Here is a 51,844-nt window from a genome sequence, read left to right on the forward strand (position 1 = left end):
TTTCCTTTAGACATATACCTTTATGAGTCATTTAAATCCCGTGGTTTGAAATTAAGAAATAGAATTGTCTGGCACTTTGGGCATGGTCTCCATGCTAATAACCGGTTTTCTGGTAGGTATGAGACAATACTTTGGTTTACTAAAACAGATGATTATGTTTTCAATCTAGACCCTGTAAGAGTTCCACAGAAGTATCCTGGCAAAAAAGCATATAAAGGAGTAAAGATGGGACAATTCTCCTCGAACCCGCTGGGTAAGAATCCATCAGATGTGTGGGAAATACCAAACGTCAAAAGTAACCATATTGAAAAAACTGAGCATCCATGTCAGTTTCCAATATCACTAATCAATCGATTAGTATTGTCGATGACAAATGAAAATGATCTTGTTTTTGACCCCTTTTCAGGTGTTGGGACAACACAAGCAGCTGCTGTGCTTAATAATAGGCGAACTGCTGGTTGTGAAATATATCCTTCTTATTTCAGTATAGCGTCAAAAAGAATATCGCAAGCCTTAAATAATGAACTTGATTTTCGCGAGGATAAGCCAGTGTACGAACCACCTTCTGGAGCACCACTAACAATAAATCCATTTAAATAAAAAAAGAACGGTATTGAGACCGCTGCAAAAGTAGGTTTAAGGGCTTTTTGCAGCGGTCTCGTATTGGCCGTTCTTTTTTTATTTATACTAAACTCTATAATCTATAATTTCGTCTCTAGCAAAGGTGACCTGAACAGACTCCCATAATCCCTTCCCCTCATTAACTGGAATATGTCTCGACATATCATCTTGTGTAAAAATGAACAATTCTTTATAAGGATTCAATGACCATATGTGAAAAATATATGATTTAGAATTAATGGCAACATTCCACTCTCCTTTTGTAATAATGAAGGATATTTCATTTTTAGTATTTGTAGCTTTTACTTCAATTCGCAAGGGTGTTAAGTTATGATCGTCCATTTGTGATAGCAGATCATAGCCACTAAAGTTTGATTCTATAGACTGCCAAATCGGCGCGACACCGGTTCTGTCCTTCTCATATTGTATAGATAATAATTCTCCCTTTCTACCCAACTCGAGCCTCACATCATCATGAAAGCCCCTAGTGGCTATGGCTAGTTTATCCCACCATTCAATTACATCCTGATCGTAACCTTCAAGCAAATAGGCTTCACTAAAGCATTGTTTGACTTCACTGGAAAAATACTTAACTGCTTCAGCACGACCGAATGTAATCAATGGAGCCCATGAGGGCTTGTAAGTTTCAATTAAATATGCAAGTTGAACCCTGAGCCGTTGGAATGGCTGATGAGGGAATAACACAGCTTCACCGCGTTTTGTCAATTTTAAATGGTTGTTTTCTTTTAATGTCACCCACTTGCATTCTAAAGAAGTTTCTAAAACTGTTTTGGCGTCTGCAACGACATAAAACTTTTTAAACATGTCTGGAAAGTCCAAACTGTTAATCTCATTATCTTTAACAAGTTTTAAAAAATTCTGTGAAGAGTATAATATCCCAACGGAAAAAGTCATCATTCTTCACCTTCCTCTAAGAAATGGTTAAGAATGTCCTTAACATCTTCATCATCCAAATGGTTATCTTCAGCTATCTCATCATCAGTTTCGTCTGTATACTCAAATCCGACACGCAATGAAGAATCATTTAATACGTCTGCCATTAAGTTGATTTTATCCTCAAGTCTCCTGTTTACGGATTCATCAATACTATTGGGGCATATTACTACTTCAATGTACTTTGGTATATGGCGATTTGGACCGTACCGATGGATTCTATCCATTGATTGGAGAAAGTGAGCAGCATTGTAATTACGATCTAGGTAAATGGCATTATGGCAAACTTCATGTAAGCTAATACCTTCACTTGCGGCAGCTGGGTTTGCTACTAACACAAAGGCATTGGGATCCTCATGAAATCTTTTCACTTTAGCTTCTCGAGTTTCAGAGTCCTCCTCCTCACCAGAGTCTACTCCGCCGTGAATATAGTCTGCCCCAATGTCACGTAGCCTTAAAGTAATAAGTTCAACATTTGCAACAAAACTGGACCAAATGATGGTTTTTTTTCCCTGGCTGGCTAATTCCCTTGCACGATTGCAAACATAACTTATTTTCGGGCTATCTCCTTCCAATAAAACATCTCTTAATATCGGATGATAGTTAAAGTCAGTGTTGGCAAGTAGGGCAGGATTGGAAGTTAGTTGAATAAGTCGTAATACGCTCTTGCCGATGGATCTAAGCGTATTTCGGTCATGCGCTTTTAACAAAGCTTCAGATTCACGAGCTACTTCTGACTTAAGTAGGTTATATAGTCTTCGCTGTCTTTCAGTCATACTTATTATTTTTGCTGTAATAAATCGTTCACCTAGATCAAGTTCTTCCTTGGTAGTTCGTACATAAATATTTTGAATGTGATCAACTACTCTTTCTTCATCAACATTTAATTCAGGATAAAGGAAGTTAAACTGGGGGACTAAATCGATAATACCGTTTGGCATAGGAGTACCAGATAAAATCAACTTACTTTCCGGTAAATGTGATAGGTTAAGTATTGTAGCACCAATTTTCCCCTTAGTTCCTTTTTTCATTCTATGACTTTCATCAATAAACATAAAAAATTGACTTCGGCTCATGTAGTCAGCAATTAAGTCAGAAACGGTAGGTAATTGTTGATAAGTAATCATAATAATTTCAGGTTCTGATTTAAGGGTATTCTTTATCGTTTGGTATCCTCCGCGAAGTCTAACAATTTGTGGAGGGTTTTGAAGACAAAGTTCAATTTGCTGCTCCCATGCAGCAAAAGCATTTTTCGGGGCTATAATTATTAACTTAGTATTGAGTGTCTTCTTAAAATAAAAGTAAGCGAGCGCCTCTGTAGTTTTTCCTGCACCAGGGACCGAAAAGCTTGCAGCAGAATTAAATTTACATAGCTTAGAGAGGTTTCGTAACTGTAAGTCTGTAAGGGAACGTCTAAACCCCGCTTTTTTTAATACTTCAATAATTTGATCCTTAGATATTGATTCATTATTACAACCATCAATATAGGACTTATGTTTTAGTAGTGACTTTTTTAATAATTCTTGCGTTAGGGTGTCTATATTCACCTTTAAATGATGTTTTTGGAATATATATTTTAATTGCTCTTTTATGGAAAGGAACTCCCACCATGGGAGTTCCAGACTTGTAGCAGAGGTATTAGAACATTCACTTGCTTGTTCTTCACATAGTCGCCGTATTTCAAGCCATGCAAATGAATGTTCAGCAATAGAAAGAATTATTCTGTGTGAATCTTTTTCATACATAATTCTTAACATGATGGCCCCTTCTTTCTCAACTCATCAACCAAGCGTTGGACAGAGTCCAACTGTTCGTTAATTCCTTTTGTGTCAGTATTTCCATCGTAGTGATTTAATGCATCAGTTAAGAAAGATTGGGCCTTCCCAATTTGTTTGATAACAAATTTCGAATTTTTTTTGTCAGTTTCGACGGCACGTTGTCTTTCAATAACATCTTTAACAACGGCTAATACATCACCCTTATTTTCCAGGTCGTTAACAGCCAACGCTAGTTTTCTCAGCATCTTCTTATCGTCGGATTCCTCAATCAAACCAGATAAAAGGTCAAGCTGATCATCATCTTCCTCTTCTAATACATATTTATCAAGAGGGAGTTCTTTAACTAATTCATTCTCAACGTCTTGAATAAATCGACCCAGATCATTAACAGCAGAATATACACGGCCTAATCCCAAAGCATCAGGGTCATCCAGCATCATAAAAGTAACATTTTTAAAAATGTCTTTTTCGGAAATATCTAATCCCTTATTATTAACGTTGAATTTTCTGATTTCTCTAAAACCAAACTCCTTTTTTTCCAACTTCTCATACTTTTTAGGTTCGCTACGACTTTCAAGGTATTCGTCAGCGTAGCCAAGCATATCGAGCCTTTCTCTAATATCTGACTCTTTCATAGAGTAAAGTCTGGATAGATCATAATCAGAGTAATTGTAATCCTTCTGTCTTTTTCTGAACATACATGCTTCCGTGTACCAGCTATAGTTTGCTTTTATGTCTTGCTTAATCTGGAGATTAGCTTCTAATTCATCCTTATCTCTTTCAGTACAATGAGGCAGGATTAATACATCGACCGAGCTAAACCTCTCATAAAGCTCTTTATTGGAATAATAAACCTCCCTCATCGCACACAAGCGTCGATTGCCGTTAATAACAAATCCATCATTGTCAATTATGAGTGGTTCCTCTTGCTTTTCCTTTTTGAAAAAATCAATCAAGTTTACTTCCTTATCATCAAGCATACTTTTCAGAATATCATGCTGAATTTCGTGCTTCTCCTCGGATTCGAGATCAAGTTCAAAAAAGTTAACTGGTAAGTCAGGAGAATTTGCTAAGTACCCTTCCTGAGCGGCTTGTGTTCTACCATTTGCTAAGCGATATTTGATCATGTCAATGGGGACTTCATACACGTTTCTTAGTTCTACTTTCCCCATGAATTTCAATGGTTTTCGATACTTGAAATTTTTGTCATGAAAACCATTAATCATATCTTTTCTTTTTGGATAAGGATAGCCAAGGATCATATTAATTGTCCTCACTTTCTAACCCAATTACTGCAATTGGAATTGTTATAATATGTTTAAAAATACTAAGTTCTTCAGTAAATCTGTCGAAGTGGGCAATATTAGAACCAAGCTTTGAGGCTGCATTTTTACAAGGAAGGATATAAATTGCACTAACAGCGGTATCTTTTTGATGCAATACTTCAAGCTTTAGAATATCAGCATAGAATCTAGCCATGTTTCCTAATTGTAAACAGAGTCCTACATTATTTTTCATAGAAGTGATCGTAATGTTAGATTCTCTATCAACTTTAACCTGATCAGACCAACCGAGCTCAATTAAACATTCCAAAACCAACTTTCTGAGGTCCGTTGCTGAATTTTCTCTAAATTCAAATTGGATTTCGGAAAGTCTTTTCATTAATGGGTTTAAAACTTGTTCAGAAATTGCCTCAGAACCAAAATTGTGTGAATGTAACGTCAATTTCATATTATCACCCCTAGTTTTATTGCTGTTCACCGTTTTTTGGTGAACAGATGTTCTAATAAAAACTCTCCTGGTTGGGAGAGCTTAAAAATCCTTTGGCAACAAATACTGATAATAAACTCCTGAAGTATCGGTAATGGTTTCTCTTTGAATCAGACCATAATCAAAAAGCTTTTTTAAGCGGTTACTTGCACTGTTAATTGCTATACCTTTTTTTAGAGCGATGTCTCGCGCAGTAATTTTTCCTTTGGGATCCAACATTGCAAAGGTTTCCATTAATACTGCTTCCATTTCTCCAATGATTTCAAAACCTCTGCTTTTTCTAAAGTAAAGTAGTGGGAGCCTTACCTTTTCATTAAGTTTCTTTGATAACTTATCTTCCTTTAGAAGCTGAGCGGCGCGTAAGCTATCATATACATACTCGTCTAAATTTGATAAGTAAATAATAGTACCTGTACTTTTTTTTCTTAAGGTTGCTGAAAACTCAAAAATTATTTCATCAATAAAGGAAACATCACATACTTCAATTTCTGTAAAGTCCAAATTGACAGAATTGATGATATTTTCATTACTACATATTTTCAACATATAACTTTGTAATTTCTTTCCATCTGGCCTATAAGTTAAGATTTTGCTATTGAGGCCAATTGCGGCTGCACTTTCATAAAGTTTAAGCACTATCATTTCATTACTCATTGTAATTCCTTCTCCCCATCACTCTTCACCGAAAGTAGGTGAAGGGCTGCATTTATCATACACCCAGTTTTATCCTATTGTCAACAAATGATTCATCGGTTTTCTTAAAGTTATTGCGCACTGTGTTCCTGGTAAGCTGTATTGGCCTTCAATGTGGCTATTCTCGTTTGATATTGAAACTGTCCCTCTTCCTGATTTTATTATGAGCTGACCGTTGTTTTCTTTTATAGAATTTTGGATTGTTTGGAGACCGAATCCGCCTGTATTATCTAATCTGCCACTTATCCCGGCGAGGGCCTTTTTTATATATTGATAATCGTTACTATACAGAGTACCGTACTTTCTTTCTTGGTGATTTTTAATTCCAATTCCAAGATCTGTTGTGACTATGTTCACCTCAATAAAATCACGTAATAAGCTTTTTTGCATCATTACAAAGCAGCTTCCAGATGATTCACTTAAGCCACTATGCTCTAAGCTATTACCACATAATTCCATTAGGGAAGACAGGGTACTATGTTTTAACATTCTATATTTATCTTCAGGGAACCATATCTCGAGCATTTCTTTTACATCTGACACAAGTTTGATTTTTTCTTTTGGTGATGTTATATGGGTAATATCAATTCCGGAATCATAAATTGGCCTCTCAAGCACATCTTCAAAAATTATGCTGTCATAATCGATATTGAAAAGATCACTATTAAGGAATTTTATTTTCTCAAGATAGGACAGAACCCCTGAATAAATGTTTTTAATTTTTATTTTTGTGTTTGTAATTTGAAATAGGTTATTGGAAATGGTTAACAGCATTACAACGCCCTTAGGATGAACATCGAACAAAAAATAAAAATCCAACTCAATTTCCTGTACTTCATGGAGATCATGTAGGTCTTGTAAAATGTTATCTAAAAAAAACCAGTCATTTATCCAATTAGGCATAATTTGCAATGTATATTTCATTATTTCCCCCTTCCGATCCAATGGGAACACCCGTTCCTTTTTATATTATAGCAAATAAATAATCTTTATTAAACAGTATGTGTGCAAAATTAGGTGTTGAGCTAATTGGTGACGTAATGTGTGGGAATTGAAGTATATATAATAATCATGAATACTCTGGTAATCATTTTGACCGGATTGGGAATGATCTAATCACTTTAAACGAAAGGGGTAAACAATATGGAACATTTCAACAGAATTATGAAGCACTAGTAAAACAATAACAATGCTAATGGTAGCTTTAGTTTACAAGATGCATTACAAATCTCTATTTAATTAACCCTATTCCAAAATGCGAATAGGGTTATTCACATCTAGTTCTTCTTATTAAATTTATCTAAAAGTGGAGGTAGCTATGGACAAGGAAAAACTGCTTAGGATACTGGAATTTCTCAAAACATCATTCGATCCTGAAGGTGCGATTCACTTTTTGGCAGTAGCAGCAATGGAGCAAGAGAAGATTGAACATCTCCATTCCATCACCATCAAAGTAAGAGTAGCTCTAACCTACAAAGAGGATCAATCTGTAAACCCATATTTTGACGGAACCGATATGTATATCTTGATGACCCCGACCGAAATTCAATTTACCCGAGAGGAAGAGTGGGCAGATGGACCTCCAATAATGGAGGGGAGCCCGATTGAACTAGCACTAGGCTGGGTCTCTCAATTAAATGTACCGTTCTATGTTTCTTCTGAAGCTCATGAAGCCGCACATAAGGAAAGGGGGTGAAATCTAATGCAGAATAGATCCAATTACGAATCACTCGTAGAAAGTGAGGATACGCTGGTTAACCGTATCGAGACCTGCTCCGAGACCATAGACGCTGTGCTTCAGATGCTCTTCAAAAAGGACGGGCCGATTCACCTCCCGACCGTACGAGAGATCGCTGCTGCGATGCACGAGGTTCAAGTCAAGTTGGAACGTGAACTGCTACTTGTTCGAATAGAAAAAAGACTCGCAGCCCGATACATGGACAGCAAGCCTATAGTCGACTAAATGATGGAATATTTTATTCCTCTGGAACTGCAATGCCCTTTATCTCTAAAAACTCCAGCTCTGCCTCCAGTATATCCTCCACTTCATTCTGAGTTAAAACAATGTCTTGCTGTTTTAAAATATGAACTATGAGCTCGTCATTATCGATATAAACTTCGCCATTCTCATCTTCTTCTTTGTTGTTAATGTACTCGTCTGAGTAACCAATAACAGTTTCAATCAGGTCAGCATCATGACCCGTTTTTTGAGACACGAAGCTGTTCAATTCATTAATATCAATATAGGGCTTTTCACCGTGCATATCGTTTCCAGTTGTCATTAATATCATCTCCTGTTGTCTTAGTATACCGAGGAACCCAATGTCTAACTCTAATCCTTTGATTTCTCCCAATCTAATACGGTTTGTAGCACTCTCAAGGCCATTACCTGGTCTTGCGCAGAACGCTCCGACAGCATCTCCACAATCTGTCCCAAAGTATCCTTACCCTCCATCGGGTCAAGGTATCGAAAGAACTCTTCTAACGACACACCTAACCCACCAACAACTTTCTGCAATGTCTCGATTGTTAGATTCTTCTCCCCGCGCTCCACCTGACCCACATAATTCGTATGTAAACCGGATAACTCGGCTAACTGCTCTTGGGATAATCCTTTATCCTTACGCAGCCGACGTATCCTATCTCCAACTCTCTTCACCACATCAGACACAAATACCACCTCAAGAAAAGCTTACCTGAGGGGCTTCTTAGACTTAACACACTACAAATGGTATTTGACTAAAATATAACATCCATAGATAATAAATATGGTACAAATTACATCTTTTAGTGTGGGTACAATGCCCTAACTATATTTTAAAGTATTACCGAATCATGTTTTATATTATTTTATATTATTTTATACTACTTTATCAGACCTAACGGAGGAATCTATCAATGCAAATGAAAAACCGAATCATCACCACTCTTACCGTCGCTACAATGCTGCTTGCACAAGCTGGGACTGCTCTAGCGGACAGTACGATCAACGTGTACCTGAAAGGAAAACTACAAACCTTCGAACAATCGGCAATCATCAAGGACGGATCAACATTGGTTCCCATGCGGGCCATTTTCGAGGCACTAGGTGCAACGGTCAGGTGGGATGGCAAGCAGCAAATCATCGACGCTACAAAAGGTGACAAGGTCATCCGCTTGCAGATTGGTTGGAAAGGCGCTTGGATCGGGGAAACCAAAGTGACATTGGACGCTGCTCCACAAATCATAAATGGCAGTACAATGGTACCGCTACGCTTCATCGGTGAAGCTCTTGGTGAGAAGGTCGAATGGGATAGCACTTCTCGCTCCGTCCTCATTTCAACTGACAAATCCCAGCTTCCGAAAGCGGATAGCGGGGTGTATAGAGGCTATGCCACTGTCATGCGGGAAGCGATAAAGAGCGAAACGTCGACAGGTGTCAAGATGCCAGACGCTACCTATAAGATTCTAGAGAGTAACAGTGACGCGTTCTTCGCGACTAATCGGGACAAGTTCTCTCTCTACGACAAAGCTAAACAGGTAAGTTCAGCTAATATGTCAAAGAATCCAGCTCAGTACAGCTCTACAATTGCTGAGGTTAATCGAATCCGAATTTTTGATGTCCAGGAACTGACTGCTAAAAGTGGGCAAACCACCACTATGGCCTATGGAGAGAGTGAAAGCGGTGGCCTGTTCTTCCAGATTTTCTACGCCGGTTCTAAGAAGCTGGCGAAAGAAGATGTTATCGAAATGGTGGGAATTTCTGCAGGCAAGTCTCAAATCAGTGTGATCAATCGTCAAGGCAACCAGTACGATGCTCCCGTAACAGTTTTCGTAGCCGGTAATATCTTTACTGCTTTAGAAGAGTATCAGTTGCAGGCAGAACGCGGCAAAGGTGAGACTATCGAGTTTGACGATGAGGCACAGGCGCGTCTGAATAAAGGAACAGTGAAGAGCTACACAGGCGAGATGGGTCTCGTGCAGGCGGCTGAGGACGGAGTGCTTAGCGAAGTACAGCGTCTAGTCGGAACAAACCATGTCGATGCTAACGCTCTACCCGACAATCGGACTCCGCTGATGGCAGCAGCACTTAAAGGCAACGACGAAATCGTCACTTATCTGCTGTCCCTGGGAGCCGACCCGAACCTAGGCTATTCCTTTACGTCACCGCTAAGCTCCGCAGCATACAGCGGGAAAGCTTCAACCGTGAAGCTGCTGCTTCAAGCAGGTGCAGTCCCAAATGACTTTGCTCTAAGTACGGCAAGGGATAATGGATATGCTGACATCCTGACGCTTCTGGAAGCTGCTACGAAGTAACGAACCTTTAATCAAAATCCCCATGTTGCTTCTAAAGGACATGGGGAATCATTTAATAATAGGTAGTAGAATGGAGGCGTATCACTTGGCAATTCTTTTTTTTGACATGCTGAGAAACAAGATAGACACGACAAAAGCGGAAGCAGCGGTGAGAAGAGCAGAGAAACAAGACAACAAGCGATTCCGGCAAGCACAGACGTTCTCAGATCGACAAATCACGATTAGCACTAAGGCAGAACTGGAGGATGCCGTAAGTAAGAGATACGGTAACATCATCGTCGTGGGCGAGCTGGCAGAAAACGTGGGCAGAGCCTACAAGGTTAAGGACAAGCTGGGGTTGCTGGAGAAGACACCTACCGTTCAGCCGCAAGTAGGTTTCCTAGGTATCACGGAAACGGTTATCATCACGGCTATTGTAGCGCTGACGGTTGTTCTTGTTGTGGCAATGTTAAAGAATTACAGCATAGATACAGACATCGAAATGAGCGATGCAAACCCCAAAATCAAATTAAGGCTGAACAAGTAAAGCCTTTTTCAGAAAACCCCGAATTCTTTAGGTCGGGGTTTTCTCTTCCCTCAGATAACAATTTTAATATGTATATATACTTGTGCATCCTTTGAGAAATAACCGTATTCTACGGGGTATTTTTGGATAAGAACTTTATTGGATAAGACGCTTCGGCTTGTTGTCCCAACCCTTACATAAAGCTATAATCGGGTTATCAACAAGAGCATTGGAGGCTTTATATATGACTAAAAAAGAAGAGACTAAAGTGGAACGATTCAATCTGCCATGGGTAGTAAAACAAGTCGAGGGCTTCGAGGAAAAAACAGTACGCAGCCTATTCAGTAAGATTCTCAATCTACTCGGTGAACAAGAGGAAAACCTAAGAGACAGCCGAGGACAGGTATGGTTTGATAAGGAATTGGCTGATTTCATAGTCTGGACGATTCGCCATATCGATAGTCCGTTCTTACAAAAGACGCTCAAACAGTCTGGTAACATTACGGTAGAGGAATCGCTCCAATTTCAAGAGGAGCTTCTTTCCTACATCGATACAATTGAAGAGCCTGCGAAGTCAAAGTTCAAAGCTATTGCCAATGAGCTTGCCTTGGAGCAATCCCAAGCGCTGTTCGAGAAGACGCTGGAGAATGTAAAGGAGTTGGTAGACTTATACCAACAAATCCCTGCCAAAGACCGAATCGAACTACTCGAAAGGCTCAACCCCGCTATGGGACAATGGAAGGAAGAGCTAAAGAAACGAATTGATAACCAATAGAGTTTGCAAGAAGCTAAAGCCGCTGCGAATATGCACGGCTTTTTTTCGTTGTCAAGGAAAACGTACAGCAGTTCTTTGGTTCGTGCGCTTCCTGTTTCGGATGTTACTCTAGTTCTCGAAAGACCCACTCAATACAAAACTTGAAACGAAATCTTAAGATTTTGTCAAGGAAAAGTTTTAAGACCGGGTTGGGACGCGAAAGTAGGTAGAACTAGATACACTTGTAAGTGTTAGAAGCAGTAACAACAAACTTTCACTCCGGGAGGAAACACGAAATGACAAACCATGCAGAAGAAACAGTAACGGTACAGTTTGAAACAGAAGAACTTAATACGGAAGAAGTGGCGAGTGTAGGGCAGGAAATAGAATCCTTCGAGGATCTCGACTTTAAGCCCCTAGCTGCAACCCATGAAAGTAAAGGAAACGGTAGGCCAGGTGTTTGCTCTCTCGTGAATGCAGATGGAAATAGCAAGCGGTTCACGATTTCGGCCAAAGTCATGGAACAGATTGGGTTCCCTGAACAAATTCAGATCGGTGTAAACGAGAAAGGATTTGCTGTCGGCGCAAAGCTACCAAATAACGAGACCTGCTTTACGCTGAAACAGTCGGGAACCAAAGCGGTTGTTTATTCTTCCGAGCTGGTCAAAGAATTGACGTCGCTGTTCGACCTCGATTTCAGCGAGAGAACAAGCATCACGTTCTACGAAGTCACTTACCTTAACTATAAGGACGCGGTAATAGCCGTATTCCCACTCGAAAAGTAGGACATATAAGTCCTAAATCAATTTTGCTCTTTGACAATTTCATAGCAACAAACGAAAAGTGCCTACCAAATTTATGATAGAGGAGAATGAGCTCATGCTACAGCAGATTACACCAAAAGCTTCTTTGCAGCAAGTCATGTTGAACTTTGGAAATCACAAGAAGGTTGAGCGTGCCATCAATTCCCTTCTGAAAAACCAGAACAGCGAGATATCTTTCTATAATCTGAATCTTGACCTAGTAAAAGGGGGAGAACAGATTTTCGTCTGTACGTGCTTCTCCCTTAAACTGTCGTGGAAACAATATTATCAGTTATTGGACTTCTATGGCGGCGGTTTTGGAGATGTGTTCGGTGAGGATCACGGCGTAGAACCCAACCACGATTGTCTGAGGTTGTTTAAGAAGTACGCGGGCCTACAGAGTTTCGGAAACTTCGACGAACTGAAAGGTCATTTCGAACGCAGCTCCAGATGGACAAACACGGTTCTGCGGCTTGCTGGGATAGAGAAGGCGTTGTTTACCTTCCACTTTTTGCAGATTTCAGAGGAAACATTACAGTTGACCCAACCGAATCAATCGAGCTGACACTGCATGGTTGGTTCCCAACAAATAAGATCAAACATCAGGTAAAGGTGCGTGAGAACATGCGTCATTTCTATATAGAAAACGACTGCGCGAATGAGAGGCAGAATTTTTATAAGTATGAGATTCAGAAAAAAATCTATGTAAAACGGTACGACTTGATGTGTTTTGCCGAAGAGCTAACTACTTCTCAGTTTGACGGGGTAGGTGATAAGGATGTCTAATTATCTTCCCTATAAGAACGTGGCCGAAGCAATGAAGGCCTTCGCCGCGCTAGGTTGGGCCATCATACCGCTATGTTCACACGATCACAGCGGTATGAGCGAACAACACCGGAATAATTGTACAAGACCTGGAAAGATGCCTCTCTTAAAAGACTGGACGAATGCTTCTATTCCAAAGCCCGATACAATCGACGAATGGGCGCGGCAATGGCCTTCCATGAATGTTGGGTTAGTACTCGGCACTCGAACAGGTGTCGTCGCCATCGACGTGGACGGGGAGTACGGAGAAGAACTGTTACAGCAATGGAGTAATGGTGATCTCCCCGATACACTTGAGTTTACCACCCCAGGGGGCGGTAGGCGGCTCATGTACGCTGCTCCTATTGGAGTCCGATCAGTCAAGTATGCTGAGAGCCATCCGGAGAATCCACATGAAGAATGTGCGCTGCTCTGCGACGGTCAACAGACAGTTCTCCCGCCATCCAAGCACGCAAATGGCGGCATCTATGAATGGAAGGAAGGGAAAAGCCCATGGGAATTCAGTTACCAAACGCCCCTAGATGGATGGTTCAACGAATAACTCCTCCAAAAAGGGGACAGAGAACCCGTCCAACTGAGAGAGGGTCGTTCGAGGGCCTTAAAAAGTCTTGTCTCCGCTTTACCGATGATTGGGAAAGGCAGCAACAGCATGGGCTTGATGAAGAAACTTGGTTTCGTTGGAGCGCGGTATTTACTAATACGGGATTACTGGATAAAGCGTTAGAGTTCTCGCGAGCTTCCCACAAGCACTCCCAGCAAAGCGAACGAAGAATACAAGAGATGACTAAGTCAGATCGTGGCCCTACCCGCTGTGAGACTATGGGATGTAGCGGTGATCAGATGCACCAATGCTTTGGTGATCAAGTGAGTAAGAATGAGGCAGGGGAAATCACCAACTCCCCAGCCGCATTTCTAACGGGCACAAAATCAAAAGCGCCAGCCGCGTTACCCGACCACATAAAGGAAAAGGAAGCGCTTCTGCCAAGTCGGTACTCATTGGAAGGTAAGAACCTTTGTGTTGTCCAAACGGATAAGGAAGGCAACCGCAATGACATTCCACTGGCTAACTTTTTTGCCTGGATAAACAAAACCGTCGTCAAGGATGATGGATCAGAACAACAGCGATTCTACGAACTGGAGGGAGTTCTCATGAATAATAGAAAACGACTACATCCCATACACGTTGCATCGGGTGATTTCGACAGCATGAAGTGGTTGGAGCAATGGGGACCAGAGCCTAACATTCAACCTGGGAACAAGGTCAGGGACACGGTCCGCCACGCGATCCAGACGACAGCGTCAGGGGCAACCACAGAGCGTGTTTTTGCCCATCTTGGCTGGGTAGAGGTGGATGGGGTCCCAAGGTACCTTCATGCTGCTGGGGCTGTAGGAGCAAAGGACGTTAAGGTAGAGATCGACCCGAGGTTGGAAAACTACAGGTTGCCTACCTCATCAGGTGATCGAAAAGAGGCCATGAAAGCAAGCCTAATGTTACTGGACATCGCTCCCCATCGGGTTACGCTGCCACTGTTGGGACTTACGTTTCTCTCCCCTCTGTGTGAATGGCTGAGAACAGTACATCTGGAGCCAAAGTTCCTTATGTGGCTTCACGGCTATACGGGAACTCGTAAGACGACTCTTGCTAAGTTGTTCCTTTGCCATTTTGGTGACTTGTTAGAGCGTCCTCCGGCCAGCTTTAAGGATACGGCAAATTCGGTTGAAAAACGGGGGTTCGATGTGAAAGACTCACTACTTCTGATCGATGATTACCATCCGGCCAGTGCGCTGAAGGAAGCGAAAGGCATGTCGCAACTAGCTGAGCAAATCCTTAGGGCTTACGGTGACAGGGTTGGACGAGGGCGCATGAGACAGGACACTAGCCTGCGGCCTGGTTACCCCCCTCGCGGCATGGCAATTGTGACAGCGGAGGATGTTCTCGACCGTGGCTCAAGCGTTGCTAGGTTGTTCCCCGTCGAGCTCAGACAAGGTGATGTTGATCTCCATAAATTGACTACTGCCCAGCAGCAAGCTCAGATGTTAAGTCAAGCAATGGTCGGTTACTTGGAATGGCTAGGACAGGCCATGTCAGAAAGTGACGACAGGCTGACGGAAATCTTCTACGAAAGAAGAAATGAAGCTTCCCAACTACATGTACACGGCAGGCTGGTAGAGGCTGCGGCTTGGCTGTACCTTGGTCTCCAACTTGGCTTAGACTACGCTGAAAGTGTTGGAGCGATCGAACACGGACGTAAAAATGAGCTTCTTCACGAGGCTTGGGAAGGATTTGTCAGTACGGCGAGTGAGCAGGGAGAGCAGGTGGCAGAGGTTAAGGCAACGACACGCTTTGTGAGCATTGTCGGCGAACTTCTTGCTAATCGGACGATCTACACGGAAGCCGCTAAACCGCTTTCTGAAGGGGACATTCCCAAGAGTGGAACTCACGTAGGCTGGCACGATAGCAACTACTATTACTTTCTACCTGATGTACTCTACAATGCAGTGAGTCGATTCCTTTCGGCACAAGGGACTCATTTTCCAATTTCCAGTCAAACCTTGTGGAAACAGTTGGCCGAAGAGGGCATCACGCTCACGGAGACTTCGAAGGAAAACGGCAAAGAGCGTCGGCACAACCTCGTCAAGAAGACTGTAGGAGGTCAGCGTTCCCGCAAGCTCTGCGTAAAAGCTGAACTTTTGCGGGGAAAGGATGACGAAGAAGTACAACCCCGAGTTAGGCCGAGCCAAGCCGATCGGAACCTGGAGGGGACCTGCCTGATGTGTTCGCCCCCGAAAACGGGGGCATTGCCCCCTGAAAGCCGAAGAGAGGGGGCGCTGGGAATTCCAAGCGGGACAAGGACTGCGGTGATTGGAGCCCCCATTGCCCCTATAAAAAAACATAACTAAACATAAAAAATAAATAATGTCCCCCCCTGCCAATAAAAAATGTCTCTCTCCCACGTCAGGTTAGGGGGGAACGGGGGCAGGTGCCAACGGAACCATGAGCCAACAAGGTTTTTGCGTCGCCCCAGTTGGGGCGAGTCCCTAAACTGGGGGGCAACGTGTGGGGGCATCGAAGAACGGAACAAAGGTTACCTGTAAATATATATTATTTCCTTAGAATGCTGTATTTACTAGAGAAAATTCTAAGGGAGATGAGCTATTTGTTTAACATTACAAATCAAGAATCCATTTTGAGTTACTCCAAGAAAGGTACGCTGCCTCAAGTTGGTCTGACGTACCTTGTAAGTGAGCTTGAGGAATTAAAAGCTTCCTTACATCATGAAGGTGAAGATCAATTTTCACTTGTGGATCATGGCTACTACATGTTGGTTGTCCAGTCAGAAGATACCTGCACACTAACAGATGGCGACGTTGTTGTGAATCTATTGGAGAATGAACCAGAGTACGTAGAACTGGTAGAACTGCCAAATGGAGTTTATATGTACCGAGCCTGCCTAATGCCCGACAACGAGTGTTTTCTGCTGATATACGCGCTCAGGGGCGCTTTAAGGCTAGAACTGGAACAGTGGTTTGCGGAGCAATCTGGATGCCTGGCTAAGGAGGACTTCGAATGATTAACTCTAAGCCTAAACCAGCTAAGCGTATTGAGGTTATTTCTCTACGAATGGTGCGTGAAAAAACATCGCTGCTCTATCCCAATCGTGTGATTCGCTCACCTCAAGATGCGGTTGACTTGTTCCGCCAATTCATCGGTGATTGTGATCGGGAATCATTCTGTATCCTTTGCCTCAATACAAAAAATGAGCCCACCGCTATGCATCAAGTATCCTGCGGGTCGCTGAATGCCTCTATTGTCCATCCCAGGGAGACGTTCAAGCTTGCGATTCTTGCCAACTCTGCTTCCATTATAGCTTGCCATAATCATCCGTCAGGCCAGCCAGATCCCAGTCCTGAGGACATTGAGATAACAGAGCGACTGAGGGATAGCGGCTGCCTGCTTGGCATCGATCTACTCGACCATCTTATTCTAGGAGAAGGCATTCAATTTACAAGCATGAAGGAAAGGGGACTGATGTAGATGTCTTATACATTTGATTCCCAGAGATACGTAACGCGAGGCGTAAATAATGAGCTCAACCCTGAACTGCAACTGCTTCTATGGGCGTTACTTGATGAACAAGTCCAAAGCAACGTACAGATGGACTACCTTCAAGTATTTAATTTGACTACTGAGAACGAGGGAAGTCATAAGGTTCAAAAGATCATCCACTCTCAAGAGCAACCGGAACGTACAAAGACCTATAGTTATCCTGGTATTTATAAGCCTCTGCATGGTATTACCGTGTGGATAATTGAAAGCGGGGAGTACGTGACGATGCTTTTGCCATCAGAATATTGAGAGGGTGGGACAGATGAATCCAAGGGTTATTAATCTCATTATCGTAGCGCTTCAAATAACAATCGAAATCATTAAAAGCAGCAGAAATCATAAATAGAGTAAACAAGTCTGCTTAAAAAGGCGGTAGGCTCTTGTTTCGATGACATACTTCAAAGGGGGAGCTGCTATGAGAGACGGCTTTAATGTACAGTACGAATTTGAATCCGCTATTGATTTGCTCTCGGATATGGTTATCAACTACATTTCCATGCAAGAGAAAAGGGCATCATACCGTGCAGAAGTTATGCTCTGGCTGGAGCCAGTTGAATTGCTGGAAATGGAAGAACTCGCTAACCATGAACTGACCTCACAACTTCTTGGGACAGCAGACTACCAAATGGTCGCCTGAGAATAGGAGGTCAACCTAATGGTATCAACAGTAGCCCTCTACATTCGGGTCTCCACAGATGAGCAGGTGGATGGTTACAGCATAGATGGTCAGATGGATATGCTTAAGGCATTCTGCAGACGGCACAATCTAACTCTATATAAAGCATATATAGATGCAGGAAAATCAGCAAAGTCGATTCAGGGCAGACCCCTTTTGCAGCAGTTACTTGTGGATGCACAGCAGGGATGTTTTCAAAACGTCTTAGTCTGGAAGCTAAATCGGCTTTCACGCAACCATAGTGACTTGCTGCATATGGTGAAAATTCTTAATAAGAGCAATGTCGGAATAAAGAGCGTGACAGAAGATATTAATACCGATACGACGATGGGCAGCTTTGTTGTACAGGTGCTGAGTGCTATTGCTGAGTTAGAACGGGAACAGATTTGTGACAATGTCCGTTTAGCTGTGCAAGAGCGCAATCGGCAGGGGTGCTGGAATAGCGGGAATATGGTGCTCGGTTACCGGTGGCATAAGAATCCTGAACCTGGACAGCAACAGCTTGAAGTTGTGGAACCTGAGGCTGAGCTAGTCCGAACTATTTTTACCATGTATGCAGATGGATTAGGGTACAAGGCAATCACCAAACGACTAAATGCTGCAGGCTATTTGACCAAGAAAGGTCTGGCTTTTGGAATCGCAGGGGTGAGAGGCATCCTGAATAATCCTAACTACATAGGAAAAATACGCATTGGTACAAGCCAGCGTCATACAGGTATTGAGGTACAACTGATAAAGGGCGAACAAGAAGCAATCATTACTTTGGAATTATGGGAACAAGTCCAAGCCAAGCTACGCAGTCGATCGAACCCGCCATCGAAGAGGATCAAACGGCATTTTCCATTGTCAGGATTGCTCAAATGTCCTGAGTGCGGGTGCAGCATGGTTGCAGCACACACGAAGAGCTATAACAAAAACGGGACGATTCGGAAGAACTACTACTATGTATGCTCACTCTATAGGAGTAAGGGCTCCGTTGCATGCAGCTTAAACGCGATTCGTGCAGATGATATGGATTGTTGGTTCTCTCAACAAATTCAGGAGCTTGTGACTAAACCTCCTTTACTGAATCAAATCATCGCGACGGTGAACGATAAGCGGGATCTACGCCGTAAACCTCTTGAGGATGAAAAGAGAGGTCTGATTAAGGAGTTGGCTGCATTTGATCAGCGGCAGCAGAGATGCTTTGAGTTATTTGAAGAGGAGCATATTCCTCAGGAGGTCCTAGTCACGCGGCTTAAGGAACTCGAAGAGCAGAAGGTTGCTAAGCAAGAGGCCCTGCGAGGTATTGAAGAAAAACTAGCTAATCAACAGATACAATTGGCAGATAGCGATAAGATTCTTAGCGCATTGAAGAATTTATGGGTGATGGTCCAAACCTCTCCGCATGAACAGCAAAAGAAGCTGTTTAAGAACTTATTTGATAAAATCACGCTTCCCCCTAACAGGGATATATCAAAAGCTGTCTTACATGGCAGTGCATCGTTAAATCAAATACTATTTACAAATAACATGGAGGAATTACAATGCAAAATCAACAGCAAATCTGTTTAAATCAAGGCCGATTCATACTAGAACAAGGGCGTGCACTCTTATGTTAATGACCTCGGATAAGGTGCGTCGTGTTGCTATATACGTTCGTGTAAGCACGGAGGAGCAAGCTGAGCATGGTTATTCCATTGATGCACAACTTAAAACGCTGACAGACTACTCTAAGCTCTATAACTATGAAATCTACCGCGAGTACGTGGATAGAGGTATCAGTGGTAAGAGCATGGATAACCGCTTTGAGCTGCAGCAGATGCTTCAGGATGCAAAAAATAATTTATTCGATACCGTCTTGGTGTGGAAGTTTAATAGATTGGCGAGAAATGCAGAGCATCTTTCACAAATCGTTAATATTCTGAATAAGAATAACGTCGCGTTTATGTCCATGACAGAACAGTTCGACACCTCAACCTCCCACGGGAAATTCATGTTGCATATCATGGGGGCTGTAGGACAGCTTGAACGTGATACCATAGTTGACAATGTTAAGATGGGTCACAAACAACGTGCTAGGACAGGGAAGCACAATGGTAAGCTACCGCTAGGGTATCGAAGTGTAGAGGACATTGTGAATGGCGTTCGGAGTCGGGAATCAAAAGTAGAGATTGTTCCTGAGGAAGAAGTCATTATTCTCAAGATATTTGAACGATTCGCTACCGGACGAGGATTTAAGTCGATTGCGAACGAACTCAACCATGAGGGTTATGTTACCCGATCTGGTGGAGCCTTCTCCATCAGCGGTGTGAAGGAGATTCTGGATAATCCATTCTTTGTTGGAAGAATACGTTATGGAAGGTATGAAAACTGGAGTGAGAAAAGGCGTAAGGGCCTTAACACCATACTGGAGACTTTTGATGGGATTCATCCTGCTATTGTTTCGGAAGAACTATGGAGCAAAGTGCAGTATTTACGCAAGAAAAAATCAGTGGTCTCCCTGAAGCGCTTCGATGGCGAGTTCCTGTTAACTTGGCTGATCCGCTGTCCAAAGTGCGGAGCGCCGATGGTAGCTAATCGGACTCAGAATCGTAAGAAGGACGGCAGTAAGGTCACGCGTCTATACTACTCTTGCAGCAACTTCCGTAACAAGGGGAGCAAGGTATGCAGCGCCAACAGCATTCGGAAGCTGGAGGCAGAGAATTATGTAATCGAACGGCTTAAAGAAGTACTGGCAAAGCCCCAAATTCTCAAAGCCATCGTGAAAAACATTAATGAAAGGAAAACGAAGCGTGTCAAACCCCTCGAGCAGGAACTTGAGCATATTCTGGTTAAGATAACAGAGCTGGAGGGGAAGCGGCGAAAGTACTTTGACATGTACGAAATGAACGGATTAGATAAGACAATGTTCTCCAAGCGGCTTGATGACATTGGTGAAGAACTGGAACGATTACATGTCAAAAAGACAGAGCTGGCTATGGAAATGAAAGAGGACCATGCGGAGCCCGTCTCCTACGAAGTTGTCCGTGCTCTTCTGAACAAGTTCGATAAGCTGCTGGACTCGTCATCCTTTGACCAACGAAAGACTCTAATGCATTTGGTCATCAAGCAAATTACAATCAAGGATTCAAAAACCATCGACCAAATCGATATGAACTTCGATGAGAATACGGTACACCATTTTTTAACTGCTGACCCTTCTGCGACCCATGCAGAGGGGTCTTTTGCTGTCCAGATGAAGCGAGAGATCCAAGGTCAAAGCATTTCTATTGCAATTTGACTGTTCGGGTGACCGTAATCCACTCTCTGCCTAGAAATGCGTCAGTGGGTCCAAAATTTCTTTTTAAGCTGCTGCGGTTACTTCTTACAGCACTGACACTAAATGCAGGTCAAAAGAGGGAGAGGGCAGCGAATGCAATGCTGTGGGTGGTAGGGGGTGTTCAGAGGACATAGCGGATGACATTCCAAAAGGCTTGTGGGAAACTGAATCTAAGAGAATATGGAGGGATGGTAAATGCCTGAATTGACGAAGAAGGAAATTGAGTCAATAGCCAAAACCATTTCAGAACATTTTGTAGAATATACATCTAAGTACGAGTTAACGAAATATCCAGAAGAGCCATATTTAAAATGGAAGGAAGACTTTTCTGACCCTACGAACGTAAAACATGATGAAATACGTCAAGCGTTCGAGTGGAAATACGGCCATTGGGGAAAGGCAAATTACGTCCCCGCCCATAAAGTCATTATTGCCAAGTTACAAAAGTATTGGCCTGAGTTTGCTGAAACAGGCAAGCTGGAGCTTGACGACATTTTTGCTTTCTGGGAAGAGAAACTGGCAGGACATCAATCCTTCATCACAATAGCATTCTTGTCACACCTAGTATGCTCAAAGAAAGTGGAGATCATAGATCAGCATAATTTTCGGGCAATGAACTATTTGATGTCCATTGTAAGGCCGGATTGGGTGTGGAAGAGGAAACCTGTAAGCCAAGAGGACATTACGGATTTTTCTATGTTCTTAAGCTCTGTGCTCCCTGCAGTCAAAGAGGCGAAGGGGAATAAGCGTGAGCTGGATAAGTTCCTCATGATGTTTGGGAAGCATAAGGTGAAGGGCATTCCAGTGTCCCGTTCCAAAGTAGCCCCAGCAGTTTCCAAAAAGCATGACTGGAGCTCATTCTCATCAGAGGTATTCGACATAGGAAAGATCACATTACGATCCAATGCTGATCTGCTCTTTGCTCTACTACTCCAATCACTCGATGCAGATAGAGCTGGTAATGGGGTCACCTATACAATAGAAGAAATCCAGAAAAGAATACCGATGCAGAAGACAGGAATTGCGGTTAGCTCCAGCTACAACTACGCGCTGGTTGCTCTATTCGGAAATCAAAGGGGAAGAGATTACTTTACGTTTGAAAATGGAAACTTGGGCGTGTACTTCACGGACCAGGCTAATGATCCATCCAGGGATAATACATGTTGGAAGAAGTACCTTGATGAAAAGGTCAGTATTAATGTAAAGTACGTGAGAGCAGGTGGCTAGGTGGTGAACGGAAGTGCAAAGCCGATTTCAACCTAAAATAGCGGCAGGAGCGACAATTGTGTCAAAACGGTGTTCTATGCCAAAACAAACTTTGTATAGAAAATCAATCCCAAAAGGAGGATTTTGTATATTTGTGTTGAAAAATATTGTTGTAGTCAGAACGATTGCCCTACACTAAATTCAGTGAATGGAGATTGCGCTATGAATTATGAAGAGGATATCAAAAAAGCAGCGGATGAAGCTTATGAAAGAGCAATGGATGAGATAAATAGCCAACTTGATAAGGAAATACTAATTGCCCTCATAGGTGATGTTAATGCCGGGAAATCCTCGACAATAAACCGGATCGTTGGGGAAGAGGTTGCCGGGGTGGGAGCAGAACCAGGTGAAACTACTGAAGTTAAACCATATAAATATAAAGAAAATATTTGGTTTATCGATACTCCTGGATTAAATGATGTTAAAACGGATAATTCAGAAGTAACACTTAACTATTATAAGAAAGCTGACATCGTTTTATTCTTTTTAAACGCTGCGGGAACTGTCTTTTCTGAGGTTGAGAAAAAGTCTTTTGAAAAAATTCAAAGTGTAAATAAGAACATTCTTATTGTTTTAAACAAGATTGATGCTGCCGATGAAATCGATAGATTAGTCGAGAGGGTTAGAATAGAAACTGGAGGCACCTATGAGGTTTCACCTATTTCGTCACGCACTGGTGAAAATATTGATAAGCTAAGAAATAGCATACTCGAAATACTGAAAAAAAAGAATAAAGACATTCTCTTTGCGAAGAGCATTAAAGAGAAGTCGGCTACAGCAAATGCTTGGATCATTGGTGCTTCTGTGTCAGCAGGTGCAGTAGGTGCATCACCAATACCGGGATCTGATATTGTCCCAATAACAGGAATACAAATAGGATTACTCACTAAATTGGCTGTGCTATATAATAAGCCAATTACAAAAGAAGCTGCGAAAGAGTTAGTCGTTGCTACTATTGTCGGAAACATAGGAAAGAGCCTTTTTAGACAAATTGTAAAGGTATTTCCTGGGGCTGGGTCAGTTGCAGGAGCTACTGTTGCAGGAACAACTACATTGGCACTAGGATATGCGGTTAAATACGCATATGAAAACAACATTGACATCAGTGCAGAAAACATCAATAAATTGTATAAAATGTATCGTGACCAAGCTGTGTCTTAAAGTCATTTATAGAATGGGCCCGTTATTAGTTGGTATAAACTAATCGGGTCTTTTTCTTTTCCTAAAAAATTTAGCCGTTATAGCGTGTAAGGTGAACCTTATCATAAATGAGGCGAAAAGGGGGTGAGCTACCCACGACTGGCGGAAAAGCCGAATTAAACGGGCTGCTGCGTGTTTCTTGGAGGTACAGATAAAGGGAAAGACCGGTTCAGTCCCTTGTCGTTTTCGAATATACAGCATGGACAGTGCCCAGAGAAGCGATCAAGTTAACGAGGCTTTACTAGAGGCTAGGGTCGCTTTTTGTTCTTTCCGCAAGCTTCGTAATCGATTCAATGTCTTGATCGGTTAATTGATCCAGAAAATACTTGCGTATTGCCATTGAGACGATGGGCAGGGCCTCATCCAAAGCTGCTTTTCCTGCAGAAGTAATGATGACCTGGACACCACGATCTGCGTCTAATGGCCCCCTTTTAACAAGGCCCCGTTTTTCCATCCGCGTCAAATGATGGGATAATCTGCTCTTATCCCAGTTCATCGAGTCGGCTAGTTCCTGTTGGCGAAGCTTGCCATCTCCGAATTGGATTAACCGATCTAGTATTCCAAAGTCTCCTTCTGATAGTCCTGTACGTTCAGAAAGCTCCTTAACAACGCGACCGAAGATTCGTTTAAAGGAGCCTTTCCACATATTCCATATTTGCATTTCATCTTCGTTTACTTTGTTGATATCCATGCAAGTATAATATCATGGTTGACACATCAACCACAAGGTGTTAGCCTATATTTAAGTTGATGTGTCAACCTCGGAGGAAACTGTCGAGTACCAAGTTGATGTATTAACCTGTATCGAACAGTAAATCCCCACTAAAGGAGTGGTTTCTTATGCAGGATAAACCCGTGGCCTTGGTCACCGGAGCCAATAAAGGAATTGGTCTTCAAATCGCCAAAGATCTCACGGCTCACGGCTTCACTGTGCTCGTCGGCTCCCGCAATCTCGAGAAAGGGGAGACGGCCGCGAAGAGTATCGGAGCGGATGCCCATGGCCTCCAACTCGACGTTACAAAGCAGGATTCTATCTCCGCCGCGGCAGAGCGCATCCGGAGTGAGCTCGGTCGTCTCGATGTGCTCGTGAACAATGCGGGCATATCGCACCAAGGTCAGCTGGGCAGGCCTCTTGAGGAGGTCGGGAAGTCGGGGCGCCCAAGCGTAGCCTCTCTAGAAGAGGTGCGAGCAGTGTTCGAGACGAACGTGTTCGGCGTCATCGCCGTCACGCAAGCGATGCTGCCGCTCCTTCGTGAAGCGCCGACAGCGCGTATCGTCAACGTATCAAGCGGTTCGGGCTCGCTGACGTTGAACGCGAATCCGACTAATTCACATCGCGAGATGTTCGGCGCCGTTTACAGCCCTTCGAAGACGGCTCTCAATGCGATTACGCTCGCCTTTGCCATTGAACTCGAGTCGACAGGCATTAAGGTCAATGCGGTATGCCCGGGCTTCACCGCGACGGATCTCAACAACTTTGAGGGCACGGGCACCGTCGAGCAAGCCGCGCGACATCCCGTGCGCCTTGCACTCCTCAACGAGGACGGTCCGACGGGCACATTCTCAAACGAAAGACGCCAACTCCCGTGGTGACGTAGTCTCGAGTGGCACTGGCTCACGGAGATATGTGTAGATAACCTGAAGGCTTGAATGCCTTCCCAATATCCTTAAGGAGTGTGCAATCAATTGGAATATGTAAAACTTGGACGCAGCGGGTTAGAGGTCTCAAGGTTAAGTCTTGGAACCATGAGCTTCGGAGTACCTGAACGCGGCAATACCCCATGGTCTCTGGATGAGGAGCAAAGCAGACCGATCATTAAGAAGGCACTCGAATCGGGCATCAACTTTTTCAGCACCGCCAACATGTATTCCGACGGAACAAGCGAAGAAATTCTCGGGCGTGCTCTAAAGGACTTTGCTCAACGTGACGAAGTCGTCATAGCAACAAAGGTATTTGTTCCGATGCGCAAAGGTCCGAATGCTGTGGGACTTTCCCGTAAAGCTATCATGACCGAAATTGATAACAGTCTAAGACGACTCGGAACAGACTATGTCGATTTGTACCAGATCCATCGGTGGGACCCTAATACGCCAATTGAGGAGACCATGGAGGCTCTTCACGATTTAGTTAAGGCGGGCAAGGTCAGATACATCGGAGCATCCTCCATGCTGGCATGGCAGTTTGCGAAAGCTCAGCATGTCGCAGAGCGCAACGGCTGGAAACGGTTCGTTTCCATGGAGAATAGATTAAACCTGCTCTATCGGGAAGAAGAACGAGAAATGCTCCCCCTTTGCAGAGACGAGGGAGTTGGCGTCACTCCTTACCTGCCTTTGGCTGCAGGCCGGTTAACTCGGGATTGGAATGAGCAGACCGCGCGATCAGAGAAGGACCAGGTAGCAAAGGCTTTGTTTAATAAAACGGAAGAGGCTGATCGCAAAGTCGCGGAAAGAGTTGTGGAAATTGCCGCTAACCGGGGAATTTCGCGCGCACAAATTGCACTTGCATGGTTGCTGCAAAAGGAAGAGGTCACAGCGCCGATTATGGGTTCGACCAAAATCAGCCATCTGGAAGATGCGGTTTTGGCGTTGTCGATTAAATTGACTTCTGAAGAAATTACCCGTTTAGAAGAACTGTATATTCCACATCCATTTGTATAAATTTGACGCAAGTAAGGTGTGCATCTGCTAATCATGCAAAGCCTAACTCTTGTTCAATTCTATGGGAAGAACTCTTCATGCTATTTCTCATGAAGAGTTCTTTTGCTTTTGTGGCGATATGGTGAACCTTATCATAAGTAAGGCGTAATTCTGGCCTGAAAGTCTTGGAGATACTGAAAGTTGCTTGTAATTGGGGCAGTGGAGTACGAGAGCACTAAGGGTTAATAGATACGATGAATTTTTTTTGCATTTTTACGTCATTGAAAAGATGGGCGACATCGCGCTTATAAAGCGGGGGTCGGTGGAAGATAGGGATGCAGCGGATAAACAACTCGTCCGTGCCACATGCATGGAATCAAAATAAAAACTCACTCTCTAATAAACTGTACCCTATGTAAAGGACATTTAAAAAAAGTCTAAGCAGATTTAAGAAGTAGTGGTTATAGTAGGTCATGTAATCCTTAATCTCCTGTTTCAACTCAATCAAAGTCAAACAAGGCTTAATGGAAGCTTGATCTTTAAAATGACCAAAAAAAGATTCTTGTGGGGCATTATCCCAGCAGTTTACCCGCCTGGACATGGATTGTTTTAATTTCATTTTCTTAAGCATTTTTTGAAAATCCGGATGTGTATAATGAGATCCCTGATCAGAGTGAATGAAGGCACCGTCAGCTCTCTTAAACCTTCGGTTTTTCTTAAGTTTCAAGAGAGTATCTGTCGCAAGATCCATTGTGATTCGATCTGAAACATGATATGCCAGGATCTCATTGGTTGAACTATCTTTGATTGTGGATAAATAGGCTTTTTTACCCGATCCGTAAAATAAATAAGTGATTTTCTCGATGGTGGTATGAATAAAGACAAATTTCTGGCTAGATGAAAGTGCTATCCTTTGTTCTGCCTCCTTTCCATGAAACGAATCTTTTTTAACAGTTCATTCTCCGCTCGTAGCAAGGCATTCTGAGCCTCCAGTTTGGCATTCTTCTCTTCGAGCGTTAGCTCCCGTTTAAGGGGTCTTCCTGAGGCGTGGCTTCCCCTTATTATTCTCTGAGATAAACAATTGCTTAAACGCATCTGTATATGTAATTGCCTTTGAAGATACGGACCTCACATACGGATTATTAGATAACTGCTTGATCTCTTTATCTGTAAATATTTTCTTGCTCATATCATTCCTCTTCCCTATCTTCTTCGTTATAAACAAAAATACCCTACCGAGAGACTTTTTAAAAGTGTCTACTCGATAGGGTACAGTTTATAAAGGGTGAGTTTTTATTTTCTGTCTAAAGAAGAATATTTCTATGCATTTTCCAGGCCGTGTTTTTCGACGATTTGATCGTTTGATTGAGGCTGGCCTATACCCTCGCTAATCAAGCTTCGCAGGCTGCCATTGATGTTTAAGCCCCAGGCGTCCGAGCAGACGGTGTAGCATTCGTACGCTGGGACGAGCCCTACGTGCGTAAAGTTAACCTCCGTTTTGTCGCCCTTCTTGACGATTTCAAAGATTACGTCAGTATCTTTCCATTCGCTATTGTCCTCTATGAAGTTGAAATAGTTGTCTACGATGTGCCAAACCACCTTTTTACCTGGAACGAGTTCAGTGATCTGGAGGGTGCAACGGTGGATATCCTGGTAGTGATGCTTAAATTGACCGAGCTCGTCGGTCTTGCCTTCAATTTCTTCTGACCACCATCCGCGGACATTATTAATGGCGCCGTATACCTCCTCAGGGCTCTGATCTACCATGAAAGAAGTCCTGTAACTATGATTCATGTGAGTGATCTCCTTCGCTCATTTGTTGAGTTGCAAACAGAGTATAGAATACGTACTTGTAAAATGCAAGTACAAATAGTATAATTGTGCTCATGAAAAAGCGAACTTCAACCGTTTGTCCCATCGTCTATGCGCTCGATATATGGGGAGACCCGTGGAGCCTGATCATCCTTCGTGACGTCCTAATCCATAACAAGCGGTATTACCGCGAGTTTCTTGCTTCAACAGAGCGCATCTCTACCAATATTTTGAGTGCGCGGCTCCAATCGCTCATTGAAGCAGGCCTGCTCATCAAAACAGAAGGCAAATCAAACCGCGCACAAACGATGTTTCGCCCAACGCAAAAGGCACTTGATCTGTTTCCAGTCGTATTTGCCATTATGCACTGGGGTCTTAAATACAATATCAATACCGATATGAGCATTCCAATCATGCAGGAGCTAACAACAAACGAAGAAGGGTTGAAGCAGCGCCTTTTGCGGAATTTCGACGATTGTACTTTCTAAAATTTTCGCCCTATTTATGATACGGAGAACCGTATCATAAATAAGGGCAAGTTTTTTGCTGACTTTTTCGTGCAGAAATTGCAAGGTATTCATTTTTTATTTCCGATAAAATTACCTTGAAGGGAGGGAATACGATGGATTGGTTGGACAGGATGAATAGTGCCATGGAATATATCGAAACAAATCTAGCGGACACTATTTCATTTGATGAAATAGCACAGAGAGCCTGTTGCTCTACCTATCATTTTCAAAGAATGTTTCCATTTATTACTGGCGTATCGTTGTCGGAGTACATTCGACGTCGACGATTGACATTGGCGGCATTCGAACTGCAGACAACAGACTCAAAGGTTATTGATGTAGCTATGAAATATGGATATGATTCGCCGGAGGCGTTTGCACGGGCCTTTAAGAATCTTCATGGTATTATGCCGACATCTGCGCGCGATACAGGCGTTTCTCTAAAAGCCTATCCTCGAATGTCCTTTCATATTTCAATAAAAGGGGATGTCGAAATGAATTACCGTATTGAGCAAAGAGGTTCTTTTGAGATGTTTGGAGTATATGGATTTATAAATGCAGACCAGAAAACAGCGTTCTCTGAAGTTCCTCAATTCCGTATAAAATGTGATGATGATGGCAGCGTTGATCTTATGAACGACTTACTGGGACGTTTTGGTGACACCATGTTACACGCTGCCCTTTACGATCACACTAAAGAATCTTTCAAATACATGGTCTGTTATCATTTACCTAAGGGTCTTGAAATTCCGGAGAGATTTACAAAACTTTCTGTCCCAACATTAACGTGGGCGATTTTCCCGGAGCCGCAATGTGATATGCAAAAACTATGGCAACGAATCTATTCTGAGTGGTTTCCGACATCTGAATACGAACAGGTTGAGGGCCCTAGTTTCGAAATGTATTATGGAATGGCACGGCATGGGAATGTTTCGGGAGAAATCTGGATACCGGTGAAGAAAAAATAACGCTCTTATGCGAGCGAAATATAGGCGTTAACGAAGATGACAACTGAACAAATCTAGATTAATAAAGGGTCATCCCCAAATCCTCTGTTCGACTTAGGTATGGTTTAACTGAAAAGAGTAAGAAATAAAAAACACTAAGAATCAACTTAGTGTTTTTCGTTATACAAAGGAAAGCCTCAATTGTCCTCAAGGATCCACTTGCTTAGCTCTTTGTCAAAGATTCGAGGTTCTTCAAACATTGGGTTGTGACCACTATGCTCAAAGATCACTTTTTTGACGTGCTTATAGGTTTCATTAACAGAATTCCAAAGTGAAACAGGCGCTACCAAATAATCATACCTGCCTAAACCGATAAATACTGGTTTGTTGAAGTTGTTGATTGATTGTATAAGATTCAATTCTGCGAATGCTTCTCCCCACAGATAATCGATAATTGGCATATTCGTATATACATCTTCCCACATGTAAGCTGCGTCAAATGTATAATCATAAAAGCTTTGGGCTCCCATCCGAATACACATGTGAACGAATCGCCGTTCAGGATCTTTCTGAATGTCGCTTTCTAACAAAGCAATATCCATCTCGAACTGTCTTTTTCTCTCCGGACTTGCTGTCTCATTAAAAAATGCAAAACTTTGACGCTGTCTTTCCCCGCTATTTGTAGGTGCTGAATTCAATAAGGCAACTTTTTGGACATGATAGGGATATTTTTTAGCATATTCCAAAGCCATGAAAGCATGTCCTGAATGCCCCTAATAAGATGAAATTTATTAAGTTAAGATCTTGCCTTGCCGTCTCTATATCATCTAATACTTTCTCCAATCTATAATCTTCCGGTTGCAGAGTTCGGGGCGGCTTCACAAATCCTCTATGATCAAGGAAAATAAATTGAAATGTATCATATAAATCTTCTGAGAATAATTGAGGATAATAAACATTGCTGCCTATCACCAAAATAGGTTTTCCAGTTCCTTTTACACAATAATTCAGTTCAAATCCATCGCTATTTATAGCTTGGTATTTATTCATTGTCATCATCCTTTTTTCATTTTTATTTTACACATCACTCCTTCCCTTCACGGATTCCATTACATTCTCCATAGAACGCTCTAACATTCCGATCACCTCAAATTTTGTGGCTTATAATAAATATTATGGCAGCATACTTTTCACTGTTAATCGAAACCGTGCTCTTCGGAAAGAGAGCGGCTTGTCCCAGGAAGCCCAGCTCATTTGAGGAGCTAAGCCGGGCCTTTTAAAGGATACCGAGAGTCCATTAGTTTTCAAGTCGTAAAGGTCACTGCAACAAGCAATCACTTTAAACGGACGGGCTGCTGTTGTGTGACACAATGAATCATACCGCCTTCTTTATAGAGCTCCCTTACATCAATTCCAATAACTTTGCGGTCAGGGTATAGTTTTTGGATAATATCGTTTGCTGCCTTGTCATTAGGATCATTGTAATTCGGGACTAATACAACTGTATTCCCAATGTAGTAATTAATATATGAACCCTTGTACCCCAAGTTTTCACCATTATCTAGCACTACATTGTTTTTACTAATTGGTAGATACACATACTGATAAGGCTTGTCGAAGGCATTTTTAGCGCTCATTAAGGTTTGGATATCCTTATTAGTGATACCCCATTCTGCTAAGTCATTCTTTTTCATTGTGATTATTGTAGATTTATTATGAATTTTAACAAAACCATCAATATGAAAATCCGTAATATCGAGATCTGGCACACCATCTAACCAAATAAAATTAGTAGCCCCAAGATACTCGGTTATATATTCCTCAATATCAGCTTCTGCTAATTTGGGGTTTCTATTGTTATTAGTAACCGCACTACGTGTCGATAAAAATGTACCATTACCATCCAGTTCAAATGCTCCACCCTCAAGGACAACATCATTTAGATCAATGGGTTCCGTGCCAAGCTGTTTACTAAGTCTCTTCGAGATTAATGCATCATTTTTATATGGCGTTTTCTTACCCCATCCATTAAATCCCCAGTCCATGAGTTTAATATTGTTGTCTTTGTCGTATACAAAAATCGGTGCAGTATCTCTTGCCCATACGTCGTCAGTAGGAACAATGTAGAAGTCGATTTTATCCATATCTATACCTTCGTCATACAGAAGATCATAAATATAGTTCTTTTCGTATTTATCAAATGCAATAATATGAACATTTTCCCCATCGCTTAAGGCATCAGTCATTTCTATCCAAATAGGCTCAACCTTGTCCCTATAATCTTTACCGTAAGTGAAGTTATGGGGCCACTGCAACCATGTACCTTCATGTTTGCTGCTTTCATCAGGCATTGTGTATTTGCCTGCTTGCCGACCTTCTTCTGCTTTAATTTTATTACATCCCATTAAGAAAACAGCCGATAATATAACCCCTGAGCACAATACAACTAACTTATTCATTATGAAATCTCCTTATGTTCTGATTCGTTCTCTGGAAGTAGAATAAGCGTTGACATAGTGTCAAGGTCAAGCATCTATTGCCTGGCTTTTTTTGATCACAGGAAAACAGATCTGCGTCACGTACTCTTCTTCAGGACAGTCACATTCTGGACCTTTTAAGTAGGTTTCATAAGGTGGACCATCCTTTTTATAGCCGCCGCCATCTATCCATTCTTCAAGTGCCATATGAGCGTAACCGATATAGTCATAACTCCCAATATACAAGGTAGTAGCAACCAAAGTTGGCGGAAGTTTTTTTATTTGCCATTTCCTCGATGCATCGCCGTCATTCTTATGAAGGATTGGGATCATCAATTCAATATCGCTTTGGTCAGGGGTAAACGCCTCATCAAGAAAAAAGACAGACGGAACACCAAGCAACTTAATATTACTTTTTTCCGCTTGTTCATATAAGGAATCAACATACTTGTCCATGTCAGCAATGTTAATTTGCAATCTTTGACTTAGGACCTCTTTCTCGTTTCTCATTCCGAGCGATATATCAAAAGATCTTCGTTCGCCTTGAATCAAATCCATTTTGATTTCAATCATCTCTTGCATTTCTGCAATGATTTGTCTATTTCGATTCATCTCACTGGATAACTCAAGTATTTTTGAATGCATCCATTCAGTCAGCAGTTCTCTATCTGATGTCTGAAGGATAGTTCTAATCTCGGGTAGGGAGAATCGATATTCTTTCAGTCTCTTAATAAGTAACGCTGTTTCTAGTTGGCTTTTTTCATAATATCTATAGCCGTTTGTAGCCTCTACATGCGCTGGTTTCAAAAGTTCTTCTTTATCATAGTGTCGCAACATACGTGCACTCATTTTGCAAAGCTGAGAAAATCTATTGATCGTGTACATATTTCTCTCTTTCTTAGTGTGATCGTATGGTTAGATCAATCACTCTGTAGTCATTGACTCAAGCTTCTATGCTTTAAAATTACAGTCTAATACGTTTGGTGCGACTGTGCAAAATTATTAGTCATAAAAAAGCCCGAAAAGTAGCACTTTTCGAGCGTGTTTCTTTAGGGTCATTTCGTCATATCAAGGACGATTCGGCCATTGATTTTGCCTTCTAACATAAGATCGTAGATCTCATTAATATCTTCTAGTTTACGTGTCTCAATAATGGTTTTGATTTTCCCTTCTGCAGCGAATTGTAATGCTTCTTGCAAATCTTTGCGAGTGCCGACAATCGAACCAACTACCTTTGTTCCATTTAATACGGTATCAAAAATGGGAACATCCATGGATTCAGGAGGCAGCCCAACCATGACGCAGGTACCGCCGCGGCGAATGGCACGGTAGGCTTGGTCGAATGCTTTTTTCGCAACCGCTGTACAAACGACACCGTGTACTCCGCCGATTTCTTTTTGAATCCAGTCTGCCGCATCTTCTTTTAATGCGTTTACGGTTTTGTCTGCGCCAAGTTGTTTGGCAAGCTCCATCTTTTCATCCGACGTGTCGATGGCCACTACGTTCATTCCCATTACTTTTGCATATTGTACACCAAGATGCCCTAATCCTCCGACACCGAAAATGGCTACCCACTCACCTGGCTTTACACACGATACTTTCAAAGCTTTATAGGTAGTAACGCCTGCGCAAAATAAAGGTGCCGCTTCGATAAAGCTTAGATTATCAGGAACCTTAACTACATAATCGGCAGCTGCCACACAATATTCTGCATATCCGCCATCTACGGAATATCCGGAATTTTGCTGATCCAGACAAAGAGTCTCTCTTCCAGTAAGACAATATTCACAATGACCGCAGGCTGAGTACAGCCATGGAATTCCTACACGGTCTCCTACCTTTAAGTGTGTAACTCCTTCACCTATTTCTTCAATAATCCCAACGCCTTCATGTCCGGGAATAAGAGGGAGTTTCGGTTTGACGGGCCAATCGCCATGAGCAGCATGCAAATCAGTATGACACACTCCGCAGGCCTGAATGTGGACAAGGATTTCTTTGTGTCCGGGTTTTGGTTTAGGTACGTCTTGTAGCTCTAACTTTTCTTTGAATTTCTTTACTACAGCGGCTTTCATTAGCATACTCCTTTAGTTTTTTGCTTTTCAAAAAGTAGTATGTTCATGAGGCTAACTTTAAATTCTTGAGACTTTTATCACTGATTAACACTCACATCACAAGTAATATGTTAGAATATCAGAACAGCTTTACTGCGTTACCGCTTTATCAACTTCATAATTCACGAGCTATGATGGCTAAGGATTACACTTTAGCTGGAGCAGCTTCTGGAGAGACTGCGGAAATTCCGCGGCGCCGAAGGGTTCACAATCTCAGGCAAAAGGACAGAAGAGTACTGAATATGTATTTGTCATGCTGATCGCTATCAGCAGGGCAAATATTATTTGATATTCTTACGATCTGGGAGATTGGATGACATCCAATCTCTCTTTTTTTATTCTAATTTATTGTACTCACAAGGGGGAACTAGGTATGGCACAACCAGAATTAAAGAGAGAGCTGGCTAATCGGCATGTTCAACTTATTGCTATTGGCGGCACCATTGGTACAGGATTATTTTTGGGATCAGGTAAGGCGATAGAGAAGGCAGGCCCATCCATTATGATCACGTATTTAATCGTGGGTATTGCTGTGTTTTTTGTGATGAGAGCACTGGGAGAACTCCTATTATCTAAAGCGGGCTATCAATCGTTTACGGATATTGCTGAAGACTACCTTGGATCACGGGTCGCATTCATTACCGGTTGGACCTATTGGTTTTGCTGGATTATGACGGCTATGGCTGATGTCATTGCTGTTGGCGTATATGTACAGTACTGGTTTGATATCCCGCAGTGGGTTCCTGCCATCGCCTGTCTAGTCGTGTTATTAGGACTTAATCTATTAACTGTAAAGAGCTTTGGGGAACTCGAATTTTGGTTTGCTTTAATTAAGGTAATTACGATTCTCGCCTTGATTGGTCTTGGGGTCATTTTACTGATCATTGGATTTAAGACGGATGCAGGATCGGTGACGATACGAAACCTATGGGAGTATGGGGGCTTTTTTCCGAACGGCATATCAGGCTTCTTATTTTCTTTTCAAATGGTTGTATTTGCTTACGTGGGTGTAGAATTGGTCGGGGTGTCGGCAGCGGAAACAGCGGATCCGGAGAAAAATATCCCATCTGCGATTAATAAAATTCCTTTACGGATTCTATTTTTCTATGTCGGTGCGCTTTTCGTCCTGTTATGCATTAACCCTTGGACAGAGCTCAGCCCGGCAGAGAGTCCTTTTGTAAAAACCTTTACTTTAGTAGGGATTCCAATTGCCGCAGGGATTATTAATTTTGTCGTATTAACTTCAGCCGCTTCTGCTTGTAATAGTGGAATGTTCTCGACAAGCCGAATTCTCTATAATTTGAGTAGAAATAACCAGGCGTCACCTCATTTGGGCAAACTGAATAAAAACCATGTCCCAGGTAACTCGTTATTCATTTCTACAATTGTTATATCTGTGGGTGCTCTTTTGAGTAAACTTATTCCGGAGCAGGCTTTTGGAATCGTGACAACGATTAGCGCCATTTGTTTTATATGGGTGTGGGGCATTGTTCTTATCTGCCATATTAAGTATAAGAAAACCCGGCCAGACTTACAGGCGAAATCCAAATTCAAAGCACCGTTCACACCGGCTATTAATTATATTGTCTTAACCTTGTTCGCTGGAATACTGATCATCATGCTGTTCGCTGGAGAAACACGCCCGGCTTTATTGTGTACTCCGTTATGGTTTATTTTATTATTCATCTTGTATTCGATTAGAAGCAAAAAAGGGAAAAGTAATTAAGCTTGAGTGAGGGATTCACACAAAAAGCCATTCCTATACGGAATGGCTTTTCTTCATATACTGCAATTGCTAGTTACAACCAAGGTTATTCCTTGTTAACTAGGTTTGCTTTCTTTTCAATCGTGATCTTGCTTTTCATAGGCATAAATAAGGTTATAACAAACGCGGTGACGGATAAAATCATCATAAAGTAATAGGCGTCACTTGCCCCAAGAATGGATGCAAGGGATTTAAGGATCTCAGGAGTAGTAGAGGGATTGCTCTGCATCACTGTGGCCGCATGACTTGTAGCCTGCACAGTGTAAATCGTAATTACGACAGCAGTTCCGATGGCTCCGGCAATTTGGCGAACGGTATTGTTCACTGCTGTGCCATGCGTTCCTAGTTGTTTTGGCAACGCATTTAGTCCGGCTGTATTGAGTGGCATCGTAATAAAGCTTAATCCAATTCGCAAGCCAATGGTACGAATCATTAGATACATATACGTGGTCGATTCAGATAGATCAGTTACCGCCCACATAGATGGAATAATAAATAGCAGACCAATGATGAACAGCGGTTTGGCACCGAAACGGTCGTATAATTTACCGGTGACGGGCGACATGAACGCATTTACGAGCGCCCCCGGCAACAAGAGTAGTCCTGCATCAAATGCTGTAAAACCACGGCCATTTTGCAGGTAAATAGGCAATAGAATCATATCTGCGTACATCATCATGGTGATTAATACATTAATAAGAGATGTCAGCGTAAATACTTTATTTTTGAAGACAGACAGGTTTAGCAGCGGATCATCTGACTTGATTTGTCGAATACAAAATACGGCCGTTACAGCGATTCCAATGCCTAATGTCAGGATCACTATTACGTCGTCCCAGCCTTTACTGCCTGCACTACTGAAGCCGTATAAAATCAAACCAAATCCGACGGTCGATAAAAGAACACTTACTACATCCAGTTTCGACTTAGAGGTCTCAGATACATTCACTAAATATTTGAACGCCAACGCTATAACAAGGATGACAAGTGGGATAAGGCCGATAAATAACCAGCGCCAAGAGTGATATTCGACAACAAATCCCGCGAGCGTCGGTCCAATGGCAGGAGCAAATATCATTGCGAGTCCAAGCAGTCCCATAGCACTGCCACGTTTCTCAATAGGGAAGATCGCGAGTACAACGCTCATCATGAGCGGCATTATAATGCCTGCACCAGCAGCTTGGATCATCCGTCCGACTAAGAGTAGACTAAAGCTCGGCGCTGCTGCACAAATGATTGAGCCAAGTAATAAAAATGACATGGCACTTAGAAATAATTGACGTGTTGTAAAACGTTTCATTAAATAGGCTGTAATCGGAATCAATATCCCGTTGACCAGCATAAAACCCGTTGAAATCCATTGTACAGTTGTTGCCGTGACATCAAATACATCCATCAGACTACTTAAGGCGACATTTAAAAGCGTCTGATTGAGTGTAGATAAGAAACAACCAAAAATTAGGATGGTTAATAGGATTCCTTTATTTATTTTCTTAATATCTTCTTGCATGGTGCAGGCCTCTCTTCATTGCTTTTTCGACATAGTGTCGATAAAATAAATCATATCAGCATTTAAACGGTATTCCTATTTGCAATTTTATTGAAAATGTCGACTAATCGACAGAATGGGTAAATTAGTTGATGAAATACTATATAAACGATAATAGAGGGATGAAATGTCCGAACATAAAAGAGTTGACCCACGAGCCATTCGCTCAAAAAAGATGCTGAAAAATGCTGTTTTTTCATTATTGGCCGAGAATGTGGAGATTTCTCAATTGACTGTCCAAAAAATCGCCAACCGTGCTGAGCTGAATCGTGCAACGTTTTATTTGCATTATGAGGATATTAACGACTTATTGCGCCAGATTGTACATGAAATCTTTGACGAGCTGTCCATGAAGGTTGAACCGCTATTACAAATGAAGAGCAACAACGAACAGGAGCAGCTGGTCACATTTTTAAATTACTTTTATGAATACCGAAAAGTGTTTGCTGTATTAATTGAGCACAAAGGCTTCAAAGAACATTTGACCAACCTGTTAAAAAATACTGTTGAGAAACGAAGAAACGTGAGAAACATAGATTCCACTAAGGAGGTTGTCTCCCTTGATATTATTGCAGCATCACTACTGGGGATTATTATGTGGTGGATTAAGGATGGCAGCCAATATAGCGCAGAATACATAGCAGGGCAAATTACCTTGATGTATAAAAGAAAGTATTTATAAGTGCTAGACTGCGCTACATGGAGGACATGGGTAAAAACCGCTGTATGATATAGAGATACAAATTTCAAGATAACGGATATTCCCCGCACCAACCTTAGGTAAAACTATAAAAAGCGGCAGTCTATGACGATAATTCTCGTTCAAAGGCTGTCCGCTTTTTTTAAAATCATATTATTTAAAATCAACTTTAATTTGTGCTATCTCACTGTTCGTACCAATGCGTAATGGCGGTCCCCAAGTCCCAACACCAGATGTAACGATGACGTGAGGGCTGTTTGGATTCTTCTGATAGTGTCCGTAATCTACTGTGAACATAGCATTGGTGATTAGATTTGCAGGGAATACTTGTCCTTGATGCGTATGTCCACTAAGTATCAAATCGACGTCATCTCCGTATTCAATCATATTCGTGGGTTGATGATCCATTACGATAACGGGCATAGTGGTATCAATGTTACTCATCACTTCAGAAGTAACTGCTCTAGCGTTTCCTTGATCACCAATCGGGGATGAATCTCTCCTGCCAACTACAACGAATTGATTATCAATAACGACATGCTCATCATTTAGAAGTTTAATGTTACTCTTGTCTATAAAGTTCACAATTTCATCGTAGGATCGTCCTGCATCATGGTTACCTAAACAAGCATAAACCCCATAGGTGGACTGAATAGTATTTAATAACTCTATTCCTTTGGAAGGATTAGAGAGGGCATAGTAGTTTCCATTAAATATATCTCCTGACATCAACACAATATCCGGCTGCATATCATTAATGCGATCAACAACCTCTGCAAGAAATTTGACATCATTTATGTAGCCTAAGTGTAAGTCACTGATTAGAACAATATTTAAATGCTCTAATGAGGTGCTTTTGTGTATTTGGATGGGATACGATACTTCTTTTATCTGATTGGCGTTATAAATGCCATAGGACACCAACCCTATGACTAGCATTAATACTACTGACCTTGTATGAAAAACAACACGTTTTGGCGCAGGGGAGGGGATGATTTTGATCCATTTACTAATAAGTAAGACTACATCGGAAAGGAGTAACAGCAAGAACAAATAGAAATAGATCCCCATCCAATAGTCCCCGGATTGACCAATAAAATTAACAATACTTGAATCGTTCGTCATAGCTGAAGAGGACAATAGTAGATTAATAATGATTGTTACCGCACACAAGCCGTAGATGACTCCGTATATAATCCCATTAATATTTGGAAATACATGTTGTAACCATTTAAAAATCTTTCTCGCGATGTAATAGTTACTTGCCGCGTACATAGCGAATATAAACAAAAATGCAAATACCATATGATGCACCGTCCTATTTTTTTAGATTTCAGAGAGCAATCGTTTATAATCAATAATTATGAGCAAATCGTCAGGTACTCAGTAACAGTAACATATTTTTTCATGTTGGAAGAGGAGATTGTTGATTTTGAATAAAAAGAACAATGGATCAGATCAAATCGTACTGGCCGCAATCGAAACGATTGAGGAAGTGGATTTTCTACTTATGACGGAGTTAACGGCATGGTTTGTTCTTTCTGGTTATCTAGAAATAATGCGAAACGGTTCGGATATTTTGATTCGGACAGGCGATATTTTCGTTTTTAATAAAGGTGATATTGTTCGTGTAATTGGCAGTGAAGAGAATGCGACGCTCTCGGTAAAGTTTCTAACCAATGAGTATCAAGAAGAGTTTCCGGCATTTAAGCTTAACATTCCACTGTCGATGGTGTACAAAAAAGATGGATATGAGCTTGTGAAGAATTGTATGGCGTACTTGTACGTCGAAAGGATATATCCGGGAGCCGGTTCTGATTATATCATCGAAGGGTATTCGAAACGTTTAATCGGATTGCTGTACCGTTATCTTGGGCCAGAAGATGAAAAGAAGCAAGTGCATACAGCTTCGGATAAGGTAAAAGAAATTGTATCATTTATCAATGTTAATTATGCGGACAAACTCAGCCTGGATGAGATTGCTGAACAGTCTTATAGTAGCAAATACTACTTGGCGCATTCCTTTAAAAATCAGCTAGGGATTTCAATCGGAAATTATATCAAAGAAGTGCGATTGTTTCATAGCTTACGTATGCTGGAAAATACGAACGATAAGATTGTCACGATTGCTTTAGTCAACGGCTTCCCCAATGTACGATCATTTAACGAGGCATTTAAAATAAGGTATGAGCTTTCACCTGCTGAATTTCGTGAACAGCGTCAAATAAGAGCGGTGCAGAATCGTGCCGATGCGGAGCTGTCCCAAGATGTATTAGCTCTACTATCGCCGTATGTGCCGTTAGGTGAATTGCCGGCTGGCACGTCTATTGCCCCCGATCGCATCGAGGTGCAATTGGATTTGCATAAAACGATCGGCCAGTACTCAAAGGTCAATCATGTTCTTAAAGTAAAAGGCGAACTTATGGATAGCCGTTTGCTCGAAGTACGTCAACGCCTTAGGGTGAAGTGGGTAGCGGTCACTCGTATTTTTAAAAAAGTGGATATACGTGTAAGCGAAGGGAAGCTGTTCTGTTCATTTCGTGAGTTGGATCGAATGTTGCAGCAGATCGTGTCTGTTGGCATGTTTCCCTACCTTCAATTTCAATCTATAGATTTGGATGATTGGGAGGAGCGGGGATTTCATAACAATGAATGGTTTCAAACGATAATGACTGAATTAAATCTTCATCTGCAACAAAATTATATGACAAGTCAGGATTGGATGTACGAGTTCCGCTGCTTCTATGAAATGAAAAATAGCAGGGAATTACGTTTGCCGTTAGTGAATGCCATTTCAATCTTTAAAAACTATAAGAACGTAGTCATTCATTTTCCCATCCCGCCAGAAGATGCGATGCTGCTCGATATGACCTGCCATAATGCCGTTTATTGCATTGATGACTGGACCCGTATGCGCAAGATTCCACTTGAAACTGCGCTTAATTATCTATTTGATGAAGAATACATTCGGGTCATTGGTGAGAACACAAACATGCAAGATCAGAATCGTATTTTGGATCGAATGCTGGTTTACGATCAGGATGATTATCTACACGCCTATTCAGATCTAGCACAAGCAAATGCAAGCATTTGGCAATATATAAACCTAATGAATCAAAACGAAATTGCAGGTCACTATTTCCCCCCATTATCACTCGATTCAGCCAAGCTGTTTGAGTATTTTCCAGATGAGCTGGCAAGTAAGCTTTCATTACTTACACCGGATGGTCGTTACAAGGACAATTGGTATGCGACAGAGTTTGTGAGTCGCTTGTTTGATGAGATTGTGTTCAAAAACAACTCATGTATCGTGACAAAACAGCAAGATAATTACCGCATTTTAACGGTTTATCCAGAAGAAGAGCAACATCTGTTTATCAATGAAAATAAGGAAAAACTAGAATTAGCTTGGCATAAGGCAAAAAGTCCCTATGTTTTTATAAAGATGGAGCTTACAAACCTTGAAGGGACATACCGATTGATCAAGCAACGATTAACTACTGAGCAAATAGATCAGCGATTAGACCTTGCTGATTTAAGAAAATGCAAAAAGTTGTCTTTCGAAGATATTGCGTATTGGAATGCAATTAATCGACCTTCGAGAAGCGTAGAACAACTGAAAATAAAGGGATATCATACACTTGAGTTCGAAGTTCCGCTATTCGGGATTGTTATGATCGACTTAGAAAAAACCAACGATTAATGCTAAATATTGCTCACTCGATTTCTTGATCAATCGAATGAACGCAATATTTAGCTTTTTTTTCGACAAGATCCTCATAGTTAAAATGTAAGCGCTATATTATGATTGTGAAAAAGAAAGACGATACCGGAGGGGGTCGCCGTGGTGGACAATTTTAATATTAAACGCGTTAAGAAAAGTGAAATCGTGCAAAAGGTGAAGGAAGATAAAGCTAAGCTGCGAGCGCGAAAGCAAGAAATTAAAGCGCTACCGGAAGCAGAACGAACAGCAGCGATTGAACAGGACAAACAATTAAGAAAAGAGCAAAAGAAACAAACAAAAATAGAGTTGAAAACTCTAAGGCGCAAAGATCGTAGAGCGATGAAAAAAGAAGCGAAACGCTACAAGAAAATTAAAAATAGATCAAGACGTTTCACCGGCTGGTCGATCGTAGCGCTTGTTGTCATATTGTTGTTCGTACAATTCGGTGCAACCGCTTCTAGCATCATCGATGCGCTGACAGGAAAACACATTACAGCCGTAACCGATTCCCCTGAGGCACTTGCAGCACGTGAACAAGGTGGGAAAATAGCTGAAGAAATTGCGAATGAAGGCATTGTTCTATTGAAGAATGATGATAAACAGCTGCCTTTGAAAGATAAAAAGGTTAACGTCTTCGGATTAGCTGCATTAGAGCTACGTTATGGCGGCGGAGGATCGGGTGCGGGGGATACTTCCCGTGCGGTTAATTTATTTAAAGGTCTAGAAAATGCAGGTATTTTGTACAATACCGAGCTTCATGACTTGTATCAAGAGGTTGGTGCAAAAGCAGGAGTGGGCAGCAAGGCGAGTACCGGAGTCATTCAAGTTGTAAAAGGTATGTTAGGCGGAAACTCTAGCGATGAACCTAAAATCGATTATTTATCGGACGAAGCAATAGCACAAGCGAAATCCTATTCGGAAAATGCAATTATTGTCATTGCTAGTGAGAGTACAGAAGCTAGTGATGCAACCGCTGAGCAGTTGAAATTGACAGCAAATAAACGCGCTTTGATTGAAAAGGTTGCACAGTCATTTGAAAATGTCACAATCGTTGTAAATGCGGGGAATGCCTTAGAGCTTGGTTTCGTAAATGAATTTAAATCTATTAAATCTGTCTTGTGGATAGGAACACCTGGGCCTTATGGAGCCAACGCATTAGGAAATATTCTTGCAGGAAATATCAATCCATCAGGCCGTATTACGGATACGTATGTTTATGACAATGCATCGGCTCCAGCAAGTGAGAACTTTGGAGACTACAAATACGATAATTTGAAGTATTCATTCCTCAATTATCAAGAAGGTATCTATGTCGGTTACCGTTTCTATGAAACCTTCTTTTTAAATGATGAAGCAGGCTATCGAGATACCGTGTTATATCCTTACGGACATGGATTAAGCTACACGGATTTCGAGTGGAAGGTCCTGAATCAGTCATTGTCGGAAGACAAGATTGAACTACAAGTCGAAGTGAAAAATGTGGGCGACAAAGCCGGAAAAGATGTTGTTCAAGTTTATTATTCAGCTCCGTATATTGCAGGCGGCATTGAAAAATCGGCCATCGAACTGGCCACTTATGCAAAGACGTCTTTGCTGGAAGCGGGTCAATCCGAGGTACTTACCCTTTCTTTTGCTACCGAAGAGATGGCTTCTTATGATATGAGCGTAGAAGAAGCGTATGTACTAGACCCAGGCACCTATTCAATTAAAGTGGCTCGCAATGTCCATGATATCGTGGCAAGCTATGACCTTCAGTTGGCTGAGAAGAAGGTTTTCAAAGAAGATAAGGATACCGGAACGCCTTACGAGAATCGCTTTGAATTAGCAAAAGGTGAAGTTACGTATTTGTCACGGAATGATTGGGAGAAGACATATCCTTCGGATGAAAATATTAGTCATAAAGCACCGCAGAATGTGCTCGACGCATTCTCAAAAGAGCAGGAAGCATCAAATTTGGAAATGCCAACGGTTGGCGCTGATAATGGCTTAGTACTGGAGGATTTGAAAGGTTTAGCCTTTGATGATCCGAAATGGAATGAATTCATGGATCAGTTTACATTGGACGAAATGATTGATTATGTAGCAAACGGCGCCTATAGAACAATGGCGGTAGAGCGTTTGGGTGTTCCTAAAACGTTGTTGATGGATGGACCTGCTGGATTTAGTTACTTCTTTAAGCCAATCGAAGCCGCGTCATATCCGTCTGAAATCGTCATTGCAGCAACATGGAACAATGATCTAGCCTATCAAATGGGAGAAGCGGTTGGTAAAGAAGCGCGTGCGTATGGCATTCAAGGCTGGTATGCACCGGGGATGAATATCCACCGTACAGCACAAGGCGGCCGTAACTTCGAATACTTCTCAGAAGATCCTGTGCTTTCAGGAAAAATAGCGGCATCTATGATAAACGGCGCAGAAGACCAAGGCATTATTGCCTTTATGAAGCACTTCGCGTTAAACGATCAAGAAACCAATGCTCGTTCAGGAAATCTGATCTGGGCCAACGAGCAAGCGATTCGCGAAATCTACTTGAAGCCGTTTGAGATTACGGTTAAAGAAAGCAGCCCTCTTGGCGCAATGTCTAGCTTTTCGATCATCGGGACAAAGTGGGCAGGAGCGAATTCCGTCTTGTTAAATGATGTTCTGCGTAAGGAATGGGGCTTTGATGGATTTGTTTCCAGTGATGCAGTCTTTGGATTTATGAAAGCGCCGGATGCGGTTGTAGCTGGTAATGATCTCATGCTCGATATTATGACACCAAGTAAAAACGAGAAATTATTAAAACAAGCATACAAGAAGGATCCTGCAGGAATCACAAACGGGGTTCGCACAAGTGTTCAGCATGTGTTGTACACGATCCTGCAAACCTACTTATTCGAAAAATAGGCGTAAGCATGCGGGGTGAAGAGATTGAAGTATAGAGCATTAATTGAAAGTATGACGGTAGAAGAAAAAGCATCTTTAATGTCTGGCGCAAACTTCTGGAATACAAAAGCAATCGACCGAGTGAAGATTCCAAGCATTATGCTGACCGATGGACCTCATGGTCTGAGGAAGCAAGGCGGAAAGGCAGACCACTTAGGCTTAAATAAAAGTCTGCCTGCCACTTGTTTTCCGACGGCGGCAACCTTGGCTAATAGCTGGGACAGACAATTAATCTATGAGGTAGGTCAAACGATTGGAAAAGAAGCAGCTAGCGAAAAAGTGAGCGTGTTGCTTGGTCCTGGATTGAATATCAAGCGGAATCCGTTATGCGGACGAAATTTTGAGTATTTTTCCGAGGATCCTTATTTAACGGGAGAATTAGCGAGCGAGATGGTCAAAGGCATTCAGGTGAACGGTATCTCTGCATGTCCTAAACACTTTGCTGTCAACAGCCAAGAGCATATGCGAATGACGATTGACGAAGTCGTGGATGAACGCTCGTTAAGAGAATTGTATTTAGAAGGATTCAGACGTGTAATTGAGATGGGTCAACCGAAAACCATCATGACCTCTTACAACAAAGTGAATGGTACCTTCGCTAATGAAAATAACGATTTGTTACAGGATATTCTGTACGGAGAATGGGATTTTAATGGCGTAGTCGTTACGGACTGGGGCGGTAATAATGACCGTGTTGCAGGGTTGAAAGCAGGAAATCAATTGGAAATGCCTTCAACCAATGGAATTACGGATCAGGAAATCGTGCAAGCAATTAGAAAGAATGAGCTGGCCGAAGAAGTGCTGGATGACGCTGTCGATCGTCTGCTGGAGTTAGTCTTTACTACCCAGCTGCATGATCAAGATACACCGCGTATCGATTATGAGGAGCACCACAATAAAGCGATAGAAGCTGCCAAACGTTCGATTGTGTTATTGAAAAATGACGATAAGATATTACCGCTTAAACACGGCAATAAAATTGCGATTATTGGTGATTTCGCCAGTAATCCTCGCTACCAGGGTGCTGGAAGCTCGCTTATTAATCCTGCCAAGCTATCCAATGCCTGTGATGTGCTCGGTCAATCTGGCTTGTCGATTGTTGGGTACGCGAAAGGCTTCAAGCGAATGGGCGGAAAAAATGATCGGTTAATAAAGGAAGCTGTTACGTTAGCTGAGAAAGTAGATACCATTCTACTGTTCTTGGGGCTGGACGAAGGCAGCGAAGCCGAAGGTGTTGACCGCGTAAACCTTAGCTTACGTGACAACCAGCTCGAACTGCTTCGCTCATTAACAGAAGTCAATTCCAATATTGTGGTGATTCTCGCGGGCGGTGGCGCCATTGAAATGCCGTTTATAAAGAATGTAAAAGCTATAGTTCATACCTATTTATCTGGACAAGGAAGCGCTGAAGCGTTAAAGAGTATTTTACTTGGAGAGTACAACCCAAGTGGTAAGCTCAGCGAGACATTTCCGATTAAATATAGTGATGTCTCTTCTGCTCCTTATTATCCAGGTAAGGAGGCAACCGCAGAACATATCGAAGGCATTTTTATCGGTTACCGTTATTTTGATACCGTGAATAAGCCTGTGTTATTTCCGTTTGGATATGGGCTGTCCTATACAACCTTTGCATATACGGATTTAACGGCTGATCAGCATCAGGTTACGTTTACTATCACCAATACAGGGGCAGTAGCAGGGGAAGAGGTTGCGCAGCTCTACATCCAGAAACAAGATTCGTCCATCTTTAGAGCGAAGCGAGAATTAAAAGGCTTTGAAAAGGTGAGCTTAGAGCCGGGTGAAAGCAAGCGTGTCACAATCATGCTGGAGGAACGTGATTTTTCCTATTATAATCCGACGATTCACGATTGGGCGGTTGAGCCTGGTGCTTATGAAATTCAAATCGGCAGTTCAATCCAATCTATTCTTTTGCAGGAACGTATTACGCTTACAGGAGATTCCGTTTCTTGTGAACATACCAAGGATCAATTCCCGCATTATTTTAGCGGACACGTTCATGAGGTAACGGCAGCGGAGTATAAGGGGCTGTTGGGATATGAACCTCCTTCTCCTTGTTGGGATCCAAAGCAGGACTTGGGGTTAAACGACACCATTGCTCAAGCTAAATATAAGAACGCACTTGGAAAAACAATCTATCATATTGTCTTTTTCTTTAACAAGTTTTTCGAAGCAGTCAATAAGCCTCTGCTAGCGAATAATGTCTACTTTGTTCTGAATATGCCATTTCGTCAAATTGACCGTTTTACTGGCGGGAAAATTAGTCGAAAGCAAATCCTGAAGGTGTTGAAATGGATAAACCGATAGACAAATAGGAAGTGAAGAAAAGGAGATACCACGGTATCTCCTTTTTCTAGGCTTCAAAGGAGAAATAGAAGAATATGAGCGAAGTAAATATCGAAAAAAATACAGGAATGATGGGTGTATGGAATAAATTTAAGGGGCTGCATCCAAATATTGCACAATTCATAGTATTTTTTATACTGAGTGCTGGGATGACGGTATTACAACTTGTTCTAATGCCTTTATTTAAACTTATATTTGCACAGACATCATTACTATCTACAAGCCTTCAAGTTTTTCAGTTGGGACATAACTTTGATGGAAGTGCCTATTATGTATTCGATTATGCTGCAGGTTCACTTGCATCAGGAGGTGGAGGAGGGCTTGGCTATTTTCTTGCCGTTCAAATTACACTCGGCATTGCACAGATCATTAACTTTTTCGCACAGCGAACCATTACATTTAAATCAAACAGTAACGTTTGGAAGGCCGCTTTCTGGTATGTACTAGCGTATATTCTTATAACCATTGGTGCTGCCGCGGCACAAGGATTTTATAAGGCTCCTATCTATAATTTATTAATTAACACATGGGGAATGGGATCAATGGGGGAGACAATAGCGGATATTATTACAATGATTATCATTAGTACGATTTCGTTCTTGATATTCTATCCTATCTTTAAGATCATTTTCAAACAAGAGCCTGAAAAACTGGCTTAGTAAAGGAACACCTTCCCTGATTACCGGGGGAGGTATTTATACTACCAACATTTTAAAGCGCTTACTTATGTGATTATTATATGAAAATGTAAGTAATAACATTTTACGACATTATTCACCTTACTTTTACATGGGAGTTATGATATGTTTTGGTTGAATATGGATAATTTAAAAGATGAGAGGAAGAATGCGTATGGAAGCGCTGGTGTGGACATCCAATCATAAGCTGGAACTCTATGAACGGAAAGAACCACAGATTGCAGCCCCGGATGAAGTTAAGATCCGGATTGAGATGACAGGCATTTGCGGAACAGATCTAGCGGTCATCACCGGTAAAGAGGAAGGAGTTCCAGGAATCATTCGCGGTCATGAGGCTGTAGGGACCGTAATCGGAATTGGCAGTAATGTTGATCGTGTTAAGGTGGGGGACCGTGTAGTTATCGATCCGAATCAAAGCTGCAATGAATGTTATTTTTGCTTGAAAGAGCAGCCGCACTTATGTATAGGACCGGATGGAAATGGGATGCCGATTGCTGGTTTGAATAGAAATGGGACATTCACTTTTTTTTACACTACTGCACAAACGTTTGCACATCTTCTGCCTGATCATATGAGCTGGGAAACGGGGGTATTAATCGAGCCGCTTGCCTGTGTGCTGCACAATTTCAAAGAAGCTAATGTCACAGCTGACGATAAGGTGCTCATTCTTGGATCGGGTCCAATGGGACTGTTAAGTCAAAGGGTGAGCAAATCAAAAGCTGCGCTCACGGTAGCGACGGAAATTAATCCCTATCGGTTGGCATTTGCTAGAGAAATCTCGGATTTTGCTCTAACACCCTCTCAATTAAATCAAGCTACCGCAGATGAAATCTGTGCGGGACATAAGTTTGATGTGATTATCGATACGGTGGGCACTCAGCTCGAAGTGGCGGAGAAATGGATTGAGCGTGGAGGGCGCATCATTCCTTTTGGAATTAATGCGAAGTATCGGTACACCTTTTCCCCTACCAAATTCGTACAGCAGGCAATCAAAATTATCGCAACGGGCGAATACCGCTATATGTTCGAGGAAGCTTTGCAATTTGCCGCTGAGAGGCCTGAACTAGAGAAACTGGTGACGAGAAAAGTTAAGCTCAATCAGCACGAAGCAGCAATAAACGAGTTGATCGGCTATGAATTGAACTCTTTGAAGGTGGTTGGGAGTGACACCGTAAAGACGGTTTTTGTTCCCTAAACGTAGAACTGCAATCAACGAGAGGTGGATCTGTTAATGAGCAAAGAAAGCAAATTTAGACTTGTTCAGGATTACTTGTCTATACACAAAGATAAAGACGTCGCGCCAATTTGGATACCTGCTGTGTGGAATGAGTGCAAATATGAGTGTGTTCTTTTCGAAAAAGACGAGGAAATTTGTGTGCATCCGTATGATTTTTTAACAGAGCATTTGAAGTATATAGACAAGCTTTCGTGGAGATATTCGCTTAAGGAACGCACGAATTTAGACGACAGCGCAATCTATTCTTCGTTAATTCGTTATTCGACGGCTTGGGATTACAACCATGATGGGACAATCCAATCTGGTACTTTTTTAAGATTCCTTATTCTTCTGCCGCTGTTAAAGAAAATGGGCATCAATATTCTGTATATGCTTCCAGTGAACCAGTACAGCAGGTTGAATCTGAAGGGAGATATCGGGTCACCTTACGCTGTGCAATCGTTATTCCACTTGGATCAGAACCTACACGATAGCCTGCTGGATGGTATGGAGCAGTTTACGATCCACGATGAGCTCAGCGCTTTGGTAGAAGCTTGTCATTTACTTGATATTAAGACTGTTGTTGATTTCATTCCCCGTGTAACGGCGAAAAACAGTGTGTTCATTACCGAACATCCTGAATGGGTGTATTGGATCAAAATGCAGGAATTAGAAGGCTTTGCACCGCCATCGATTCCTGAGCTTGGATTCTTTGAGGAGTGTACCCCTGACAAATTGGAAACGGTCTACCACAGCCAGGAAACCGCAGCATTTCTGCGGAAGTTCTCGCCGCCGCCCAATGAACTTCATCCACTCCTTTGGCAGCAGTTAAAAGAAAGAGCTGCTAAAAATGGAGATGAGCTATTAACTCTGGTGGAGCAAGAGATGAGGATAACGACCGCTCCCGCGCATTCGGATTGGATTAACGATGTGCAGCCGATTTGGACAGACATTACGTTCTTGCGCCTTTACAAGGACGTCTCTCCGCAAGTGAAACATCTTATAAGTTCGGATCAGGCACCGTATGTTCTTTTTGATACGATTAAATGTAATGACTATCCAGGTGAGGAGCCGAATCTGAAGCTGTGGGATGTGTTGGAGGAGGCCGTACGGTTTAATCTCGAAAAGTATGGGATTGATGGCTTCCGTATCGACATCGGACATGTACTTCCTATTCCGCTGTTGACTCGAATTTTTGACACGATTAAAGAGTTGAATCCGAATGCGATCTTGATCAGCGAAGATTTGTTCAATCGTAATCACAAGAAGGCGGCGAGCACCGGCTACAACATTATGCTTGGCAGCGGATGGAATGTCATGACGCATATGAATAAAGACAATCTCGTTTCATTCTTAGAGGAGTTGCCTGAATTAAATATTCATGTGTTCGCCTGTGCAGAAACGGCAGATACGCCTCGGATCACGAGCCGTGGCGGTGTTGAGGTAGCTCGGATGATCGCGGTATTTAATCAATTTCTTCCGAATGCAATTCCATACGTGACGACTGGTTATGAAATGAATGAGGAGCAGCCCCTCAACTGTGGTCTTGGTGACAACACGAACGGAGAGGAGATTTCTCGCGCTTTTTTTAACGTCATGAAAATTAATTGGACTAATCCTGCACCGATGCTGCCACTGCTGACAGAGCTAAGTGAACTTAAGAAAGATTGGCCCCAGCTAGTGAAGCCAGAAAACTTTTTCGTGGCGCAGTCCCCGGAAGGTACAGTTCTGTACGGGTATATGCATGGCGAACAGACGCTGCTCTGCTGCTTTAACTTGAGTGCTGATGCTTCCTGCCAAGTTGATTTGAAGGCTGCGGTACCTGGGCGGTGCCCAATGACCGTGACGCTGGATAGTTCCTTAACGGGCAGTATCGTAGGTCAGACGATAGACAGTATACTGCTAGCACCAAATCAGGCTTTAGTGCTCGTAAACAACCATAGACAAGTTAGTTAAGGGGGAGAGGCAGCGATGGAAAAGAAAAACAAAGAAATCGTGTTATGGCATGAGTTTGACGGTCCGGGAGATACCTCGATTGAGGTGTTGGAGGGAATTTGCAAGCTGTATACAGAGCGCTTCGGCGTACAAATTACGCCACAAGTGATGAACATTACGGAGTTGACTGCGCGCCTGAACCAAATTAAGGACACTCATCAAGGTCCGCATCTGGCGATGGTTCCTGCGGATATGTCCTCCTATGTTGAGAATGGCCTTTACTCTGAAGTACCAGGATGGCAATTCGAAGATGCACTGACTGAAGGGGCACTTTCAACGATGCAACTGGATGGTGTTCAGTATGGTATCCCGGTATTACGGGGCAATCATCTGGTTCTGTATTACAATCCGGAGATATACGCCAGTGCGCCGACGACATGGGACATGTTCGAAGAGGCAGCAGAGAGGTTGTCCGCTCAAGGCATCATACCGATTGGAGCAGATTTACAGCAGGGTTATTGGTTTATTCTGTTTCTTACAGCTTTCGGTGGTTGGCCTGTTCAGGATGGAAAGCCGAATATCGTTACCCCTGAAATGAGGCAGGCGCTTCAGTTCATCCGCGACAAAATGGATCAAGGTGTGATTGTTAGTCTCGACGGCTCTACAGGACTGCTAGAGCAATTCATTGAGGGTAAGATCGGCGCTATTATTTGTGGCGAGTGGATTTATAACCATTTGGATAAGCAGATGAACAACAGGCTTGCGGTTTGCCAGCTTCCGGTCATCGAAGGGCGACAATCACTATCTATGTCTTCTTCCATCGGCCTTATCTACCCTAATCATTCGTTAACGTCTGAGGAGCGGGAAAATATTTTATCCTTCACGCATTTTATGTTGAGTGACGAGTGCCAAACCATGTGGACGC

46 protein-coding genes, 2 pseudogenes and 1 riboswitch (1 of these 49 running past the window's edge) are annotated in these 51,844 nt (G+C 42.2%); of the genes and pseudogenes, 31 read left to right on the plus strand and 17 right to left on the minus strand.

Annotation, left to right across the window (positions count from 1 at the left end; translation table 11 throughout):
- Positions 1-600 carry the 3' portion of a DNA-methyltransferase gene (locus CA600_RS08305; protein ID WP_094869754.1) on the plus strand. 300 nt of this gene lie to the left of the window's left edge, so only the last 600 of its 900 coding nucleotides appear in the window; its start codon lies beyond the left edge, outside the window; it ends in the stop codon at positions 598-600.
- An 87-nt stretch (positions 601-687) separates the two neighbouring features.
- Here the strand turns inward: CA600_RS08305 and CA600_RS08310 are convergent, their stop codons facing one another.
- The 6 genes from CA600_RS08310 to CA600_RS08335 form a co-directional block, all read right to left on the minus strand.
- Complete coding sequence (locus CA600_RS08310) at positions 688-1,539, minus strand: protein NO VEIN domain-containing protein (protein WP_094869755.1); 852 nt, start codon at positions 1,537-1,539, stop codon at positions 688-690.
- Positions 1,536-3,332 carry a DEAD/DEAH box helicase gene (locus CA600_RS08315; RefSeq protein WP_094869756.1) on the minus strand — a complete coding sequence of 599 codons (1,797 nt, stop codon included), beginning with the start codon at positions 3,330-3,332 and terminating at the stop codon, positions 1,536-1,538. Before CA600_RS08315 ends, CA600_RS08310 begins: the two co-directional genes overlap by 4 nt.
- Positions 3,326-4,615 (minus strand): hypothetical protein, encoded by a 1,290-nt coding sequence (locus CA600_RS08320; RefSeq protein ID WP_094869757.1) that lies wholly within the window; start codon positions 4,613-4,615, stop codon positions 3,326-3,328. The genes CA600_RS08315 and CA600_RS08320 overlap by 7 nt, the downstream gene beginning before the upstream one ends.
- Position 4,616: 1 nt before the next feature.
- A complete protein-coding gene (locus tag CA600_RS08325; RefSeq protein ID WP_094869758.1) occupies positions 4,617-5,084 on the minus strand; it encodes a BglII/BstYI family type II restriction endonuclease in 468 nt (155 codons plus the stop codon).
- A gap of 81 nt (positions 5,085-5,165) precedes the next feature.
- Positions 5,166-5,777: a hypothetical protein gene (locus tag CA600_RS08330; protein ID WP_094869759.1), complete on the minus strand. Its 612-nt coding sequence runs from the start codon at positions 5,775-5,777 to the stop codon at positions 5,166-5,168.
- Positions 5,778-5,846: 69 nt separating this feature from the next.
- The gene (locus CA600_RS08335; RefSeq protein ID WP_094869760.1) at positions 5,847-6,740 is read right to left on the minus strand and encodes a hypothetical protein; all 894 of its coding nucleotides are present in this window, start codon (positions 6,738-6,740) and stop codon (positions 5,847-5,849) included.
- Between the two features lie 394 nt (positions 6,741-7,134).
- On the opposite strand from CA600_RS08335, the gene CA600_RS08340 reads away from it, so the two are divergent.
- On the plus strand, positions 7,135-7,512 hold the full coding sequence (locus CA600_RS08340; RefSeq protein ID WP_094869761.1) for a hypothetical protein: 378 nt from the start codon (positions 7,135-7,137) through the stop codon (positions 7,510-7,512).
- A 6-nt stretch (positions 7,513-7,518) separates the two neighbouring features.
- Positions 7,519-7,779, plus strand: a complete 261-nt coding sequence (locus CA600_RS08345) for a hypothetical protein (RefSeq protein ID WP_094869762.1) — start codon at positions 7,519-7,521, stop codon at positions 7,777-7,779.
- A 13-nt stretch (positions 7,780-7,792) separates the two neighbouring features.
- Here CA600_RS08345 and CA600_RS08350 read toward each other — a convergent pair whose 3' ends face one another.
- Entirely contained in the window at positions 7,793-8,098 is a 306-nt protein-coding gene (locus CA600_RS08350) for a hypothetical protein (protein ID WP_094869763.1), read from the minus strand.
- 50 nt (positions 8,099-8,148) lie between these two features.
- Positions 8,149-8,487 (minus strand): helix-turn-helix domain-containing protein, encoded by a 339-nt coding sequence (locus CA600_RS08355; protein WP_094869764.1) that lies wholly within the window; start codon positions 8,485-8,487, stop codon positions 8,149-8,151.
- Between the two features lie 227 nt (positions 8,488-8,714).
- Between CA600_RS08355 and CA600_RS08360 the strand changes: the two genes are divergently transcribed.
- The 15 genes from CA600_RS08360 to CA600_RS08430 all read left to right on the plus strand — a co-directional run bounded on the left by CA600_RS08360 (position 8,715) and on the right by CA600_RS08430 (position 23,511).
- Entirely contained in the window at positions 8,715-10,112 is a 1,398-nt protein-coding gene (locus CA600_RS08360) for a stalk domain-containing protein (protein ID WP_094869765.1), read from the plus strand.
- An 85-nt stretch (positions 10,113-10,197) separates the two neighbouring features.
- On the plus strand, positions 10,198-10,638 hold the full coding sequence (locus CA600_RS08365; protein ID WP_094869766.1) for a hypothetical protein: 441 nt from the start codon (positions 10,198-10,200) through the stop codon (positions 10,636-10,638).
- A 223-nt stretch (positions 10,639-10,861) separates the two neighbouring features.
- On the plus strand, positions 10,862-11,392 hold the full coding sequence (locus CA600_RS08370; protein ID WP_042131679.1) for a hypothetical protein: 531 nt from the start codon (positions 10,862-10,864) through the stop codon (positions 11,390-11,392).
- A 275-nt stretch (positions 11,393-11,667) separates the two neighbouring features.
- Entirely contained in the window at positions 11,668-12,156 is a 489-nt protein-coding gene (locus tag CA600_RS08375; protein ID WP_094869767.1) for a hypothetical protein, read from the plus strand.
- A 94-nt stretch (positions 12,157-12,250) separates the two neighbouring features.
- A complete protein-coding gene (locus CA600_RS08380; RefSeq protein WP_094869768.1) occupies positions 12,251-12,739 on the plus strand; it encodes a hypothetical protein in 489 nt (162 codons plus the stop codon).
- A 213-nt stretch (positions 12,740-12,952) separates the two neighbouring features.
- Positions 12,953-13,540 carry a bifunctional DNA primase/polymerase gene (locus tag CA600_RS08385; protein WP_094869769.1) on the plus strand — a complete coding sequence of 196 codons (588 nt, stop codon included), beginning with the start codon at positions 12,953-12,955 and terminating at the stop codon, positions 13,538-13,540.
- 239 nt (positions 13,541-13,779) lie between these two features.
- A complete protein-coding gene (locus tag CA600_RS08390; protein ID WP_143812123.1) occupies positions 13,780-15,900 on the plus strand; it encodes a hypothetical protein in 2,121 nt (706 codons plus the stop codon).
- Between the two features lie 257 nt (positions 15,901-16,157).
- Complete coding sequence (locus CA600_RS08395) at positions 16,158-16,571, plus strand: hypothetical protein (protein ID WP_143812124.1); 414 nt, start codon at positions 16,158-16,160, stop codon at positions 16,569-16,571.
- A complete protein-coding gene (locus CA600_RS08400; RefSeq protein ID WP_094869772.1) occupies positions 16,568-17,035 on the plus strand; it encodes a JAB domain-containing protein in 468 nt (155 codons plus the stop codon). The genes CA600_RS08395 and CA600_RS08400 overlap by 4 nt, the downstream gene beginning before the upstream one ends.
- Positions 17,036-17,356 (plus strand): DUF960 family protein, encoded by a 321-nt coding sequence (locus CA600_RS08405; protein ID WP_094869773.1) that lies wholly within the window; start codon positions 17,036-17,038, stop codon positions 17,354-17,356. It begins immediately after the preceding gene.
- Positions 17,357-17,522: 166 nt separating this feature from the next.
- Positions 17,523-17,744, plus strand: a complete 222-nt coding sequence (locus tag CA600_RS08410; protein ID WP_094869774.1) for a hypothetical protein — start codon at positions 17,523-17,525, stop codon at positions 17,742-17,744.
- 18 nt (positions 17,745-17,762) lie between these two features.
- Complete coding sequence (locus tag CA600_RS08415) at positions 17,763-19,337, plus strand: recombinase family protein (protein WP_094869775.1); 1,575 nt, start codon at positions 17,763-17,765, stop codon at positions 19,335-19,337.
- A 40-nt stretch (positions 19,338-19,377) separates the two neighbouring features.
- Positions 19,378-21,045, plus strand: coding sequence for a recombinase family protein (locus CA600_RS08420; RefSeq protein ID WP_094869776.1), 1,668 nt, complete (start codon positions 19,378-19,380; stop codon positions 21,043-21,045).
- 234 nt (positions 21,046-21,279) lie between these two features.
- A complete protein-coding gene (locus CA600_RS08425; RefSeq protein ID WP_094869777.1) occupies positions 21,280-22,311 on the plus strand; it encodes a hypothetical protein in 1,032 nt (343 codons plus the stop codon).
- Positions 22,312-22,512: 201 nt separating this feature from the next.
- Positions 22,513-23,511 (plus strand): GTPase, encoded by a 999-nt coding sequence (locus CA600_RS08430; protein ID WP_094869778.1) that lies wholly within the window; start codon positions 22,513-22,515, stop codon positions 23,509-23,511.
- Positions 23,512-23,791: 280 nt separating this feature from the next.
- Here CA600_RS08430 and CA600_RS08435 read toward each other — a convergent pair whose 3' ends face one another.
- A complete protein-coding gene (locus CA600_RS08435; protein WP_094869779.1) occupies positions 23,792-24,241 on the minus strand; it encodes a MarR family winged helix-turn-helix transcriptional regulator in 450 nt (149 codons plus the stop codon).
- 149 nt (positions 24,242-24,390) lie between these two features.
- On the opposite strand from CA600_RS08435, the gene CA600_RS08440 reads away from it, so the two are divergent.
- Positions 24,391-25,143: an SDR family oxidoreductase gene (locus tag CA600_RS08440; RefSeq protein WP_094869780.1), complete on the plus strand. Its 753-nt coding sequence runs from the start codon at positions 24,391-24,393 to the stop codon at positions 25,141-25,143.
- A 93-nt stretch (positions 25,144-25,236) separates the two neighbouring features.
- Positions 25,237-26,208 carry an aldo/keto reductase gene (locus tag CA600_RS08445; RefSeq protein ID WP_094869781.1) on the plus strand — a complete coding sequence of 324 codons (972 nt, stop codon included), beginning with the start codon at positions 25,237-25,239 and terminating at the stop codon, positions 26,206-26,208.
- Between the two features lie 433 nt (positions 26,209-26,641).
- Here the strand turns inward: CA600_RS08445 and CA600_RS31755 are convergent.
- Positions 26,642-27,376: pseudogene (locus CA600_RS31755) on the minus strand (IS3 family transposase); the annotation flags it as partial.
- 131 nt (positions 27,377-27,507) lie between these two features.
- Entirely contained in the window at positions 27,508-27,981 is a 474-nt protein-coding gene (locus tag CA600_RS08455; protein WP_094869783.1) for an SRPBCC family protein, read from the minus strand.
- A gap of 92 nt (positions 27,982-28,073) precedes the next feature.
- On the opposite strand from CA600_RS08455, the gene CA600_RS08460 reads away from it, so the two are divergent.
- Together CA600_RS08460 and CA600_RS08465 are read left to right on the plus strand one after the other, a co-directional pair.
- Positions 28,074-28,487 (plus strand): winged helix-turn-helix transcriptional regulator, encoded by a 414-nt coding sequence (locus CA600_RS08460; protein ID WP_094869784.1) that lies wholly within the window; start codon positions 28,074-28,076, stop codon positions 28,485-28,487.
- Positions 28,488-28,621: 134 nt separating this feature from the next.
- Positions 28,622-29,476, plus strand: coding sequence for an AraC family transcriptional regulator (locus CA600_RS08465; RefSeq protein ID WP_094869785.1), 855 nt, complete (start codon positions 28,622-28,624; stop codon positions 29,474-29,476).
- 176 nt (positions 29,477-29,652) lie between these two features.
- On the opposite strand, the pseudogene CA600_RS08470 reads toward CA600_RS08465, so the two are convergent.
- From CA600_RS08470 to adhP, 4 genes and pseudogenes are all read right to left on the minus strand, one after another.
- Positions 29,653-30,505, minus strand: a pseudogene (locus CA600_RS08470) (alpha/beta fold hydrolase).
- A gap of 284 nt (positions 30,506-30,789) precedes the next feature.
- The gene (locus CA600_RS08475) at positions 30,790-31,914 is read right to left on the minus strand and encodes an agmatine deiminase family protein (protein ID WP_094869786.1); all 1,125 of its coding nucleotides are present in this window, start codon (positions 31,912-31,914) and stop codon (positions 30,790-30,792) included.
- A gap of 66 nt (positions 31,915-31,980) precedes the next feature.
- Positions 31,981-32,817 (minus strand): MerR family transcriptional regulator, encoded by an 837-nt coding sequence (locus CA600_RS08480; protein ID WP_094869787.1) that lies wholly within the window; start codon positions 32,815-32,817, stop codon positions 31,981-31,983.
- Between the two features lie 170 nt (positions 32,818-32,987).
- Positions 32,988-34,004, minus strand: coding sequence for an alcohol dehydrogenase AdhP (gene adhP, locus CA600_RS08485; RefSeq protein ID WP_094869788.1), 1,017 nt, complete (start codon positions 34,002-34,004; stop codon positions 32,988-32,990).
- A gap of 197 nt (positions 34,005-34,201) precedes the next feature.
- Positions 34,202-34,282, plus strand: a riboswitch (glycine riboswitch).
- A gap of 134 nt (positions 34,283-34,416) precedes the next feature.
- Here adhP and CA600_RS08490 point away from each other — a divergent pair.
- Positions 34,417-35,769 (plus strand): amino acid permease, encoded by a 1,353-nt coding sequence (locus CA600_RS08490; protein ID WP_094869789.1) that lies wholly within the window; start codon positions 34,417-34,419, stop codon positions 35,767-35,769.
- An 85-nt stretch (positions 35,770-35,854) separates the two neighbouring features.
- Here the strand turns inward: CA600_RS08490 and CA600_RS08495 are convergent, their stop codons facing one another.
- Complete coding sequence (locus CA600_RS08495; protein ID WP_094869790.1) at positions 35,855-37,318, minus strand: DHA2 family efflux MFS transporter permease subunit; 1,464 nt, start codon at positions 37,316-37,318, stop codon at positions 35,855-35,857.
- A gap of 166 nt (positions 37,319-37,484) precedes the next feature.
- On the opposite strand from CA600_RS08495, the gene CA600_RS08500 reads away from it, so the two are divergent.
- Positions 37,485-38,039: a TetR/AcrR family transcriptional regulator gene (locus CA600_RS08500; protein WP_094869791.1), complete on the plus strand. Its 555-nt coding sequence runs from the start codon at positions 37,485-37,487 to the stop codon at positions 38,037-38,039.
- Between the two features lie 171 nt (positions 38,040-38,210).
- Here CA600_RS08500 and CA600_RS08505 read toward each other — a convergent pair whose 3' ends face one another.
- Positions 38,211-39,362 (minus strand): metallophosphoesterase, encoded by a 1,152-nt coding sequence (locus CA600_RS08505; protein ID WP_094869792.1) that lies wholly within the window; start codon positions 39,360-39,362, stop codon positions 38,211-38,213.
- Positions 39,363-39,489: 127 nt separating this feature from the next.
- Between CA600_RS08505 and CA600_RS08510 the strand changes: the two genes are divergently transcribed.
- The 7 genes from CA600_RS08510 to CA600_RS08540 form a co-directional block, all read left to right on the plus strand.
- Complete coding sequence (locus CA600_RS08510) at positions 39,490-41,760, plus strand: helix-turn-helix transcriptional regulator (RefSeq protein ID WP_094869793.1); 2,271 nt, start codon at positions 39,490-39,492, stop codon at positions 41,758-41,760.
- A 144-nt stretch (positions 41,761-41,904) separates the two neighbouring features.
- Positions 41,905-44,667 carry a glycoside hydrolase family 3 protein gene (locus CA600_RS08515; RefSeq protein WP_094869794.1) on the plus strand — a complete coding sequence of 921 codons (2,763 nt, stop codon included), beginning with the start codon at positions 41,905-41,907 and terminating at the stop codon, positions 44,665-44,667.
- Between the two features lie 15 nt (positions 44,668-44,682).
- A complete protein-coding gene (locus CA600_RS08520; protein WP_218832767.1) occupies positions 44,683-47,031 on the plus strand; it encodes a beta-glucosidase in 2,349 nt (782 codons plus the stop codon).
- A gap of 74 nt (positions 47,032-47,105) precedes the next feature.
- Positions 47,106-47,729 (plus strand): GtrA family protein, encoded by a 624-nt coding sequence (locus CA600_RS08525; protein WP_094869796.1) that lies wholly within the window; start codon positions 47,106-47,108, stop codon positions 47,727-47,729.
- Positions 47,730-47,922: 193 nt separating this feature from the next.
- The gene (locus tag CA600_RS08530) at positions 47,923-48,963 is read left to right on the plus strand and encodes a zinc-dependent alcohol dehydrogenase (protein WP_094869797.1); all 1,041 of its coding nucleotides are present in this window, start codon (positions 47,923-47,925) and stop codon (positions 48,961-48,963) included.
- A 36-nt stretch (positions 48,964-48,999) separates the two neighbouring features.
- Positions 49,000-50,940: an alpha-amylase gene (locus CA600_RS08535; protein WP_094869798.1), complete on the plus strand. Its 1,941-nt coding sequence runs from the start codon at positions 49,000-49,002 to the stop codon at positions 50,938-50,940.
- A gap of 15 nt (positions 50,941-50,955) precedes the next feature.
- The coding region (locus tag CA600_RS08540; protein WP_094869799.1) for a sugar ABC transporter substrate-binding protein at positions 50,956-51,844 on the plus strand (889 nt) is incomplete at its 3' end.

This window comes from Paenibacillus sp. VTT E-133280, assembly GCF_002264385.1.
Lineage (GTDB): Bacteria > Bacillota > Bacilli > Paenibacillales > Paenibacillaceae > Paenibacillus_AQ > Paenibacillus_AQ nitricinens.

Coding starts and splice junctions, on each gene's coding strand:
- CA600_RS08465 (WP_094869785.1), top strand. CDS start 28,622: ATGGATTGGTTGGACAGGATGAATAGTGCCATGGAATATATCGAAACA.
- CA600_RS08310 (WP_094869755.1), bottom strand. CDS start 1,539: ATGATGACTTTTTCCGTTGGGATATTATACTCTTCACAGAATTTTTTA.
- CA600_RS08480 (WP_094869787.1), bottom strand. CDS start 32,817: ATGTACACGATCAATAGATTTTCTCAGCTTTGCAAAATGAGTGCACGT.
- CA600_RS08495 (WP_094869790.1), bottom strand. CDS start 37,318: ATGCAAGAAGATATTAAGAAAATAAATAAAGGAATCCTATTAACCATC.
- CA600_RS08375 (WP_094869767.1), top strand. CDS start 11,668: ATGACAAACCATGCAGAAGAAACAGTAACGGTACAGTTTGAAACAGAA.
- CA600_RS08335 (WP_094869760.1), bottom strand. CDS start 6,740: ATGAAATATACATTGCAAATTATGCCTAATTGGATAAATGACTGGTTT.
- CA600_RS08400 (WP_094869772.1), top strand. CDS start 16,568: ATGATTAACTCTAAGCCTAAACCAGCTAAGCGTATTGAGGTTATTTCT.
- CA600_RS08350 (WP_094869763.1), bottom strand. CDS start 8,098: ATGACAACTGGAAACGATATGCACGGTGAAAAGCCCTATATTGATATT.
- CA600_RS08425 (WP_094869777.1), top strand. CDS start 21,280: ATGCCTGAATTGACGAAGAAGGAAATTGAGTCAATAGCCAAAACCATT.
- CA600_RS08325 (WP_094869758.1), bottom strand. CDS start 5,084: ATGAAATTGACGTTACATTCACACAATTTTGGTTCTGAGGCAATTTCT.
- CA600_RS08360 (WP_094869765.1), top strand. CDS start 8,715: ATGCAAATGAAAAACCGAATCATCACCACTCTTACCGTCGCTACAATG.
- CA600_RS08475 (WP_094869786.1), bottom strand. CDS start 31,914: ATGAATAAGTTAGTTGTATTGTGCTCAGGGGTTATATTATCGGCTGTT.
- CA600_RS08330 (WP_094869759.1), bottom strand. CDS start 5,777: ATGAGTAATGAAATGATAGTGCTTAAACTTTATGAAAGTGCAGCCGCA.
- CA600_RS08390 (WP_143812123.1), top strand. CDS start 13,780: ATGACTAAGTCAGATCGTGGCCCTACCCGCTGTGAGACTATGGGATGT.
- CA600_RS08405 (WP_094869773.1), top strand. CDS start 17,036: ATGTCTTATACATTTGATTCCCAGAGATACGTAACGCGAGGCGTAAAT.
- CA600_RS08410 (WP_094869774.1), top strand. CDS start 17,523: ATGAGAGACGGCTTTAATGTACAGTACGAATTTGAATCCGCTATTGAT.
- CA600_RS08415 (WP_094869775.1), top strand. CDS start 17,763: ATGGTATCAACAGTAGCCCTCTACATTCGGGTCTCCACAGATGAGCAG.
- CA600_RS08525 (WP_094869796.1), top strand. CDS start 47,106: ATGAGCGAAGTAAATATCGAAAAAAATACAGGAATGATGGGTGTATGG.
- CA600_RS08385 (WP_094869769.1), top strand. CDS start 12,953: ATGTCTAATTATCTTCCCTATAAGAACGTGGCCGAAGCAATGAAGGCC.
- CA600_RS08340 (WP_094869761.1), top strand. CDS start 7,135: ATGGACAAGGAAAAACTGCTTAGGATACTGGAATTTCTCAAAACATCA.
- CA600_RS08345 (WP_094869762.1), top strand. CDS start 7,519: ATGCAGAATAGATCCAATTACGAATCACTCGTAGAAAGTGAGGATACG.
- CA600_RS08440 (WP_094869780.1), top strand. CDS start 24,391: ATGCAGGATAAACCCGTGGCCTTGGTCACCGGAGCCAATAAAGGAATT.
- CA600_RS08420 (WP_094869776.1), top strand. CDS start 19,378: ATGTTAATGACCTCGGATAAGGTGCGTCGTGTTGCTATATACGTTCGT.
- CA600_RS08460 (WP_094869784.1), top strand. CDS start 28,074: ATGAAAAAGCGAACTTCAACCGTTTGTCCCATCGTCTATGCGCTCGAT.
- CA600_RS08490 (WP_094869789.1), top strand. CDS start 34,417: ATGGCACAACCAGAATTAAAGAGAGAGCTGGCTAATCGGCATGTTCAA.
- CA600_RS08455 (WP_094869783.1), bottom strand. CDS start 27,981: ATGAATCATAGTTACAGGACTTCTTTCATGGTAGATCAGAGCCCTGAG.
- CA600_RS08500 (WP_094869791.1), top strand. CDS start 37,485: ATGTCCGAACATAAAAGAGTTGACCCACGAGCCATTCGCTCAAAAAAG.
- CA600_RS08530 (WP_094869797.1), top strand. CDS start 47,923: ATGGAAGCGCTGGTGTGGACATCCAATCATAAGCTGGAACTCTATGAA.
- CA600_RS08315 (WP_094869756.1), bottom strand. CDS start 3,332: ATGTTAAGAATTATGTATGAAAAAGATTCACACAGAATAATTCTTTCT.
- CA600_RS08380 (WP_094869768.1), top strand. CDS start 12,251: ATGCTACAGCAGATTACACCAAAAGCTTCTTTGCAGCAAGTCATGTTG.
- CA600_RS08430 (WP_094869778.1), top strand. CDS start 22,513: ATGAATTATGAAGAGGATATCAAAAAAGCAGCGGATGAAGCTTATGAA.
- adhP (WP_094869788.1), bottom strand. CDS start 34,004: ATGAAAGCCGCTGTAGTAAAGAAATTCAAAGAAAAGTTAGAGCTACAA.
- CA600_RS08320 (WP_094869757.1), bottom strand. CDS start 4,615: ATGATCCTTGGCTATCCTTATCCAAAAAGAAAAGATATGATTAATGGT.
- CA600_RS08535 (WP_094869798.1), top strand. CDS start 49,000: ATGAGCAAAGAAAGCAAATTTAGACTTGTTCAGGATTACTTGTCTATA.
- CA600_RS08435 (WP_094869779.1), bottom strand. CDS start 24,241: ATGGATATCAACAAAGTAAACGAAGATGAAATGCAAATATGGAATATG.
- CA600_RS08505 (WP_094869792.1), bottom strand. CDS start 39,362: ATGGTATTTGCATTTTTGTTTATATTCGCTATGTACGCGGCAAGTAAC.
- CA600_RS08370 (WP_042131679.1), top strand. CDS start 10,862: ATGACTAAAAAAGAAGAGACTAAAGTGGAACGATTCAATCTGCCATGG.